Source organism: Pseudomonas sp. B6(2017), from assembly GCF_002112765.1.
Lineage (GTDB): Bacteria > Pseudomonadota > Gammaproteobacteria > Pseudomonadales > Pseudomonadaceae > Aquipseudomonas > Aquipseudomonas piscis.
Genome location: NZ_NEIQ01000004.1, coordinates 224,035 through 279,176 on the forward strand (window position 1 = coordinate 224,035; position 55,142 = coordinate 279,176).

Below are 55,142 nucleotides of genomic sequence, written 5' to 3' on the forward strand. Positions count from 1 at the left end.
GGTGCTCTACGATCGCCTGGCCAAGGGCAACAACACCCGCTCCGGCCCCAAGTTCTGAATCACCTGCGCCCAATCTCCGGGAACCGGCAAGGTCCCGGTGCAGTCAGCCCTATATCCCCCACCTCCCCAAGGAGACTGATCATGAGCGAGCGCAAACAGCTGCAATCCATCGAGTCGACCCCGTTCCAGAGCCATCCACAGCAGAACGTCCAGGGCTGGGAACGCATCGGCTCGCTGGCCGGCGGCGTGGTGATGATGGGCAAGGGCCTGCGCCGGGGCGGCGTGTTCGGCCTGGTGCAGATGGCGATCGGCGGCGTGGCCCTGGCCCGCGGCATCACCGGACACAGCTCGGCCAAGAGCCTGCTGGAAAAGAGCCGCCGGGACATGCAGGACGTGCGAAGCAGGATCGAGCGCGCCGGGGCGCAGTTGCGCGATCTCAAGGCCAACGCCGATGTCGTGGAACGCACCGCCAAGACGGTCGAGGAAGCGGCCAAGGCGCCCGAAACCAAGGTCTGAAGCGGGCGACTCAGCGCAGCAGCGGGCTGTCCAGCACCTGGGACGATCCGCCCAGCACGCTCTCGCCCAGCTGGATGAACTCAGCGGTAGTGACGCGCTCCAGGCGCATCGCCCCTTGCAGCACATCGTCCAGCGAGCGCTTGTTGCGGGTCTTCAGGCGAATCTCCCGGTCCAGTTCCTGTAACAGCAGCACGGCTCGGGCCACGGTCGCTGCATTCACTTGCTCGCCGCGCAAACTGCTGACGCCCTGGCCGTCCCGCACCAGGCGCTTGTGCAGTACCTGGTAGCGCTCGTCGCTGATGCCACCGGCCCGGCGCAGCAGCTCGATGGCGTAGTACTCGGCCAGGCCTTCGCTGATCCAGTCGCTGTGCTGGCTATCGTTGATGCGCCCCAAGGATTGCACCAACTCGCGCAGCAACGGACTGGCACCGCTCTCGCTGACCAGCGGCAGGCGGCTATGCAGGTACAACGAATCGCGACCGGCGAGGCTGCCGCGCCACATCGGATCGGCGGCGCCGACGATCAGCAGCTTGCCCGGCTGGCGTGGAAACACCGCTTGCACCTGGGGCCAGACGAAGGTCAGCAGGGTCAAAACATCCATGCGCCGCATCCCCTGGCCCAGGGGCGACACCACGCTGACTTCCGTAGCGCCCAGGCGGGTGCGGCGGCTGCCCAGGTTACCGGCGAGCATCCAGCCGGTGGGGCGATCGAACAGGCGTTCGGGGTTATCGATGCGAAAGCGGTGCTTGCCGATACGTGGCCAGGCGGTCTCGACGCTCTTCCAGCCGCTGGGCAGTTCGAAGTCCAGGCGCGCCACCAGCTCGACGCCATCTTGCTGGTCGAGCCGGGCCGGCGGCACCAGCGTCTCGCCGCGCAACAAGGCCCAGTTGGCGGTGCTGCGGCTGTCGTAGCTGCCCTTCTTCGGGCTGTGGCTCAGGCGTACCCGATAGCTCAGGCTGGCCTTGCCGCCGGCCGGGCGCCAGGTGCCACGTCGGCCACCCGCCTCGGTGGTGGCGGCCTGCCATTGGCCATCGGCCTTGAAGTCGCTGTAGTCGCCGTCCTTGCCCAGGTCGAAGTCCAGGCTGCGCAGCGCCGCGCCGTCAGCCAGGGTCAGGCGCACTTCAGCCTGGTCGCCCTGGGACAGGAACCGCACGTGATAATCCAGATCGACCTTCTTCGCCGCGACAGCCGCTGCGCTCAATCCCAGCAGCACCCAGGCCAGCGCCAGCTTCGCCCCCACCCTCATACACACTCCTTGCTTGAGATCCTGTCTGCGAGCCGTGCACCCAGCCCATGCGGCCTTGAAAAGGCGGCCGGGCAAGCTCAGCCCGCGCGAAAAATCAGATGGTCTTCCCAATCATCTTCCGCAACGCTGCCCTCGGCGAGCATGCGTCCGGATTGGGAAATCCGCTCGTGGTGCACCGCATCGCGATCGCCGCACACCAGGTGATGCCAGAGCGGCAGGTCCTTGCCTTCGCTCACCAGGCGGTAGCCGCAGGTGGGCGGCAGCCACTTGAACTCGTCGGCCTTGCCCGGGGTCAGCTGGATGCAGTCGGGCACCGACTCGCGGCGGTTGGGGTAGTCGGTGCACTGGCAGGTCTTGAGGTCCAGCAGCTTGCAGGCGATACGCGTGTAGTAGACGCTGTTGTCGTCCTCATCCTCGAGCTTTTGCAGGCAGCACAGGCCGCAGCCATCGCACAACGACTCCCATTCCTCCTGGTCGAGTTGTTCGAGGGTCTTGCGTATCCAGAAAGGTTCGACTTTGGCGGCCATGGCTCAAGCATCAGTATCCGAGGGTGAAAAGGCCGCCAGTCTAGTGCCGAAGGCCCGGCGGGCCAAGCACTGGCGACTGTCGGTAGCCCGGAGCTTGCCAGCCGCCAATGGGCACAGTAGCTTTGCTTTCCGAACCGACCCTCGCCCCGGATGCCATCCACGCTCACCGCGTTGTATCCGGCGCACCCCACGGGGTCAGGAAAGCCTCTGCGCCCAGCCAACTGCGCCTGCCGGTTATTCCATTTTCCCAACGTTGTATGGAGTCTTTGCATGAGCGCCAATCCTCGCGTTGCCGACCACGCCATCCACCCGCAATTCACCGAGCGCTGGTCGCCACGAGCCTTCACCGCAGAAACCATCCCTGAGAAAACCCTGCTGAGCTTCTTCGAAGCCGCACGCTGGGCGCCTTCGGCCTACAACTCGCAACCCTGGCGCTTTCTCTATGCCCGGCGAGACACGCCGAACTGGGAGCGCTTCCTGGGCTTGCTCAACGAGTTCAACCGCGGCTGGGCACAACACGCCTCGGCGCTGGTGATCGTGATCTCCAAGACCACCTTCGCCGCCCCTGGCGCCAGCGAGGAAACCCCGGCCCTGTGGCACACCTTCGACACCGGATCGGCCTGGGGCCACCTGGCGCTGCAGGCCAGCCTCAGTGGCTGGCACACCCACGGCATGGCCGGTTTCGACCAGGAACTGACCCGCAAGGAGCTAAAGATTCCCGATGGCTATGCGCTGCACGCCGCCGTCGCGGTGGGCAAGCTGGGCGACAAGTCGACCCTGGCCGAGTACCTGCAGGCCCGCGAAGTACCGAGCCCGCGTCGCCCGCTGAGCGAAACCGTAGCCGAAGGCGACTTCAACCTCTAAAGCCTCAAGCCTCAAGCCTCAAGCCTCAAGCTTGGAGCTTGCCACTCCGGCGTCCTAGTAGCCCCGGGCGAAGTCCACTTCGCCGCGCAGGGGCTGCTTGGCCTGGTAGGCCCGCAGGTTTTCCACGAACAGTTGCACCATCAGCTCCGGCGAGGTGGGGGCGGAACTGTGGCCGGTGAGCAGCAAGCCCCAGGCGGTCCAGAACGGATGCCGCTGTGGCAGCGGTTCCTGGCGGCAGACATCGATCACCGCGCCCGCCAGGTGGCCATCCTTTAGAGCCTGCACCAGGTCCGCGTCGACCACCGAGACCCCGCGGCCGACGTTGATGAACAGCCCGGTGGACTTGAACTGCTTGAACAGCGCCGCGTCGTACAGGTCGTGGGTGCTCGGGGTGTTGGGCAGCAGGTTGACCACATAATCCACCTCCCCCACCAAGCGTCCCAGGTCCTCCAGGCCGGCCACTTCGACGAAGGGCGCCTGCTCCCGGGGCCGGCTGGCGATGCCATACAGCTTGACCCCGAACGGCACCAGGAACTGCGCCACGCTCTGGCCGATATCGCCAGTCCCGACGATCAGTACCTTGCGCCCCACCAGGCTCTGGCCCAGGCGGTTGTCCCACTTGCGTTCCACCTGGCTGACCAGCCGCGCCAGCACTTCACGCTCATGGCCCAGGATGTAGGTCAGCACGTACTCGGCCATCACCTGGCCAAAGATCCCCACCGCCCGGGTCAGCCGGTAATGCCGGGGCAAGCCGTCGGCCAGCAGCGGCGTGATGCCGGCCCAGGTCGATTGCAGCCACTGGGGCTTGTGCCCCTGGCGCAGCAGGGTCGCCAGCAGGTCCGGCTGGCCCAGCCATACCGGGCAGTCCACCGCCAGGCGAGCCAGCTCGGCGGAATCGCCGCTGGTCAGCACATCCAGGTCCGGGGCCGCCTGACGCAACAGGCGGGCATAAACAGCGTGATCGTGTTCGGCAATCAGAACGCGCATGGTTCAAACCTTAAAAAACGGTACAGGCCACCGCCGACGGAGTATCGCTCCATCGTTCCAGGCGGCGGCCAGGTCAGTCAGGTGCACAGGGAAAGCGCCCGGGATCGAGCGCCTAGGAGTCAGACCGGATCATTGCGGCGCAGCAGCTCTTCGGGCAAGTGCTCGATGTACTCGTCTTCCGCCGGTGGCATCTGCAGGTGATATCCCTGCTTGTCGAGGTTCTCCAGCACCTTCTGGATGTCTTCCCGGGCCAGCTGGCGCTCCGGGGTCAATACCAGGTCGAAGGCATGCTGCGGCTTGCCGAAAGCCGCCAGCAGGGTTTCCGGCACGCGCTCCAGTGCTTCGCTCTTGAGCACATAGAGGTACATCTCGTTCTTGCGCGGACTTCTGTAGATGGAGCAGATACGTTTCAAGGCTGTTCTCCGGCGGTGGCCAGGCTATCCAGCAGCGCCTGGCCCATCAATTCGCGGCGCCAGCCACGCAGCGAATCGGGCAATTGGTAGGGTCCGCTGGGGAAGCCGCTCTTGAGCAGGCTCTCCAGGGTTTTCTTGCGCAGCATCAGCTCCGGGGCGATGCCCAGGCGCTCGGCTTCGGCCTGGCCCACGGCCTTGAGGCGCTTGAGCAGGGCCGAGGCTTCGATCGGCAATGGCTCGGGCAGGGCCGGCGGCCAGTGCTCCGGGCCCAGCTTGGCGCTGCGCTTGATCAGGTCGAGAAGGAACTCGCCATCCTGGCGCACGGTGCGCGGATGCATGTCTTCGATCTTGGCCAGCGCCGACAGGGTATCGGGCTGGGTCCTGGCCAGGGGCCAGAGCGCATGCTCACGCACGATACGGTTGCGTGGCAGGTCACGGGCGCGGGCTTCCCGCTCGCGCCAGGCACACAGCTCGCGCAGTACCGCCAGTTGGGCGCGGGACAGCTTCCAGGCCAGCTTGGCATCGCGGTAGACCTCGTTGGGGTCCACCTCGCGGCGCAGGTTGGCCACCAGTTCGGCGCCGTCCTCGAGCACCCAGCGATACTTGTCCTCGGACAGCTTCGGACGCAGTTGGCTGAATACCTGGGCCAGGTGCACGGCATCCTCGGCGGCGTAGCTGACCTGGGTTTCCGACAGCGGGCGCTGCAGCCAATCGGAGCGGGTCTCGCCCTTGGGCAATTCGATGCCCAGGACTTCCTGCACCAGGCGCGAGTAGCCCATGGAGAACCCCAGGTTCAGGTAGGCGGCCGCCAGTTGCGTATCGAACAACGGCGCGGGCAGGCTGCCGGTCAGGCGCAACAGGACTTCCAGGTCCTCGCTGCAGGCATGCACCACCTTGACCACCGCCGGGTTCTCCAGCAATTCGGCCAGGGGTTGCCAGTTGTCGATGGTCAAAGGGTCAATCAGGTAGGCGCGCTGCCCATCGCCTACCTGCAACAGGCCGGCGATGGGGTAGAAAGTGTCGACCCGCATGAATTCGGTGTCGAGGGCGACGAAGGGCAATTGCTGCCATTCGGCGCAAAGCTGACCGAGGCTATCGTTGTCGCGAATCCAGTGAATATCGATGGCCACACGGCTCTCCCTTGAAGAATGGCGCGCAGTATATATCGCCCCCGGCGATTTCCGAGCATTGACCCGATAAGAGCAAGCGTGAAATCTGCTGCCGGAGAGCAAGAATAGTCCGAGAGCCGGGACTAACCCTGTTTTCTCAGCACGTAGACCCGTGAAGGTGCGCAACCAGGCAGCAAGTCCTGGTGGCTGAGGATCTCGAATCCAGCCTCGGCGAACTCTTTTTCCAGCTGCGCCTTGTCGGTCACTGGCAGGCCCGTTTGCACCGCTGGCCGCCAGGCCTTGAGGAAGAATTCGACCCGGGCGGCGACGATCACCGAGTCACGGCTGACCCGGTGGAATTCGCGCAGCAGGGCCAGGCGATCTTCGCCATGGAGGATGTGGGCGAACAACTGCATGCAGATGATGCTGTCCACCGCGTTGGCCGACAGCCCGATATCGAACGCCGAGCTGTGGAAGGTCTTGACCCGCTTCATCAGGCCGGCCGGATGATGGGTCTGGGCATGATTCAGCATGTCCTGGGATGGATCCGCCGCGAGGATCACCCGGTTGCCATGCTCGGCCAGCAACGGCCAGTAGCGCCCGGCGCCGCAGGCCACGTCGAGGATCAGCCCCGGTTCGCCGGCGACCTTCAGCGCATGGCGTACCAGGTGCGCCATGCGCCACAACCCGAGGCGCGTGCCCATCCCGGTAGGACGAGGTTCACGGCAGACGCGCGCGTGCTCCTGGTCGTAGCGCCGAGCGAACTCCAGCTCGATGGACGGTGGGGGGTGGGACGACATGACGGATGAGCTCTGGTGGTGATCCTGGGCCACAGGTTAACCAGCCATTCGTGAAAAAAAGGTCGAAAGCCGGTCAAACCGCCATTGGCCGCAGTTGTGCGCCGGGTTCCGGGCCCTTGCCCGGCCCGACATGGCTCCTGCACTATGCCCTGCCGCCATTCAAGGAACGACTCGATGCTCCCGCGCCTTCTGCTCAGTACCCTGTTGGGCCTCGCGGCCCCCGCCCTCTGCCTGGCCCAGGAGCCGACCTCACGCCTGGACCAGGTGCTAGAAAGCGGCCACCTGACGGTCTGCACCACCGGCGACTACAAGCCCTACAGCTACCTGCGCGACGACGGGCACTACGAGGGCATCGACATCAGCCTCGCCGAGTCCCTGGCCCAGAGCCTCGGGGTCCGGGTGAAGTGGGTCAACACCACCTGGAAGGGCCTGATGGCGGACTTCCAGAGCCAGCAGTGCGACATCGCCGTCGGCGGCGTCTCGGTGTCCCTGGAGCGCCAGAAGAAGGCCTTCTTCAGCCAGCCCCTGGGCGTCGACGGCAAGATCCCCCTGGTGCGCTGCCAGGATCTCAAGCGCTACCAGACGGTGGAACAGATCAACCAGCCCTCGGTGCGCCTGATCGAACCCCCGGGAGGCACCAACGAGGTCTTCGCCCGCACGCGCCTGCCCAACGCCAACCTGACGTTGTTCGCCGACAATGTGAAGATCTTCGACCAGTTGCTCAGCCACAAGGCCGACGTGATGATCACCGATGCCTCGGAGGCGCGCTTCCAGCAACGGCGCAAGCCGGGGCTGTGTGCGGTCAACCCCGAGCATGCCCTGCAGTACAGCGAGAAGGCCTTCCTCCTGCCCCGGGACGATGTGGCCTGGAAGAGCTACGTCGACCAGTGGCTGCACCTGAGCAAGGCCACCGGCGCCTACGACCAAGTGGTCAATCAGTGGTTGGCGGCGCCGTAATCCTGCTCCAGCAACTGCCGGAAGGCCTGGCAAGCCGCACTGCGATAGGCACCCCGGCGCCCCAGCAGCACAACGCTGCGCGGCGCCAGGGGTGAGGCCAGGGCCAGCGCGCGCAAGCCCGGTTGTTCCCGGGCTATGGCACTGGGCAACAACGTCACCAGCTGCCCGCGACGCACGATCTCCACCAGCGCACTGACCGAATTGGCCTCGATGGCAATGCATGGCGCAATGCCCTGCTGGCGACAATACAGGTCGATATGGCGGCGGGTGGCGAAGTCGCCACTGAGCAACGCCAGCGATTGACGCCCCAGCGCTGCGGCATCCAGCGGCTCTTGCTCCCGGGCCTGGTACTGCGGGCCGACCACCAGGCTCAGGGTCTCGCTGAACAGGCCCTGGGGCTCGATTTCCGACAGGTGTTCGCCGGCAAAGGCAATGCCCAGGTCCAGGCGATCTTCGGCCAGGGCCGCCTCCAGGCGATCCTGGGTCATTTCCTCGATGCTCAGGCGGATGCCCGGATAGCACTGGTTGAAGCGGCTGAGCAAAGGCCCGGCCAGGTAGGCGGTGAAGGTCGGGGTCAGGGCCAGGCGCAACGAGCCGCGGCTCAGGTCCTGTACGTCATGCATGGCCCGCCGGGCGGCTTCCAGGTCCTGCAGGGCACGCCGGGCATAGGCGACATAGGCCTGGCCAGCGTCGGTCAGGCGCACGCTGCGCCCGGAACGATCGAACAACGGCGCCCCCAGTGACTCCTCCAGTTGCTTGACCTGTTGCGACAAGGTCGGCTGCGACACGTGCAGCGCCTCGGCGGCGCGGGTAAAGTTGCTGTGCTCGGCAACGGCCAGCAGGTAACGGATATGACGCAAGAGCATGACGGCTCCAACTATAGGCATGGCTTATGGAAAGCATAATAAACCGGTCTTGGACGCTATAGCTGAAAACTCCCATCCTTGCCCCATCAGCGACGCAAGGAGACCCCCATGCAGCACATCATCGACGGCTTCCTCAAGTTCCAGCGCGAAGCCTTCCCCCAGCGCAGCGAACTGTTCAAGCAACTGGCCAGCTCCCAGAGCCCCGGCACGCTGTTCGTCACGTGCTCCGACAGCCGGGTGGTACCGGAACTGCTGACCCAGCAGGAGCCCGGCGACCTGTTCGTGATCCGTAACGCCGGCAACATCGTGCCCAGCTACGGCCCCGAGCCCGGCGGCGTATCGGCCACGGTGGAATACGCGGTGGCGGTACTGGGGGTGAGCGATATCGTTATCTGCGGCCACTCCGATTGTGGCGCCATGACCGCCCTCTCCACCTGCAAATGCCTGGACCACCTGCCAGCCGTGGCCAACTGGCTGCGCCACGCCGAATCGGCCCGGGTGATCAACGCCGCGCGGCGCCATGCCTCGCCCGCCGAACACCTGGACGCCCTGGTACAGGACAACATCATCGCCCAGTTGGCTAACCTGAAGACGCACCCCTCGGTGGCCTTGGCCCTGGAACAGGGCCGGCTGAACCTGCATGGCTGGGTCTACGACATCGAGAGCGGCGCCATCGCCGCCCTGGACGGCCCTACCCGGCGCTTCGTCTCCCTGGCCGAGCACCCGCATACCTGCGCCTTGGCCAGCCGCCCTTCGACCGCTGCCTGAGCAGCAACCTTCACTCACCCAAGAGGAATCCACCCATGCTGCAATCCCAATTTGCCCAAGCCCCACGCCTGGCCCTGGCCGACACCATCATCGATGCCAAGGCGCGCAAGAACCTGTCCTGGCAGGACCTCACCGACGGCACCGGCCTGAGCCTGGCCTTCGTCACCGCCGCCCTGCTGGGCCAGCACGCCCTGCCGGCCACCGCAGCCGACCTGGTGTGCGACAAACTGGGCCTGGACCAGGACGCCAGCCGCCTGCTGCAGAGCATTCCCTCGCGCGGCAGCATCCCTGGTGGCATCCCCACCGACCCGACCGTGTACCGCTTCTATGAAATGCTCCAGGTCTACGGCTCAACCCTCAAGGCCCTGGTCCACGAGCAGTTCGGCGACGGCATCATCAGCGCCATCAACTTCAAGCTGGACATCAAGAAGGTCGAGGACCCCGAAGGCGGCTCCCGCGCGGTGATCACCCTGGATGGCAAGTACCTGCCGACCAAGCCGTTCTAAGGGCAGCGGCAAGCCTCAAGCGCATGCTTGCGGCTTGCCGCTTGAGTCTTATTTAATTTTTAAATAGTGCGGCCAACTTTCTGATTTGCCCCCGGCACGCACGGCACCGCCTAATCAGCCCACTGCTTATTGAAGGTCTGGTTATGGAAAGCGTTCGTGCAACCTCCCGCCCCGCACTCTGGCTGATGGTCAGCGTGGTCCTGGTGGCACTCAACCTGCGGCCGTCGATGGCCGCCGTCGGCCCGCTGCTCTCGGGCATTCGTGGCGATATTCCCTTGAGTTTCAGCCTGGCCTCGCTGCTGACCATGCTGCCGGTCATGGCCATGGGCCTGGCGATGTTCTTCGGCATGGACATCGCCCGGCGCCTGGGCGAACACCGCACCGTGGTCTTGTCGTTGCTGATCATCGGCCTGGCCACGGCCTCGCGATTGTTCATGGATTCGGCGGCGCAGCTGATCCTCAGCGCCGTGCTGGCCGGTATCGGCATCGCCCTGATCCAGGCGCTGATGCCGGCGCTGATCAAGTCGCGCTTCGCCGACAATGTCTCGCTGTTCATGGGCCTGTATGTCACCTCGATCATGGGCGGCGCGGCCATCGCCGCCTCCTTCGCCCCCCTGGTGATGAACCAGAGCGGCAGCTGGCGCCTGGCCCTGGCGATCTGGGCCGCCCTGGCCTTGCTGGCCCTGGTGTTCTGGTATGCCCAGCGGCGCTCCCTGCCCAGCCTGCCGGGTGCCAGCGGTGGCCGCGAGTCGTTCGCCGGTAATCGCCGGGCCTGGTTGCTGGCGGTGTTCTTCGGTCTCGGCACCGCCTCCTACACCTGCGTGCTGGCCTGGCTCGCGCCCTACTACGTGGAGAACGGCTGGAGCGAACAGAGCGCCGGCCTGCTGCTGGGCTTGCTCACTGCCATGGAGGTGATCTCCGGGCTCATCACCCCAGCCATCGCCAACCGCAGCCAGGATCGGCGCCTGGTCCTGGTGGCGCTGTTGCTGCTGGTCATCGCCGGCTTCTGCGGGCTGATCCTCAGTCCGCGGCACCTGAGCCTGCTCTGGCCGTGCCTGCTGGGCCTGGGTATCGGCGGGTTGTTCCCCATGAGCCTGATCGTGTCCCTGGACCATCTGCACGACCCGCGCCGCGCCGGCGGCCTGACGGCCTTCGTGCAAGGCATCGGCTACCTGATCGCCGGGCTGTCGCCACTGCTGGCGGGCCTGATCCGCGACCAGCTGGGCAGCTTCGAATGGGCCTGGTGGTCGCTGACCGCAGTGATGCTGCTGATGATCTTCATGGTGCTGCGCTTCGACCCCCGGCACTACGCCAGGCACATTCGTTGAACCGCCTTGTACCCCGGCCCGGGAGGCCTGCATGAACCCTGTGAACTTCACCCAGGCCAACCTCGGCATGCTGTTCTGGGCGGCGTTGATCGCCGCCTCGTTCTTCGCCGCCGCCCAGGTCGGCCAAGCCATCGACCCGGTACTGCTGACCGCCTTGCGCTTGCTGTTCTCGGCGCTGCTGTTCGTACCCCTGCTGTGGTTCAAGGGCTTCTGCGTGCCGAACCTCTGCGGGCTGGCGGCCCACGGTGTGCTGGGCCTGTTGCTGGCGCTGTACTTCGGTTCGCTGTTCGAGGCGCTGCGCTACACCTCGGCGGTCAACACCGGGACCCTGTACACCCTGGTACCGCTGCTGACCCTGTTGTTCGAAGGCTGGCTGCTGCCCGGCGACAGCCGCAAGCGTAGGCTGCTGCCGATGCTGACGGCCGCCGCTGGCGCGCTGCTGCTGATCCTCAAGGGCGGCGCGCCAGGCCAATGGCCGTCGTGGTACGCAGTGGGGGTCTACGCCCTGGGTTGCCTGGCCATGGCCGCCTACCCGCCCCTGAGCCAGCGCTTCAAGGCCCGGTCCCTGCAAGGCCGGAGCCCGGCGGCCATGACCTTCTGGAACATGCTGTTCGGCTCGCTGTTCCTGTTCATCGCTTGCCTGGCCAGCGGCGGCTGGCGCAGCGCGGCATTGCTCACCGGCCACGACCTGGCGTGGCTGCTGTACCTGGCGCTGTTCGCCACCCTGGCGACCTTCTGGCTGCTGCACCGGGCCATCGGCGTCATCGCCCCTTCCACGGTGATTTCCTATGTCTATCTCAGCACCCTGTTCCTGACCCTGTTCCATTGGTCATGGCTGGGCCAGGCACCGCGCCTCGGGGAAATGTTCGGCGCCCTGCTGGTGGCGCTGGGCATGTTCGGCCTGGTGCGCAGCAGTCGCCCGCAGCCGGCCATAGCGGCAAATCCCCCCTGAATACGGGACAGTTTCGCGGGCCTGAATGACCAAGTCGTATTATCGGAAATTTATGTCCCGATGCTGTCCGCGATTCCCCGCCCCGGGCATTTAACTAGGACGATCGTTCCGCTAGCATCGACCCGGTTTGTGCGCCACCGGCGCCAGGTGCCCAGCGGGATGGAACGGATGCTCATCAGCAATGTGCTCAGGAAACTCGACATGCAGGACCTCATGGTCTTCGTTGCCGTGTATGAGCAAAGCAGTGTCACCGGGGTTTCGGAAACCCTGTGCGTCAGCCAGTCGACCGTCAGCTACTGCCTGAAGAAACTGCGCACGGGCTTCCAGGACGAACTGTTCATCCACACCCGCACCGGCATGCGTCCGACCTACAAGGCCACCAGCATGTACAGCCACGTGCTGAGGATCCTGGAGAGCATCAACCTGTGCCACAGCGGGGTGCCGGCCTTCGATCCGACCCACCAGGCGGTGACCTTCAACCTCTGCGCCCCCGAGTACTTCGAGCTGTTGATCCTGCCGCGCCTGCTCAAGGGCTTCGACTACGCCGACCTGCCGGTGACGGTCAACGTGCAGAAGCTGGAAGCGGACATTCCCGTCGACGAGTTGCGCGACGGCAACCTCGACCTGGTGATCTGCTTCGGCCCCAACTTCCACCGCAGCCACGCCGATCTCCAGTCCCAGGTGCTGCTGGAAGACGAGTTGGTATGCGTCTTCGACAAACGCGCGACGCCGCCCACGCAAGCGCGTTTCAGCCTGCAGTCGTTCGTCGAGCGACGTCATGTGTTCCCCACGCCCTGGACATCCGACAGCAACATGGTGGATGGCTGGCTGGCCCGCCAGGCCCGGAAACGCCAGATCGCCGCCCGCTCCAACAGCTACAGCGCGGCGCTGAAGATGATCACCGGCACCGACTTCATCCTCACCCTGCCCCGGCGCATCCAGGCCCTGCTGGCCAACGAGGCGGTGTTCAACCACTGCGAGGCGCCCGCCGGCCTGCCGGGGTTCACCCTGGACATGCAATGGAGCCAGGCCAGTGACCAGGACAGCGCCCAGGCCTGGCTGCGCGAGCAGGTGGTCAAGGTCTGCGCCGAACCGGGCCTGCTCTAGCAGGCCGTTGAAAAACTACCTGCGTTGCCATCGCTGCGTTAAAAACACACTGGTGCGCCAGCCCGGTCAAAATGCTCATTGACCACTCGTAAACTGCGCTTTTTCGCCTGTTCTTGCCTTGCGCTGGCTGCCTCGCCGAGGTTTTTCAAGGGCCTGCCAGGCGCCTGTTGAATACCCGGCAACGCGCCTGCGCTGGCAGCCTTGGTCAGAGACCGATGGCGGCCTTGGTGTAGGAGGCCCGGTCGATATCCAGGAGTTCCACGCACAGCTGGACCTGCAGCTCTGCCGGCCAGGGCGCGAGGTCTTGCAGCACCACCAGCAAGCTATCGGACAACTGCTTCTTGATTTCCGGCGAACGGCCGCTGAGCAGCGCCAGCTTGACGTGGACGAAGGCACGCTCGCCAAGGCCGGTGCCGACCCGGAACGCCTCGACCTTCACCGCCCGGCTCTTGATATCGAACTCATCCGAGAACTGCCCGGACGCCACCAGCGCATGGTTCAAGCGCAGCAGTGCCTTGTCGGCATCCAGTTGCGGCAGGTTGGCGGTGTATTCCATATGCAGGTGCGGCATGGCAAAGCTCCCGGTCATTCAGGGAAAAAGGGCGTTCAATACTACACAAGCGCCGAGGGCCTTGAATCATCCATTGGTGTCATTGCCTTGCCGCTGCGCGCTCGCGCAGGGCCAGGGTTTCCCAGGCCGCCACCAGCAGCATCACCAGGGTGGTCAGGCTGCCCAGCGCCAGGGCGGAAAACACCTGGCCCAAGGCCACCGGCAACAGCAGCGTCAGGCCGGCCAACCCCGCCAGGTGCGACAGCGGCGGCCAGGGCCGGTCGTTCATCACCCACTTGAACAAGGCGCAACCGAGCAGGAACAACCAGGGTCCGCCGATGATCACCAGTACTCCCGCCTGGCGAGCGTGGTCCGGATGGATGAGCACCAGTTCGTCGGCCACCGCGCTGACGATGATCCCGGCGACGATCAGCAAGTGAATGTAGGTATAGGCGATCCGCGCCTGGCGCCCGGGGTCGGTGGAATGGGCGATGCGGTGATGGGCGCGTTCGGCGCCGCTGTCGAAGTACACCCACCACATGCCGATGCTACCCAGCACCGCGACGATGAACCCCAGCAAGCCTTGGCCGGTGGTGGCCAGTTCGGCGAAGGTGGCGCCGGTGACCAGCAGCGATTCGCCCAGGGCGATGATCACGAACAGCGCGCAACGCTCGGCCATGTGGTTGCCTTCGATATTCCAGTCCTCCAGGGTCGAGCGGCCAAGCCCCGGTACCCAGAAATACAGCGATGACGCCAAGACCTCGATGCCCAGGGCCAGGGTCCAGCAGGCCAGGCGTCCCGGGCCCTGGAGCAGGCCGCCAGCGATCCAGAACACCCGGAGAACATCAACCACAACAGGATGCGCTGGAAGTTGCGGGTCATGTTCAGCGGCTCGCCACGCACCGCCCACAGCGAGTAGGCGGTACGTCCCACCTGCATGAACACATAGGCTGCGGCGAACAGCAGGCCACGGTCACCGAAAGCCTTGGGAATCGAGGACGACAGCAACAACCCGGCCACCATCAACACGAACAGCCCGAGGCGGATCGGCAAGGTCTGCGGGTCCAGCCAGTTGGTGATCCACGAGGTGAAGATCCACACCCACCACACCGCCACCATCAGCAACGCCACCTGCAGCACGCCGGCCAGCGACAGGTGCGCCAGCAGCGCGTGGGACAACTGGGTCACGGCGAACACGAACACCAGGTCGAAAAACAGCTCGACCATGCCCACCTTGCCGCTGTCATGGCTGCCGCGACCACGCAGCAGGGAACGGGATCGAATCATGGACACTCTCCGCCGGTGGAGGATTTTCTCGGGGTTTGTACTGAGCAAAGCAGGTGCCGCCGACAATGCCAGCGCGGCCCGGCGGGAACCACCGATCAGGTAGCCAGCGGCAGTGGCGTGCGCTCGCTCATGAAGGCTTCCAGGCGCGAACGCAGCCAGCGTTCGGCTGGGTCGGTGTCGACGTGGCTGAGCCAGACCATGGACAGGTCCAGGGTCGGGGTCTTGAACGGAAACGGTTCGCAGTACAACTGCCCGGTGGTCGCCATGGCCTGGGCTGCGTAGTCCGGCAGGCTGGCGATCAGCTTGGTCCCGGCCAGCAGCGCCGGCAGCGAACTGTACTGCGGCACCGAAAGCACCACCTGGCGGGTGCGGCCGATCTCCGCCAGCCACTCATCGGCGAAGCCGGCGACATTGGCGGTGTGGGACACCAGCACATGGGGCCGCGAGCAGTATTCGTCGAGGCTCATCGGCGTGTCGCTGGCATCGGCGCGCAGCACGCTGGGGTTGATATGGCGCAGCAACTTGCGCTTGGCATTGGCCGGCAGGCCGCGGGTCTGGCTGATGCCGACGGTGATATCGCCGGAGGCCAGCAGGTCGGGAATCCGCCAGTAGTCCACGTGCTGGACCACGACCACCACCTGCGGCGCTTCCTGGCGCAAGGCCCGCAGCAAGGGCGGCAACAGGCCGAACTCGACGTCATCGGACAGGCCGATGCGAAAGGTCATGGTGCTGCTGGCGGGATCGAAATCATGGGTCAGGCTCAGGGCCGAGGACAGGGCGTCCAGGGCCGGCGACAAGTGCTGGATCAGCTGCTCGGCACGGGCAGTGGGCTCCATCCGATGGCCGACGCGAATGAACAGCGGATCGTTGAACATCGCCCGCAGCCGATTGAGCGCGGAGCTGATGGTGGGCTGGCCGAGAAAGAGCTTCTCCGCCACCCGGGTGACGTTGCGTTCGAGCATCAGCGCCTCGAATACCACCATCAGGTTGATGTCGGCCTTGCGCAGTTCATTGCGATTCATCGGCGATGTTCCATAACCCAGTCGGCGCCCAGTGTAGAAACGCCCGGGGGCTGGCGTCCAGGCGGATGTCGCGGCTTGGCATGGTGCGGTTTTTCCAGGCCCCGGGGTTTCGTATAAGATATCCGCACCCTCAACCGCTTTCGGTAACCTCCGTGCCACTTCCCTTCAACAAAGCGCCGAACCTGGGCGTGACGCCCTCGACCTCGGAAATCATTGCCAAGCACCTGCGTGAAGCGATCATCTCCGGCCAGCTTGCCGAAGGCGAACCCGTTCGCCAGGACGATATCGCCCAGGCGTTCAACGTCAGCAAGATCCCGGTTCGCGAAGCGCTCAAGCGCCTGGAAGCCGAAGGGCTGGTGGACTTCCACCGCAATCGTGGCGCCCTGGTCACCCGGATCTCCGAACCCGAGCTGGCGCAAATGTTCGAGGTGCGGGTGCTGCTGGAGGTCAAGGCAATCCGCCTGGCCGTGCCGAACATGACCGAGGAAACCTTCGCCAGGGCCGAGGCCATCTGCGCCGAATTCGTCGGCGAAGACGATATCGGACGTTGGGCCGAGCTCAACTGGGAGCTGCATGCCTGCCTCTATGAACCGGCCCAGCGGCCCTTCCTGGTCAACCTCATTCGTTCGATCCACGACAAGATCGAGCGCTACCTGCGCATGCAGATGAGCCTCTCGGCGGGCAAGGACCGGGCCGACCACGAGCACAAGGATATCGTCGCCGCCTGCCGCGCGCGGGATGTCGAGCTCGTCGCCCGGTTGATCGAGACCCATATCAACGGGGTGTGCCAGAGCCTGTACGAACACCTGCCACACTGAATGCTCCTTTGCGTGGCACGGCTGCCGCCAGTGCCACTTGCCGTAACACCTGCCTGCCCCTCCCCGCCCATCCCCACCGTCACTTCTTGAGCGTGCGCCCCAGCAGATCCGCGCCTTGGCGCCATGGCCAAGGCAATGCAAAGGCTTGGCCTCTTTCTTGCTTTTAAATATATCGTATACGAAATACCATATAAAAATAGGACTTCGGCCCCCCTACCCAAGGCCTCCATCGGGCCGGCACAAGGCTCGAAGCCCTAGCGAAACTCCCCCTGACAATACCTATCGGAGTGCGACATCGATGACCTCGACGACTTCTGCGACACCTCGCGAACTGGAACGAACGACGACCAAGGCACCTGCGGGGATCAAGCGGGTGGTGGCCGCGGCGATGGCTGGCGCCGTGGCCGAGTGGTATGAGTTCTTTCTATATGGAACGGCCTCGGCCCTGGTCTTCGGCCAGTTGTTCTTCCGCCAGACCGGTAGCGCGATGGACGGCATCATCGCCGCCTTCGCCCTGTATGCCGTGGGCTTCCTGGCCAGGCCCATCGGCGGGCTGGTGTTCGGTCACTACGGTGACAAGGTCGGCCGCAAGCACCTGTTGCAGATCAGCCTGGTGGTGGTGGGCATCACCACCTTTCTCATGGGCTGCCTGCCGACCTTCGAACGGATCGGTTATGCCGCGCCCATCCTCCTGGTGCTGCTGCGCCTGATCCAGGGTTTCGCCTTCGGTGGCGAATGGGGTGGCGCGGTGCTGCTGGTGTCCGAGCACAGCCCGGATAACCGTCGCGGCTTCTGGGCCAGCTGGCCGCAGGCCGGAGTGCCGGCCGGCAACCTGATCGCCACGGTGATCCTGCTGCTCTTGTCCTCCAATCTTTCCGAAGAGCAGTTCCTCGACTGGGGCTGGCGGGTGGCCTTCTGGTTCTCCGCGGTGGTGGTGCTGATCGGCTACTGGATCCGTACCCGGGTCGATGACGCACCGATTTTCAAGGAGGCCCAGGCCCGCCAGCAGAAGGTCGAGAAAGAACAACTGGGCGTCGTCGAGGTCGTGACCAAGCACTGGCGTGAAGTGCTGATCGGCATTGGCGCGCGGTTCGCCGAGAACATCCTGTACTACATAGTCGTCACGTTCTCCATCACCTACCTGAAGCTGGTGGTGCACAAGGACACCTCGCAGATCCTGCTGCTGATGTTCGGCGCCCACCTGCTGCACTTCTTCATGATTCCGCTCATGGGCTACCTGTCCGACATCATCGGGCGCAAGCCGGTGTACCTGATGGGCGCGGTGCTCACCGGGGTCTGGGGCTTCGTCGGTTTCCCGATGATGGACACCGGCAACAACTGGCTGATCATGGCGGCGATCACCCTGGGCCTGGCCATCGAGTCCATGACCTACGCGCCCTACTCGGCCCTGATGTCGGAGCTGTTCCCGACCCATGTGCGCTACACCGCGCTGTCGCTGTGCTACCAGGTGGCGCCGATCCTCGCTGGCTCCCTGGCGCCGCTGATCGCCATCACCCTGCTCAAGGAATACAACAGCTCGACTCCCATCGCCTGGTACCTGGTGGCCTCGGCCGTGATCTCGATCATCGCCGTGGGCGCAGCCCGGGAAACCCGTGGCATGTCGTTGCGGGAAGTTGACCAGGACTCCGCCAGCCGGACCGCGGGACGCTGATCCCCCAGGCTCATGGATGAGCCCGTATGGCCCCGCCCCACGCAAATGACACCCAAGGCTTTACTTCGCCAAGCATCGATTATATAACGTATACGATATTCGATTATGCGCAATGAACCAGAAACCGAGCGACCCGGTTCGAGCCATAGATGTAGCTACAACAAACCCAACAACCATGAGGTAGCGTCATGAGCAACATTTTCACCGGCACCATCCCCGCACTGATGACACCGTGCACGCCAGATCGCAAACCGGACTTCGACGCCCTGGTACGCAAGGGCCGCGAGCTGATCGAGGCGGGCATGAGCGCCGTGGTGTATTGCGGCTCCATGGGCGACTGGCCGCTGCTCACCGAAGCCCAGCGCCAGGAAGGCGTTGCCCGCCTGGTGGCCGCCGGCATCCCGACCATCGTCGGCACCGGTGCCGTCAACTCCAAGGAAGCGGTATCCCACGCGGCCCACGCGGCCAAGGTCGGCGCCCATGGCCTGATGGTCATTCCCCGCGTACTGTCCCGCGGTGCCTCGCTGGTCGCGCAGAAGGCCCACTTCAAGGCCATCCTGGCCGCGGCGCCGAACCTGCCATCGGTCATCTACAACAGCCCCCACTACGGTTTCGCCACCCGCGCGGACCTGTTCTTCGAACTGCGCAGCGAGCATCCGAACCTGATCGGCTTCAAGGAGTTCGGGGGTGCCGCAGCCAGCCGTTATGCGGCGGAATTCATCACCTCCAAGGATGACGCCGTGACCTTGATGGTGGGCGTGGACACCGACGTGGTGAACGGCTTCGTCAACTGCAACGCCACCGGCTCGATCACCGGTATCGGCAACGCCCTGCCACGTGAAGTCCTGCAACTGGTGGCCCTGAGCAAACAGGCCGCCAAGGGCGATGCCAAGGCCCGCCGCCTGGCGCTTGAGCTGGAGTCGGCGCTGCACGTGCTGTCGTCGTTCGATGAAGGCGGCGACCTGGTCCTCTACTACAAGCACCTGATGGTGCTCAACGGCGACCTGGAATACACCCTGCACTTCAACGAGACCGACGCCTTGAGCGATGCCCAGCGCAACTACGCCGAGGCCCAGTACCAGCTGTTCCGTACCTGGTACGCCAACTGGCTGAAGGAAAACAACCTGGCCTGACGGCGCAGGTCGCCCCCCTCGAGCGGCGCGCCCATGCGCGCCGCTCGCATTTCTCCCCTGCCCCGGGTCCTCGAACAGGCGGCAGGCAAACACCTTAGTCATCTCAGGAGGCCTGATATGGACCTGACAGGAAAGATGCTCATCGGCGGGCAAGCCGTGCCGGGCAACCGCGACGCGATCAAGGCCATCAACCCGGCGACCGACCAGGCACTGGAGCCTGGGTACCCCGGCGGCTCCCGCGAACATGTCGACCAGGCCTGCGCCCTGGCCTGGTCCGCCTTCGACAGCTATCGCGAAACCTCGCTGGAACAACGCGCGGCCTTCCTGGAAGGCATCGCCGGACAGATCGAAGCACTGGGCGACGCCCTGGTGGACCGCGCCGTGGCGGAGTCGGGTTTGCCCCGCCCCCGCATCCAGGGCGAAGTCGGACGCACCTGCTTCCAATTGCGCACCTTCGCGCGAACCGTAAGGGCCGGCGAATGGCTCGACGTACGTGTCGATGAAGCCCTGCCGGAGCGCCAGCCGCTGCCACGCCCCGACCTGCGCCAGCGGCACATCGCCCTCGGCCCGGTGGCCGTCTTCGGCGCCAGCAACTTTCCCCTCGCCTTCTCCGTGGCCGGCGGCGACACCGCTTCAGCCCTCGCGGCAGGCTGCCCGGTGATCGTCAAGGCACACAGCGCCCATCCTGGCACCAGCGAACTGGTAGGCCAGGCCATCAGCAGAGCGGTGGCCGCACATGACCTGGCCCCCGGGGTGTTTTCGCTGCTGTACGGCTCGGGAGCGGAGATCGGGATCGGCCTGGTGAGCGATCCACGAATCAAGGCCGTGGGCTTCACCGGCTCGCGCAGTGGCGGTGTCGCCCTGACCCAGGCGGCCCAGGCTCGCCCGGAACCCATCCCGGTCTATGCCGAGATGAGTTCGATCAACCCGGTCTTCCTCTTCGAACATGCCCTGCGCAACCGCGGCCCCGCACTGGCAGAGGGGTTCGTCGCCTCGCTGAACCAGGGAGCCGGCCAGTTCTGCACCAACCCTGGGCTGGTCATCGCCATCAAGGGCGATGCCCTGGACGCCTTCCTCGCCACGGCTACCCAGGCAGTCCAGCGCAGCCCCGCCCAGACCATGCTGACCCCGGGCATCTTCAGGGCCTATGCAAACGGCCTGCAAGCCTTGGCCGGCAATGCCGGGGCACGAGTGCTCGGGGCCGGGCTGGAAGGCGCAGGACCGAACCAGTGCCAGACCCACCTGTTCGTGGCCAGTGCCCAGGACTTCCTGCAGGAGCCAGCGCTGCAGGCGGAAATCTTCGGGTCCGCCTCGCTGGTGGTGACGTGTGAAGACGCCGCCCAAGTACTGCAGGTCGCCGAGCACCTGGAGGGGCAACTGACCGCGACGCTGCACCTGGACGAGGCCGACGCCCAGGCCGTTCGCAACCTGCTGCCGACCCTGGAGCGCAAGGCTGGACGGATCCTGGTGAACGGCTGGCCGACCGGTGTCGAGGTATGCGACGCGATGGTCCACGGCGGGCCTTTCCCGGCCACCTCCGACTCGCGTTCCACCTCCGTGGGAACCGCAGCCATCGCGCGCTTCCTGCGGCCGCTCTGTTACCAGAACTTCCCGGACGCATTGCTGCCAGCGGCCATCCAGAGCGCCAACCCCATGGCGTTGTCACGCCTGGTCAATGGCCAGCGCCAGAGCTGAAGACATCCCGCAGCAGCTTGTCGAGGACCGACCCGGCACTGCGCCGGGCCGGCCCTCGACCTATCCATCGTTCACCCAGGACCCAAGGATAAGTTCCATGTCTGACTTGATTAATCTGTCGCTCGACCAAGCCTATCGACTGTCCAGCGATGTACTGACAAGCAACGGCTTTTCCGAGGCGCATGCTCAAGCCATCGCGCGCACCGTCACCAGCGGACAAGCCGACGAGTGCCACTCCCATGGCCTGTATCGGTTGCTGGTCTGCGTGAAATCCATGCGCGAAGGCCAGGTCGACCCACAGGCCCTGCCCACCCTGAGCGACCGCTGCGCCGGTATCGTCGCGGTCGACGCCCACCGGGGGTACTCGCTGTTGTCATTCGAAACGGCACTGCCGGTACTGGTGCGCAAGACTCGCCAGATCGGCGTGGCGGCCATGGTGATCAACAACTGCTATCACTTCTCGGCCCTCTGGCCGGAAATCGAGGCGCTGACGGCCCAGGGACTCGCCGCCCTGGCGCTCACGCCAAGCCATAGCTGGGTCGCTCCGGCTGGCGGCAGCAAACCGGTGTTCGGCACCAACCCCATCGCCTTCGGCTGGCCACGCCCGGGTCGCGATCCCTTCGTCTTCGACTTCGCCACCAGCGCCATCGCCCGGGGAGATATCGAGCTGCACCGACGGGCCAACAGCCCGCTGCCCGAAGGCTGTGCCATCGACAGCGACGGCCAGCCCACCACCGATGCGCTGGCCGCGCTGTCGGGTGCCATGCTCACCTTCGGCGGGCACAAGGGCTCGGCCCTGGCGGCCATGGTCGAGCTCCTGGCAGGCGCCCTGATCAACGACATGACGAGCATGGAATCCATGGCCTTCGACGCCGGCGTGGGCGCCACTCCACTGCACGGCGAACTGATCCTGGCCTTCGATCCGCAACTGTTCTCCAACGGCAAGCCCGAAGAAGGCGCCCAGCGTGCGCAAGCCTTGTTCGATGGGATCGTGCAACAGGGCGCGCGCCTGCCATCCCAGCGTCGCTATGAGGCCCGCAAGCGCAGCAAGGACGCCGGGGTATTCCTGCCCAAGGCCTTGTACGAAGACATCCTCAAGCTGCTGGACAGATAATCCGCAGCGGCCGGCCGACTTGCTCGTTCCGGGGCCGGCCGGCCACGACCATCACATCGAGTGCTGCTTGACCGGCCGGCCGGCCACAGCGTCCGTATAGCTGCGTTCCTCCTGTCCCTGGCGCAAACGCAACGCCACCAGCGCCGCTACCAGCAAGACCAGGGCGATGACCTTGAGACCGTTCATGGCGTCGCCCGTGGTCATTTCGATCGCGCCCATCACCGAGGGCCCGACAAACCCGCCCAGCAAGCCGCAGCAGTTCACGAAACCCAGGCCACCTGCCAGGGCCGCGCCCTTGAGCCGGGAAGCGGGATACAGAAAGATGATCGACTGCACCACGAAGAACATCAGCGCAGCGACGCAGAAGCCCACCAGGCTGAATACCGGCCCGGAAACCGCGGCGATCAGCAATCCCGAGGCCATCACCAGCAGTCCCAGGACCAGCAATTGTCGCGAGCGCCGGGCACTGTTGGCCAGCCGGGGCAAAGCGACGGCTCCCACGGCGGCGGCGATCCAGGGCAGGGAGTTCAACAAGCCGACACTCATGATGCTCAAGCTGCCGTATTTGCCGATGATGCTGGGCAGGAAGAAGATCACGGTATAGATGGTGATCTGGTGGCAGAAGTACACGAAGATCGCCAGCAGGATCTGCGGGGTGAAGCACTGCCTGAACGAATGCCCGCCCTGTCCCGCTCCTTCGTCGGCCTCCCTGGCCAGTCGCTGTTCGATGGACTGGGCTTCTTCGGCACTCAACCAGCGAGCCTTGCCCGGGCGATCCGGCAGGTGGCGCCAGACCACCCAGGCGAAGAACACCGCCGGCAAGCCTTCGAGCAGGAACATCCACTGCCAGCCATGCCAGCCCAGCAAGCCATCCATCTTCATCAACGCCGCGCCCAACGGGCCGCCGATAATATTGGCCAGGCATACCCCAAGGAGGAAGTAGCCAGTGGCCCGGGCCCGCTGCTGGCGGTCGAACCAGTAGGTCAGGTACAGCATCACGCCGGGAAACAACCCCGCCTCGGCGATGCCCAGCAACAGGCGCAGCACGTAGAAGGACGTCTCGCCCTGGACGAAGGCCATGGCGGCCGAGATCAGGCCCCAGGTCGCCATGATCCGGGCGATCCAGAAGCGCGCGCCGACCCGGTGCATGATCAGGTTGCTCGGTACTTCGGACAGCGCGTAGGTCAGGAAGAACAATCCGGCGCCCAGGCCATAGGCCGCGGCGGATATTCCCAAGTCGACATCCAGCTGGTGCTTGGCCAGGGCGATATTGGTGCGGTCCAGAAAGCTCAGGACATAGGCTGCGATCAGCAATGGCATGAGCTTGCGAAACATCAGGCGGGTCAACTGCTGCTGGTCCCGGGGAGCGGTGGGTGCGGCGGTATGCATGGTACGGGCCTCATATCGAGCGGCTTTGGCGCCCCGCCAGCAATGGCCGGGGAGCGCATCGATGTTGTTCTAGAACTCGGGTTGCGCCAGCGGCGGTTGCGCATGCCGGGCGAACAGCTGCAGCAGCACGCCGCCCAGGGCACAACCGGCCATGACGAAGAAACACAGGATGTAGCCCGGCAGGCTGGTCCAGCCTCCGCCGGAGGCGATCAGGCTGCCCATCAGCAGCGGTGCCATGCCTCCACCGATGAACATCGCGGTGGTGATGATGCCGTTGGCGGTGGAAGTAGCCGAGGGCTCGGCCGAATCGCAGGCCACGGCGTAGTAGATCGGCCACACTGCATTGGCCACCAGGCCGAACAGCAACTGCATGACGATGACCAGCGCCAGGGTGCTGGCGAAGTAGAAGGCCGCGACACTGGCGGCCATCCATAGCCCGCAAATGATCAGGGTCAAGCGCCGGCCGATGATGTCGGACAGCGCCGGCCAGATCAGTTGCCCGAGAATCCCGGTCAGGGTGAAGACCACGCTCATGCCCGCGGACTCGGCCAGGGACAGGCCGGTGATGTTGTACAGGTAGGCCGGCAGGACGATGTTCACGCCCATGTACACCACTTGGGTAAGCAGGGTATTGCCGGCCGTGAGGGCGATATTGCGATTGCCCAGGGTCGCGACGAAGGTACGCCACGCCTGGCCCTTGGCCTGGGTCACGGGAGTGCTGTCCGGTGGGGTCATGCCCTTGGCGGCAATGTCGAGGTACAGCTGGGTGATGCGCTGGGGCGTGGAGTAGCGTGCCCAGAACAGCATCAGTGGTACGGCCACGACGAAGGCGAAGAAGAACACATAGCGCCAGTTGTCCTCGCCAAAGGTACCGATGACGAAACTGGCCACCAGGCCGCTGAGCATGGCGCCGATCGGGTAACCGGTGTGGTGCGCCCCAAGGGCGAACCCGCGGCGCTCCACCGGCCACCATTCGGCGGTATTGCTCACCCCTACGGGTTCCCCCCAGCCGGCGCCCAGGTTGACGCCTACGCGCAAGGCGACGAACGCGGCGAGATTGCCGCTCAGGGCCTTGAATCCGGACAGGAACGAAATGGCGGTGTAGCCCAGCACCAGCGGGACCTGGAAACGCGCACGCTTCCAGCCGCCACCATGCCGGTCGCTCCAGATCGAACCGGGAATATCCAGCAAAGCCAGGGCCAGCATGATCAGGGTCGCGAGCGTCCCCCATTGCTCGGCGGACAATTCGAAGTGCTTGGAAATAGTCGGCCCCAGCCGCAAGACGATCTCACGGTCGTAGGCATTGAGGATCCAGATCATCCAGCAGACCAGCAAAGACACCCAGGAGTGACGATGAATCTGGCGCAGCGAAGCTTTCTTGACGATAGCCATGGGCCTCTCCAGGCGCGTGATGACGCGCACTGACACGGGATTGCAGAAGGGATTGGGGGACTGCTTCAGCCGGCGAACCGACGCTCGGCGATACCCCGCACACCCAGGCCATGGATGGCGAACAAGGCCCCACGCTGCTGGCCGTCCGCTGGGAAGCGTGGCAATGGCGGCCGGGCCATCGAGGTGACGAACAGGATGTCCAGGTCCGGTCCGCCGAAGGTCAGGCTGGTGACCTTCTTCACTGGCATCTCGATGACCCGGTCGACCCGTCCGTCCGGGCTGTAGCGCACCAACTGGCCGGCATAGACCAGGGCCTGCCACAGGTAACCCTCGGCATCCACGGTGCAACCATCGGCGGCACCGCCGGCGGCGGTATCGACCTTGGCGAAGGTCCGCCGGTTACGCACCGCACCCGTGGTGGTGTCGTAGTCGTAGGCACGGATTTCCCCCGACCAGGTGTCGGCGAAATACAGGATGTCGCCTCCCGGGCTCCAGCACGGGCCATTGGAAACGATGATCTCGCTATCGAGGGTATGCAGGCTGAGGTTCGGGTCCAACCGATAGAGCTTGGCGCTGGGGCTTTCTTCGCGGGTATCCATGGAGCCGAAGACAAAACGCCCCTGGCGGTCGACCTTGCCATCGTTGAGCCGGTTGTGCGGCAGGCCGGGCTCCGGATCCACGATCAACTGCAATTCGCCGCTACGCAGGTCCAGGTTATGCAGCCCCTCCTGCAGGGCGACCAGCGCTTGCTCACCACAGCGGCGCAGAGCCATGGAGCCGATTTTCTGCGCCACGTCCCAGGCCCTGAGCTCGGAGCCATCGACGGTACAGCGCAGGATTCGCCCATCGGCGCTGTCGACCCAGTACAGCCGTTGTTGTTCCTGGTCCCAGACCGGACCTTCGCCGAGATTGGTTTTGACATCCACCAGGACTTCGATACGCATGGTGTTATCCCTTTATTGTTGTTGTGCGGGATGGGCGGACAGGCTCCGCCCAGGCTGGATGTGCCGCCTAGAAAGCGACCTGGTCGCGCCCCTTGAGCCCGAGCATGGCCCGGGCTTCATCCGGCGTCGCCACACGGCCGCCCAAGGCCTCGATCACCGTGCGGATGCGCCGCACCTGATCGGCATTGCTGGCGGCCAGCTTGCCCGGACCATCCCAGAGCGAGTCCTCCAGGCCCACCCGGACATGGCTGCCCATGGCCAGGCCCATGGTCCCCAGGGGGATCTGGTTGCGTCCGGCGCCAAGAATCGACCAGTGATAGTCCTCGCCGAACAGGCGATCGGCGGTGCGCCGCATATGGGCCAGGTCCTCGGGATGACCGCCGATCCCGCCCCGCAGGCCGAACACCGACTGGATGAACAGCGGCGCCTTGAGCAAGCCGCGCTCAAGGAAATGGGCCGCGGTATAGAGATGGCCAATGTCGTAGCACTCGATCTCGAAGCGCGTACGGTTTTGCGCACAAGCGCTGAGGATGTGCGCAATATCGCGGAAGGTATTGCGGAAGATCCGATCGTCGCTCTCTTCCAGGTACGGACGCTCCCAGTCGTGCTTGAACTCGGTGAAGCGGTTGAGCATTTCGTACAGGCCGAAGTTCATCGACCCCATGTTCAGCGAAGCCAGTTCCGGCTTGAACTCCAGCACCGGTTGCAGGCGCTCTTCGACCCCCATGGTCGGCGCTCCGCCGGTGGTCAAGTTGATCACTACGTCGCTGGCCGACTTGATCTGTGGCAGGAAGCGTCGGAACAGCTCAGGGTCCTGGCTCGGCCGCCCATCCTCAGGGTCCCGGGCGTGCAGGTGGACGATGGCGGCGCCGGCCTCGGCAGCGGCGATGGCTTCTGCGGCGATTTGCCCGGCGGTAACCGGCAGGTGCGGTGACATGGACGGGGTATGGATCGCCCCGGTGACGGCACAGGTGATGATGACAGGGGTTTTTCCAGGCATGACGGTACTCCGACTTTTATTCTTGAAGAAAAAAATCCCAGGGTGTCGCTGATGAAATCCACCGCCGAGTCCTTCGGCAGGGTTGGCCGCATGTACGGCCTGTTAGAGGTACTCGACGTTACCGTCGACGCTGATGGCCTGGCCGGTGACGTTGCGGGCCGCCGGCGAACAGAGGAACAGCGCCATGGCGGCCACGTCCTCGGCGCTGACCATGCGCTTGAGGGAAATCTTGTCCAGGTACTGCTGGCGCATCTGCGCGATGGGGGTCCCGGTCTGTTCGGCCCGGGCCTGGATCACCGCGTCCATGCGCGGTCCCTCGACGATCCCCGGCAACAGGGCATTGACCCGGATATCACTGGCGCCGAGCTCGGCGGCCAGGGACTTCATCAAGCCGACGATCGCCCATTTGGTCGCCGCATATGGAGTGCGCCAGGCATAACCCAGGCGTCCGGCCACCGAGGCGATATGCAAAAGATGGGCATTGCTCGAGGCCTTGAGCAAAGGCACGGCATGATGGGCAAAACGGTACTGGGCAGTGAGATTGATATCGATGGTGCGTTGCCAGTCGGCATCGCTGACCGCATCGATACCCGCGGTGGGCCCGGCAATACCGGCGTTGTTGACCAGCACATCCAGGCCGCCGAAGCGCTGGACCTGCAGTTGGAACAACGCCTCGATCTGCTGCGGATCACCGACATCGGCCCGGCTGGCCAAAGCCTGGGGATGGCGGTCGCGAAACGCCGCCAAGGCCGCCTCGCTGACATCGCATACATGGACCTCGGCCCCAGCTTCGAGATAGGCACGGGCGAGCACTTCGCCGATACCCGCCGCACCACCGGAAATCATTACCCGCAGGCCCGGATAAGGCTGCAAACGTTGCAGGACGCTCATGCCCGACCTCCTTTGGCCACAGCCTTGGAAGTCTTGGCCAGCAAACGGGCCAGGGAGTCGGCGGCCTGCATGATGTCGTCGGTGACCGCTGCTCGGGCAGCAGGCGCATCAGCGGCCGCCAGTGCCGCGACGATCCGGTCGTGGGCCTCCATGGAACGCTGCAGGTGAGCCTTGTCGGGGGCCACCAGGGCGAAACAAGGCCCCATGTGCAGCCAGAAGTTCTCCACCGCAGCCATGGTCAGCTCGGCGCGAGCCACGGCGTAGATACGCCGATGGAAGGCGAAGTTGGTCCATAGGTAGCGGGAAACATCCACTTCATCGGCGGCCTTGCGCATCTGCCGGCAGAGTTCGGCGATCTCCTGCATGTCGCCTTGCTGCATGTGCTGCACCGCCTTCTCCGCCAGCAGCCCCTCCAGGGCCACCCGGGCATCACGAATCTCCCGCAGACGTTCCACGGTCATCATTCGTACCCGTAGGCGAGAAGTCTCGGTGACTTCAAAGGCATTTTCCGCACTCAGGCGCTGCAGAGCCTCTCGCACCGGCATAGGGCTGGAGCCCAAGGCTTCGGCCAGGCCACGGATGGTCAACTTCTGACCGGGCTGGAAACGGCCACTCATCAAGGCCTCGCGGATTTGCCGGTACACCTGCTCTTGCAAGGTATCGCGCGAAACCTGACGCAGCGTAGGAAGAGGGATTGGACCTTCGGACATGGGGCGTACCTGTATTGTGATTCTTGTGCCTGACAATATGTGATCACAAATCAAATATGTCAAACACTCAATACAGGTTCCGGGAAAATTCTGCGGGTGGCTTTTGCGTCAGGCTGTTTTATCCATCCCCCTCGAAGCTGCCTAACAAAAAAGCCCCTGGAATCGATGATCACAGGGGCTTTCGTGTTGAAAAATGGCGGACCTTAGATCAGTCCAGACAGTCGCGCTGTCGAAGCTCATTAGCCGAGGGGGATTACGGCGCCCGCCCATAACACTGATTCGAACAAATGGCCGCCACTCCAAATCATCAACTGCACTAGCAGGCGAAAAAATGCGACCTACCTGGGTTCAGCGATTACATGCGCTGTAGAACGTAGCTGTTCTCGAAACCATGTACGCAGCCCAGCACGTTAAAACCTTTAAAGAAACCTGTAGCCCTGAGCAAATCGACCGTCGGCCCCACATCAGGCGAGTGCTGAAAATCGCCGTAGTCATCGAACACGATGAAACCACCCGAGACCACGCTGGGTGAATACAGCAGAAAATCCAGGATCACGTTGCGACCAGAATGCCCACCATCGATATGCAACAGCGCAACCTTGGGCTCTAGGTTATAGAAACGTTCGGCACTCAACTCCGAAAAACCACGGATCACCAACGCATTAGGCAGCATCAGATCCTTGTAGTAGTTGAATTCTTCGAACTGGTTTGGCAAGGCGAACGGATCAATAGCAATGATACGCCGCTCGCGATTGCATACCTCGTTCATCAGCATCAACGATTTGCCCTTCCACACTCCGATTTCCACCACGTCGCCCGGCAACTCGGCAATCAGAAGAGAAAGGTAACCCAAGAGACATACATGGTCATGGAAAGACAGCTCACGACGCTGCATGGCCTGTTCAGGTGGCAAGCTAGCTTGCGCCTGTTCGAAGTGCTGTCCAATCAACCCCCAGACCTGCGTTACGCTCTCAGTCAATCCAGGGTTGCTGGTGAAATCATTAAGCTCTTGGATAGTGATCATGTCTTCTCTGATTTTTTTGGATGACGGGACAAGCCGTGCTGGAAATCACACAGGAGCTCTAGCGAAGGCCGATGGTACATCAAGCTTTATAAGCTGCGCATCGTCGTGGCCTACTCCTGAGTCAATCTTCAAGAGCCACCTGGCTTTGAACCCAGGCCAGGCAGTTCTTCATTTTTTTTGCACTAAGTACATTGGGCTATGAACTTCCAGCAAACTGGAAAAAGAGAGCAAAAAACCTTTAGGCAAAACCCCAGCAATAGGCTTAACCACTCGTCATCCTCAAAAACCCGGTCTCCTCGGCATTTACTTTGCCAAGGGCATTCCAGCTGGCGAGAACAACAATACCTGTACCTTTGGCAACGTTGAGAATGCCGTTTCAATAGCGGGGCGAACCTCCTCCCACTGCAAACCACCCAGCCCACAGCCAAGCGGTGGAATGGCAATGGATTTGATATTCAACTCATCGACTTTACGAACCAGGTCATCAAGACCTTGTTGAATACTTTCCAATTTGCTTTTCGACTTCCAATGCCCCTTGGTTGGAAAGTTGATAATCCAGCGGGGGCCTCCAGCCAGTCCACCCAGATCAAATACATGCACCTCACCAAGCTGGATAGAACCAATCCTGCAGGCAGCCTGGTAATCCTTAAACATCTCGGGAAACGCCTGCTTGAATTGCAGTGCGATTCCCTTGCCCATGACACCCTCAGTGTTCACAGCATTCACCAAGGCTTCAACGGGTGCCACAAGAAGGTTGCCTTCACTAAGCTCGATCATATGAGGAACACCACTTATTTTTGACTTCAGGCTGATACATCGAATGGAACATGCTCTCTTGCACTCGCTCAACCTTGACCTAACTGTAATGCCCAATGAGGTAGATACCCTGACAGGGAGCTACTTCAGCATCAATAATAATGATGAACAATGCTGGAATCGTGCCCACGGTGCTCCCCATGCACATGGCATGTAGATCGTTGGGGAAAGACGGGAAATGTAGAGAGGGTCTCTTCGCTCACAGCCTTGGCTTATATGCCTACCAACACCGAGGCAAGCATGCTGCTTGGCGACCGCCCTGCAACAGGGACGAGCAAACTCAAACAAGGCGACCCATTTATGCCCGGCTGGACGTGCGGCCGGAGGAGTGCTTCCAACGTACAGCGAATGGAATGAGCCATGCACCTGAAAACAAAAAGCCCCTGTATCTCATCGAGCTACAGGGGCTTTTCTATGTATGGCGGAGAGATAGGGATTCGAACCCTAGGTACCCGCGAAGGTACAACGGATTTCGAATCCGTCCCATTCGGCCACTCTGGCATCTCTCCAACGGCGCGCATCATAACAGCACCTTCACCGGAAGCGAAGCCCCCTAGGCAAATTTTTCCGTGCTATCAGATGCTTGCGTCGATTACAGCGGTACGCCGAGGCGCTGGGCCACTTCTTCGTAGGCCTCGATCACATCACCGAGGCCCTGGCGGAAGCGGTCCTTGTCCATCTTCTTCTTGGTGTCCTTGTCCCACAGGCGGCAGCCATCCGGGCTGAACTCGTCACCCAGGACGATGGAACCATCGCTGAACACGCCGAACTCCAGCTTGAAGTCCACCAGCAGCAGGCCGGCGTCGTCGAACAGCTTGCCCAGGACCTCGTTGACCTTGAGCGACAGTTCTTTCATGCGGGCCAGCTGTTCGGCGGTGCCCCAACCGAATGCCACCACGTGAGATTCGTTGATGAAGGGATCGCCCTTGGCGTCGTCCTTGAGGAACAGTTCGAAGGTGTAGGGATTGAGCTTCATGCCCTCTTCCACACCCAAGCGCTTGACCAGGCTACCGGCGGCGTAGTTGCGCACTACGCATTCGACCGGAATCATGTCCAGCTTCTTCACCAGGCACTCGTTGTCGCTCAGCAGCTTGTCGAACTGGGTCGGCACGCCGGCAGCTTCGAGTTTTTGCATGATGAAGGCGTTGAACTTGTTGTTCACCATCCCCTTGCGATCCAACTGCTCGATGCGCTTGCCGTCGAACGCCGAGGTGTCGTTGCGAAACAGCAGGACCAGGCGATCGGCGTCATCGGTCTTGTAAACCGATTTGGCTTTGCCGCGGTAGAGTTCTTCACGTTTTTCCATGATGGGCTCCGCTTGCTAAGTAGGTGGGCTAGGCGATGTGACGCCAGTCGAGCCCTGAATCTTGATCGGCCAGTTGCAGCCAGTCCGGGTCGCACCCGAGGGTGTCGACAAAACATTGCCGGGCCAGCTGCGGCAGGTTGTTCTTGCTGCTCAGATGAGCCAGGACCAGATGTTGCAAGCCCTGCCATCCCAATTCGGCCACCAGGCTTGCGGCCTGCTGGTTGTCCAAATGTCCCAGGTCACCACCGACACGCTGCTTGAGGAAATACGGGTAATAACCTCGCGCCAGCATTTCCTGGCAATGATTGGCCTCGATCATCAGGGCATCCAGCCCGCGGTAGCCGTCCAACACCTCGGAACCGTAGGAACCGAGATCGGTCAGCAGGCCGAAGCGCCGCCGGCCATCGCTGAAGACGAACTGCGTAGGCTCCAGGGCATCATGGGCGACACCGATCACGTCGATATGCAGCTCACCGACCTGCAATCGCTCGCCACCCTGCACGAAGCCCGTGGCCGCCACTGGCTTGCGCATTCCACGCAAGGTGCCCTGACTGAGGTAGACCGGAAGATTGTAGCGCCGAGACAGCAAACCCACGCCATGCACATGGTCGGCATGTTCGTGGGTCACCAGGATGGCGCTCAGTTGCTCCGGGGCAACGCCCAGGCGCAACAGGCGCCGCTCGGTTTCTCGCAGGGAGAAACCACAATCCACCAGTACATGCGTGTCGCCGCTGGAGATCAGGGTGCCATTGCCCTGGCTACCGCTGCCGAGAACGGCGAAACGCATCCAATCAGCCCAGGTTGTCCTGAATCACGCCCAGCACCTTGCGCGCCACATCGGCGGGCGCCACGGTGTTGATGTTCTTCTCGACGGTGACCTGGACGTTCTCGCCCACCTTGCTCAGGCGTACCTGATAACGCTCGGCACGGGCCTCGATTTCTTCCTTGGCTGGCTTGCTGCCGAACAACTTGCCGAAGAAGCCGGGCTCGTCGTTCTTTTTCTCGGCCTTTTCCGCCAGGTTGATGTAGTACAGGCCCAGGCTGCGGTTGATGTCTTCGACCCGCCATTCACCCTGCTCCAGGGCACGACCCACGCTGGACCAGGCACGATCCAGGTCGGCACCCAGGTTCAGCACCGGGTTGCCGCTGCCGTCTTCGCTGAGGCTGACTCGGCTCGGAGCGTCGAAATCACGGGCCGCCAGCAGGGATACCGAGCCACCCTTCTCGGAGGTACGGCTCATGCTGGCCAGCAGGTCATCCACCAGCGCAGCGTCCAGGCCGGTGTTGACCGAACGATTGGTGAACTCCACATCGGCGGTGCTACCGGCAGGACGCTCGGCACTGACCACATAGACTTCACTGGTGTTGCGCTGTACGCCTGGCTCAATGCGTACCCGTACCCGGGTCTCGCTATCGGCGGCGACACCGGCGCTGCCCAGGCGCTTGGCCACGGCGGCGGAGAGTTCGTCGGAACGCTGCCAGGCGGTGGTGAACTCGCCGGTCTGCGGGCGCTGTTGATCCAGGCGGAAACCGTTGTCCTGGAAGAACTGTACCGCCACTGGCCAGACCTCGGCCGGTGGATGCTGGGCCATGACCCAACGGGAATCGCCGCTCTTCTGCAGGCTGTAGTCGCTGGAATCGGCAATGGCCGACAGCGGTTGTGGACGAGGCACTTCGTACTCGCCCTTGACGTTATCGTCGGCAACGTTACGCGGGATCGGCAGCAGCGGATCCAGACGCTTGGAGGTCTGGATATCCGGCGGCAGTTGCATCGGTGCAGTTTGTTGCGCTTGCAGGTAATCGCTACCCCGGTCACGGAAGTAGCCTTCCGGGCCCCAGATCCAACCGCAGCCACTGGTGCTGGAGATAATCAAGGCAAGTGCGGAAAGTCCGGCCATTCGCTTCATGCGTTGTACTTCCTCAATTAAACCAATACGCCGGACTGGCGCATGGCCTGCCGCAGCGGTTCGTGACAGGCGGCACTGAGCCAGGTGAGCGGCAGACGAATACCGTCCGGCATCAAGCCCATCTCGTGCAGGGCCCATTTCACGGGAATAGGGTTGGATTCGATGAAAAGAGTCTTGTTCAGCGGCATCAGGGTCTCGTGGATCGCCCGGGCCTTGGCAGCATCGCCAGCCATGGCCGCGGCGCACATTTGGCTCATGGCCTTCGGCGCGACGTTGGCGGTCACCGAGATATTGCCCTTGCCACCCAGCAGGATCAGCTCCACGGCTGTGGCGTCATCGCCGGAGTACACCAGGAAATCGCTACGTACACCGGCCAGGATGGCCTTGGCACGCTCCAGGTCGCCGGTGGCCTCCTTGATGCCGATGATGTTCTTCACGGTGGACAGGCGGATCACGGTCTCGGCCTGCATGTCGCAAGCGGTGCGGCCCGGCACGTTATAGAGGATCTGCGGGATCTCGACGGCTTCGGCGATGGTGCGGAAGTGCTGGTACAGGCCTTCCTGGGTCGGCTTGTTGTAGTACGGGGTCACCAGCAGGCAGGCATCGGCGCCGGCGATCTTCGCATTGGTGGTCAGTTCGATCGCTTCGCGTGTCGAGTTGGCGCCGGTGCCGGCGATTACCGGGATGCGCCCCGCCACCTGGTCGACTACCCGACGAATCACCTCGATGTGCTCATCGACGTCCAAGGTCGCCGACTCGCCAGTGGTGCCGACCGCCACGATGGCGTTGGTGCCCTCTTGCAGGTGGAAGTCCACCAGTTTGCTCAGGCTGTCCCAGTCGAGATTCCCCTGTGCATCCATGGGTGTGACCAGTGCCACCATACTGCCCGCAATCATGCAACCGCTCCTGCCGGAAAAAGAGAGCGGTAATGGTACTGGCGCCAAGTTCCTTGCACAAGCGAAGTCCCGCACCCTGAGCATTCCCCTGAGCGATGGTTTTCGCTACCCTTCAGCCTTTGATTGCTACTTGATAAGCACATGGGCCGGGTTATCGCCTGCCTGCCGCTTCCCCAAAGCCCCATTCCCGCGTTGCCTGCCTCGATTCCATGGATCCCGGGGCCCGCCACCGGCTTGTGGTCCAGGACTTCGGAAGGCCGCCGGCGACGCTTGCCCGGCCCGGGCTTGTTGAAAGTATCGACCGCTCATCGCTTTAGGAACGCTGCATGTCCACCCCCACAGTTCGCGAACAATTCCTTGTCATCAGTGCCCTCGGCGCCAACCCCATGGAGCTGACCAACGTCCTGTGCCGCGCCAGCCATGAAAACCGCTGCGCCGTGGTGACCTCGCGCCTGACCCGGCACGGCGAGTGCAGCGCGCTGGTGCTGGAGGTCTCCGGCAGCTGGGATGCCCTGGCACGCCTGGAGAGCAACCTGCCCTTCCTGGCCAAGAAGCACGCCTTCACCGCCAACGTGGTGCGCAGCGCGGCCCTGGAGAACCGCCCACAGGCCCTGCCTTATGTGGCCTATGTCAGTGCAGCCTACCGCCCGGACATCATCAACGAGCTGTGCCAGTTCTTCATCGACCACCATGTGGAGCTGGAAAACCTGACCTGCGATACCTACCAGGCACCACAGACCGGCGGCACCATGCTCAATGCCACCTTTACCGTGACCCTGCCCGCCGGGACCCAGATCAGTTGGCTGCGCGACCAGTTCCTGGATTTCGCCGACGCCATGAACCTCGACGCCCTGATCGAACCCTGGCGCCCACAGAACCCCATGTAAGGAATCCCCCATGGCCGTAGCTATCGACCAACCCGTCGCCGATTTCCAGGCCCCCGCCACCAGCGGCCAGACCGTCAGCCTGTCCAGCCTCAAGGGCAAGCAGGTGGTGCTGTATTTCTACCCCAAGGACAGCACCCCGGGCTGCACCACCGAAGGCCAGGGCTTTCGCGACCAGTACAAGGCCTTCCAGGCGGCCAATACCGAGATCTTCGGTATCTCCCGCGACGGCTTGAAGTCCCACGAGAACTTCAAGTGCAAGCAGGAGTTTCCGTTCGAACTGATCAGCGACAAGGACGAGTCCGTCTGCCAGCTGTTCGACGTGATCAAGCTGAAAAAGCTCTATGGCAAGGAATACATGGGTGTGGACCGCAGCACCTTCCTCATCGACAAGGACGGTGTGCTGCGCCAGGAATGGCGCGCAGTGAAGGTCCCGGGCCATGTCGATGCGGTATTGGCCGCAGCCCAGGCCCTGAGCAAGGCCTGAAACCAACGGGGCGGCCGATCAGCCGCCCCGCTTGCATCTGCTCCACCGCTATAGCAGTGGCGCCACCATCGGATCCTTCCTCGGCCAGGCATCCAACACGGCCTTGAACAGGGTGGCCAGGGGAATCGCGAAGAAGATCCCCCAGAAGCCCCAGAGCCCGCCGAACAACAGTACCGCGCAGATGATCGCCACCGGATGCAGGTTCACCGCTCCGGAGAACAACAGCGGCACCAGCACGTTGCCATCCAGGGTCTGGATGATCCCGTAGACCGCCATCAGGTAGATGAACTGGTCGCTCCACCCCCACTGGAACAGGGCGATCAACGCCACCGGCACCGTCACCACCACCGCGCCGACATAGGGCACCACCACCGAGATTCCCACCAGCAACGCCAACAGCGCCGCGTAGTTCAGGCCCAGGGTGACGAAGGCGATATAAGTGACACCGCCACAGATGACGATCTCGATGACCTTGCCGCGGATGTAGTTGGCGATCTGCCGGTTCATCTCATGGGCCACGCGGGTGATCAGCGTCCGCTCCCGTGGCAGGTAGCCGATGACCCAACGACTGATCATGGCCCGGTCCTTGAGGAAGAAGAACACCAGGATCGGCACCAGCACCAGGTAGATCATGATGTTCACCAGCAACGGCAGGCTCGATAGCGAGAACGTCAGAGCCCATTGCCCGAACTTGCCGATCTCGCCCCGCGCCACCTCGATGGCCTGCAGCACTTGCTCGTCGGACACCAAGTGCGGATAGCGCTCGGGCAACAGCAACAATAACGATTGCCACTTGGCAAGCATGCCCGGGAGCTCGTTGAACAAGGTGATCAACTGATGCCAGAGCAGCGGCACCACCACCAGGATGAACAGCAGCAACACTCCCATGAACAGGGCGAACACCAGCCCCACAGCGGCGCCACCCGGCAACCGCAGGCGCTCCAGGCTCACCACCAGCCCCTGCATCAGGTAAGCCAGGACCATGCCCGCCAGCACCGGCGCGAGCATGCCGCCCAGGGTCAGTACGGCAGTGAAGGCCAGGAACAGCAAGACAGCCAGCACCACCGCCTCTTCGTCCGAAAAATAGCGCTGTATCCAGTCGCGTAGCACTTTGAACATCAGTGATCCTTAAAGATGAAAGCGGTGAACGGCGTCAGGCCTTTTTCAACCAGTAGCGATAGACTCCCGCCTCGTCCTCTTCGCGCAGCAGCGTATGACCGGCCAGGCGGGCGAAGGTGCGGAAGTCGCGCTGGGAGCCGGCATCGGTGGCAATGACCTTGAGTACCGCACCACTGGCCAGGCGATTGAGCTCCATCTTGGCCTTGAGCAGCGGCAACGGGCAGTTCAGCCCGCTGGCGTCCAGCTCGGCATCATGGGCGACGGCATCGGTCATGGTGTTACTCCAGAGGTAAATGCAAGGGCGCTAGGATACCCCGAGGGACCAAGCAGCCGATAACCAGCAGGCGCAAAAACCAGCGCGCCAAAGGCCTACAGACGTAGACGCAGTAATTTGCCGAAAAGCACCTTTGTCCCTTCAGAGTTTTCACCACCCTCGTCTGGCTCCCGGACAGGTGTCCAGCTACAGTAGAGCCTTTGTCGATTAAGGCTCTGTGCATGAATTTGTTGCGCCCTACTCTGCTGACGCTCGCTTGCCTGCTCGCCTCACCGGGCTTCGCCGACGACCTGCCGTCACTTGGCGACGCCAGTTCAGCCATTGTCTCTCCACAACAGGAATACCAGCTGGGCCGGGCCTGGCTGTCCTTGCTTCGCAGCCAGGTCTCGCAACTGAGTGATCCACAACTCAAGGACTACGTCGAAACCAGCGTCTACAAACTGGTGGAGACCAGCCAGGTCAACGACCGACGCCTGGAATTCATCCTGATCAACAGCCCCCAGCTCAACGCATTCGCCGCACCGGGCGGAATAGTCGGCGTCAACGGCGGGCTGTTCCTCAACGCCCAGACCGAGGGTGAATATGTCTCGGTGTTGGCCCACGAACTGGCGCACCTTTCCCAGCGCCACTTCGCCCGTGGAGTCGAGGCGCAACGCCGGATGCAGGTGCCGATGATGGCCGCCCTGCTGGCCGGCATCGTGATTGCCGCCACCGGTGCCGGTGACGCCGGGATCGCCGCCATCGCCGGCACCCAGGCCGCGGCTATCCAGGAGCAGCGACGCTTCTCTCGGCAAAACGAGCAGGAAGCCGACCGGATCGGCATCCTCAACCTGGAGAAGGCTGGCTACGATCCGCGCTCGATGCCCACCATGTTCGAACGCCTGATGCGCCAATACCGCTTCGACGCCAAGCCACCGGAGTTCCTCCTGACTCACCCGGTCACCGAGTCGCGGATCGCCGACACTCGCAACCGTGCCGAACAAGCCAAGCCCGGCGGCATCGAGGATAGCCTGCGCTACCAACTGATCCGCGCACGGGTGCAACTGAACTATGAGGAGTCGCCCGGCCTGGCTGCCAAGCGCTTCCGTGCCCAGCTCGACGAAAACCCAAAGAACGACATTGCGCGCTACGGCCTGGCCATCGCCCAGATCAAGGGCAGCCAGTGGAACGAAGCCCGGGAGAACCTCAAGCCGCTACTGGCCAAATCGGCCAATGACATCACCTACAACCTGGCCCAGATCGAGCTGGACATGAACAGCAATCGCCTGCCGGACGCACAGGCGCGAGTGGAGCGGTTGCTCGGCCAGTATCCGAACAATTATCCGCTGCACCAGATCCGGGTCGACCTGCTGCTCAAGCAGAATCGTCCGGCCGATGCGGAAAAGGCTCTGGAAAGCCTGCTCAAGAGCCGCCCCGACGATCCGGACGTCTGGTACCTGGTGGCGGAAACCCGCGGCCTGTCCGGCAACATCATCGGCCTGCACCAGGCACGCGCCGAGTATTTCGCCTTGGTGGGTGACTATGGCCAGGCCATCCAGCAGTTGGATTTCGCCAAGCGCCGCGCCGGCAGCAACTTCCCACTGTCGTCACGGATCGATGCTCGCCAGCGCGAGATGATGGATCAGGAACAGATGATCAAGGACATGATGCGCTGACCCTGGACGGCATAATAAAAAAGCCCGCCTCACAAGAGGCGGGCTTTTTATTGGGCGAGGCCTGGAGCTGGCGAGTTATTCAGCCAGCTTGAAGGTAATGAAGCTGGCTCGTCCCTGGCGCAGTACCCGCATGGAAACCGAGCGGTTCTTCGGCAGCGCCTTGGCGATTTCGGTGAATTCCTTCGTCGAGCTGATCGCCTGGTTGTTCAAGTGAGTGATCACATCGCCGGGCTGCAGGCCGATAAGCGCTGCAGGGCCGTCCTGTACTTCCTTGATCACCACGCCGCCCTTGAGATCAAAGGCTTTCTTCTGTTCCGCGCTGAGTTCGACCACGGCCACGCCCAAGCGGTTGCTGCTGCGCTCGACGCCGGACTTGGACAATTGGCTCAGATCCTTGTCTTCTTCAGGGATAGCGCCGACGGTCAGCTCGACAGTCTTGCGCTTGCCGTCACGGATCACTTCCAGGTTGGCCTTGGCGCCAGCTTTCAGCGCGCCGACCAGATGCGGCAGATCGGCGGACATGACGATCGGCTGGCCATTGAGGCTGAGGATCACATCTCCCACCTGCAGGCCACCCTTGGCAGCCGGGCCATCATCCTGGATCTGCGCGACCAGCGCACCGGCAGGCTTCTCCAGACCGAAAGACTCGGCCAGGTCCTTGTTGACCTCCTGGATCACCACGCCGAGCCAGCCACGGCTGACCTTGCCACCCGCCTTGAGCTGGGAGGAAACGTCCATGGCCACATCGATCGGGATAGCGAAGGACACGCCCATGAAGCCGCCGGAACGGGTGTAGATCTGCGAGTTGATCCCCACGACCTCGCCCGCCAGGTTGAACAGCGGGCCGCCGGAGTTACCCGGGTTGATTGGCACGTCGGTCTGGATGAACGGCACATAGTTTTCGTTCGGCAGGCTGCGACCGATGGCGCTGACGATGCCCTGGGTCACGGTATGGTCGAAGCCGAACGGCGAGCCGATGGCCACGACCCATTGGCCGGCCTTCAGATCCTGGGATTTGCCCAGCTTCAGTACGGGCAAGTCCTTGCCGTCGATTTTCAGCAACGCCACGTCGGAGCGCGGATCGGTACCGACCAGCTTGGCTTTCAACTCGCTGCGATCGGCCAGGCGCACGAGGATCTCGTCGGCGTCGGCGATCACGTGGTTGTTGGTCAGGATGTAGCCATCCGGGGAGATGATGAAACCCGACCCCAGGGACTGGGCTTCACGCTGGCGATCTCCACGTGGAGAACGCTGCTGTGGTGGCATGCCGCGCTCGAAGAACTCCCGCAGCATCGGCGGCAGTCCTTCGAGGTCAGGCATGGGGCCCGCAGAGACCCGGCGATCAGGCAGTTTCTGCGTGGTACTGATGTTCACCACCGCAGGCGATGCCTGCTCGACCAGCTGGGTAAAATCAGGCAGTTCGGCCGCCTGGGCAGAAACGGCCTGCCCAAGCACCAGCACAGTGGCGAGGATGGTGAAGTAGGACTTCAAGCGTGGTATCGACATACGGCTCCCGTTACGACGAGCGTGGTTAAGCGATAGGGAACGAACAGCGCCGACACCAAGCGGGCGGCAGTTTTGTTCCAGGAACGACAAATAAGGTCAGAACCGAAAGGCTCTGACCTATAAAAAAACTCTGGGGATTTTGCAAATGAATTTGCTGGCCAAACATTTCATCTTCTCAATTGTGGAGTAGCCATCACTGACCTCTTGCACAACCAATAAAGCTTCATTGCTTAGCGATAGAGCCTGAACGCATCGACAAGGCAATACGCTCGGCGGTACCGATCGGGATCTCCCCGACTACCGTGACCATCATCTCGCCATCGGGCGTGGTCAGGCGACGCGATACCGCCACAGTGGGCCCAAGCTGGGTCCGGGTGTCGGTGACGGTTGCACCGTTGAGTGGTTCGAGGAATACCGAGAACCGTGCCAAGCCATCGTCATACAGCAGGCTGTTGACCATCACCTTGGTTTCCGGATCCTTGCGGGCACTGCTGCTGGTCAACTCGAAGCCCGGCGGCAGCCAGTCGGAGCGCCAGGTTTGTGCAGCCTTGACTGCCGAAGCCTTGTCGCTATCAAGACTGACAGGCTTGCAGTCGGAGGTGGCCCGCAGCTCGGCATCTCCTGGAACATCGCTGGTATCCAGGCGAGTGAACTGGAAGCGCTCGAGCAGTTGCCCCTTATCGTTGAGCAGTAAGGACTTGAGCGGTAGCCCGGTTTCACGATCCAGGTGCAACTCGAAGCCGTAGCGGTGCTGGTCCTTCGGCGAGACCGAGACGATCACCGCCGGACGCCCTGCCACCCGCGACTTGCCGATGACGGCAAGGTCGTACCAATTCTTGAGTTTCTGGGGATCCAGCGCACGCGCTACGGAGTCGGGAGAATCTCCCAACCCCGCCACCAGCGTGCCACTGACACATTGGGTGCGACCATCGACACGCACTACCTCTTGAGCAGACCCATCGAGCTGGACCAGACGCTCGAGAACCTTTCCATTCTGGACACGATGCCAGATGTTATGGGTAGAGAAACTACCATTACGCTCGTAAACGAAGGTGCCCTGGAAGCTTTGCTGCTGTTCCGCTTGCCCAAGACGCTGCAACCAGTCCTGGGCTTCGTCGGCGTGGGCTGGAACCACGAACCAGCCACTGAGCAGAAGCGAGAGTAGAGGGATGGCGCGCATGATCCTCCTTAGCGGTTTTCCAAGCTTGCCGCACGGGCATAAGGCAATGCGCTTTCAGTGCCTTTGAGTGCAGCTTGCTGGGCATGCTGACGCAGATAGCTGGGCAGACGCTGGTCATGCCAGCCTGGCTGTCCTTGCAATACGCCATTGGCCATGGGACCAGTGGCTTCCGAATTCTCATTGTAGCCGGCCAATACCGCTGGGCCTTTGACCTGTGGCGCGGCCAGGGTGGGCTGGCCAGCCTGCTGAGCCAGCTCGACACCCGCGATTTCATCGTGGTTGTACAAGCGCACCCCCGCCAGGACCGCAACGGTCACCGAGGCAGCTACCGCCAAGCGACCCAGGCTACGCCATGGCCCACGGGACCCCTTGGCAGGCACGGCTTCATCAGCCAGGGCTGCAGAAACGGCAGCGGCGATATCCAGGCGTGGAAGCAGCAACTCCTTGTGCATGGCCGCCCGGGCGATTTGATAACGAGCCCAGGTCTCACGGGTTTCCACTTCGTCGACGGCATTCAATACCCGACGTAATTCCAGTTCGTCCGCTTCGTTATCCATCACCGCGGACAGCGATTCCTGCAGGGCTTCACGACTCATGGCGGTTCCTCTCTTGGCTGTCGCCGCTGTCTCAGGTTTCCTGCAACAACGGCTGCAGGGCTTTATCAATGGCTTCCCGAGCGCGGAAAATCCGGGAGCGCACGGTACCCACCGGACATTGCATGACACTGGCAATGTCCTCGTAACTCAGACCATCGAATTCACGTAAAGTTAAAGCCGTACGCAAATCTTCAGGCAGTTGCTGGATGGTTCGATGGACGGTGCCCTCGATCTCATCCCGCAGCAATGAACGTTCCGGTGATTCGAGATCCTTCAGGCCGTGATCGCCGTCATAGAACTCCGCATCTTCAGAACTGACATCGCTATCCGGCGGCCGGCGGCCGCGTGAAACCAGATAGTTTTTCGCCGTATTGATGGCGATACGGTAAAGCCACGTATAGAACGCGCTGTCACCACGAAAATTACCTAGTGCACGGTACGCCTTGATAAAGGCTTCCTGTGCGACATCCTGGGCTTCATGGGTGTCGTGCACAAAACGCACGATCAACCCGAGAATTTTGTGCTGGTACTTCAGCACGAGCAGATCGAACGCTCGCTTGTCGCCACGCTGAACGCGCTCGACCAGCTGCTGATCCTCTTCCTGGGTTAGCATGAACACTCCTCGATAAGCTCGAAGGAGGCTTGCGCTACTAATCGATCAGGCTTGCAAACATAGACTCGGGCTTTTCGCAAAAGTTCTCCCCCTCCAAGCAAGTTTCCTGCGGGCTCTGATCCGGCACGCACGAAAAACGCAGCGCGGGCAAGGCCGGCTGCGCGAATAATCCTGTCGTCGATTTTCACCCCTGGAAAACAGGCTGAAAACCCTGGATAAAATCGACGCTGTCCCTTCCTTCAGGCAACCTTCTATTGAGTTTGGGGCCTTGGCAAAAGTTCCCAATCTTTATAGCCGTGCCGGACGAAGTTTGTGTAACGCTAAAGAGAAAAACAGCCCTGTGCCCTCGATCGTTCCTGCCAGGCCTGGTAGCGGCCTGAGCCCTGGCTGACCGGGAGCAACGCTTTTGCTCAGCGAAGTCGCACAATGCCATGCAGGCGTGGCTATTGTGCCGCTCCCCCCCTCTATATACTAGTGGGCTGTGTGGCTGCTTTGACTTGCCGATTCAGGCGTCTTGCGCCAACCCCGTCCCGGGTCGCTTTGAGCGGAATCCTTCAAATGAGCCAACAGTTTCAACACGATGTTCTGGTGATTGGCAGCGGTGCCGCCGGCTTGAGCCTGGCCCTGACCCTGCCCAGCCACCTGCGGATTGCGGTCCTGAGCAAGGGCAACCTCGCCAACGGCTCGACCTATCGCGCCCAGGGCGGCGTGGCTGCGGTGCTGGACGACACCGACACGGTCGAGTCCCATGTCGACGACACCCTCAATGCCGGTGCCGGCCTGTGCCACGAAGACGCCGTGCGCTTCACCGTGGAGCATAGCCGCGAAGCGATCCAGTGGCTGATCGACCAGGGAGTCCCCTTCACCCGTGACGAAGAAGCCGGCAACGATGACAACGGCTTCGAATTCCACCTGACCCGTGAAGGTGGCCACAGCCATCGGCGGATCATCCATGCCGCGGATGCCACCGGTGCTGCCATCTTCACCACCCTGCTGGCCAAGGCCCGGCAGCATCCCAATATCGAGCTGCTGGAACAGCGGGTCGCGGTCGACCTGATCACCGAGAAGCGCCTGGGCCTGGAGGGCGAGCGCTGCCTGGGTGCCTACGTACTCAACCGCGCCACCGGTGAAGTCGACACCTTCGGTGCACGCTTCGTGATCCTCGCCTCTGGCGGCGCGGCCAAGGTCTACCTCTATACCAGCAACCCCGACAGTGCCTGCGGCGACGGCATCGCCATGGCCTGGCGCGCGGGCTGCCGAGTGGCCAACCTGGAGTTCAACCAGTTCCACCCTACCTGCCTGTACCACCCGCAGGCCAAGAACTTCCTGGTGACCGAAGCCCTGCGCGGCGAAGGCGCCCACCTGAAGCTGCCCAACGGCGAGCGCTTCATGCAGCGCTTCGATCCGCGGGCCGAGCTGGCGCCCCGGGACATCGTCGCCCGGGCCATCGACCATGAAATGAAGCGCCTGGGTATCGACTGCGTCTACCTGGACATCAGCCACAAACCGCAAGCTTTCATCAAGAGCCACTTCCCCACGGTCTACGAGCGTTGCCTGGAGTTCTCCATCGACATCACCCGGCAGCCAATCCCGGTGGTGCCGGCGGCCCACTACACCTGCGGCGGAGTCATGGTCGACCAGCATGGCCAGACCGACGTGCCAGGCCTCTATGCCATCGGCGAGACCAGCTTCACCGGCCTGCACGGGGCCAACCGCATGGCCAGCAATTCGCTGCTCGAGTGCTTCGTCTATGCCCGCTCGGCGGCGTCCGACATCCTGCGGCAACTGCCGCAGATCGCCTTGCCTATCGCCCTGCCCGCCTGGGATGCCAGCCAGGTCACCGATTCCGACGAAGACGTGATCATCGCGCACAACTGGGATGAACTGCGGCGGTTCATGTGGGACTACGTGGGCATCGTGCGCACCAACAAGCGCCTGCAACGGGCACAGCACCGGGTGCGTTTGCTCCTGGACGAAATCGACGAGTTCTACAGCAACTACAAGGTCAGCCGCGACCTGATCGAACTGCGCAACCTGGCCCAGGTCGCCGAGCTGATGATTCTCTCGGCCATGGCCCGCAAGGAAAGCCGGGGCCTGCACTACACCCTCGACTACCCGCAGATGCTCCCCGAGGCCCAGGACACTATTCTGCAGCCGCCCACCTATCGCGAGCGAACTTGAGCCGCACCCGCAGGCGCCGATGCTCGTCGGCCGCCTGCGCATCCTGCGGGACGCAGACGGAGTGGATCCGGCGCCGGCCCTTCAGGCGAAAACGCAATACCACGATCAACGGCAGCGCCAGGCTATCGGGACACAACTGCACCGCCTGCCAGCCACAGGCGCGGTTCCACAACTGCCAGCCGGCGACACCGTGACGCAGGCGGGTGAAGGCCCGGGGGTGGCTCAACAATATTTGCCGAGGCAGCGCCCAGGCGGCGTGCAACAGGCACAGCGACAGCCCCAGGAGCTTGGCGAAAAGCGGGATATCGAGAAGAAAAACGGCACCCAGGGCGAAAGCCTGGGCCAACAGATAAGCCGCCAGCAGTTGCATGGACGCCCGCCAGCGGCTCTCGAACAGCTTACTTGGGTTGGACACGATCCAGGATCATGCGCACCATGCGCTGCAACTCGGGATCAGGGGATTCGCTGCGCTCCATGAACCAGCCGAACATGTCCTGGTCCTCGCACTCGAGCAGGTTGCGGTAGCACTGGCGATCCGTTTCGTTGAGATGCGGATACACCTCCTTGACGAACGGCACCAGCAACACGTCCAGTTCGAGCATGCCGCGACGGCTGTGCCAGTAGAGGCGATTCAGTTCAACATCTTCAACCATGGAACGCTCCTCAAATAGGGCGCCAGTATACAGCCCGGGACAGGTGATGACAGTCGGCTTTGGTCGGCCACCGCCTATCCTTTGTGAACTATCCATTTCAAAGGCGCCCCCTTATGATGTGCCCCATACTTTTTACCCTGCGATGAACCATGGCTGACTCCGCTTTTTTCTGCCCCCTGTCCCACGAAGGCGTACTCGCCGTCCGCGGCCCCGATGCCAGCAAATTCCTGCAGGGCCAATTGACCTGCAACCTCAACTACCTCAGCGACAGCCAATCCAGCCTTGGCGCCCGTTGCACCCAGAAAGGCCGCATGCAATCCAGTTTCCGTATCCTCCTGGAGGGTGACGGCTGCCTGCTGGCCATGGCCGGTGAGCTGGTGGAGGCGCAACTGGCTGACCTGAAGAAATACGCGGTGTTCTCCAAGGCCAAGCTCAGCGATGAAAGCACCAGCTGGGCACGTTTCGGCCTGTCCTCGGCCCAAGCCGTCCTCGACCAGTTGGGCCTGGAACTGCCCCAGGAAGACGGCGCCGTGGCCCGGGCAGACGGCCTGATCGCCGTGCGCGTCTCGACCGACCGCGCCGAGCTCTGGGTCCCTGCCGAACGCGCCGCCAGCCTGGGCCAGCAACTGGCCGCGCAACTACCCGAAGGCCAGTTGAACCAGTGGCTGCTGGGACAGATCCGCGCCGGCCTGGGCCAGGTCATGGCACAGACCCGCGAACTGTTCATCCCGCAGATGCTCAACCTGCAGGCCGTGGGCGGCGTCAGTTTCAAGAAGGGCTGCTATACCGGCCAGGAAATCGTCGCCCGCATGCAGTACCTGGGCAAGCTCAAACGCCGCCTGTACCGCCTGGCCCTGGCAGCGGACGAACAGCCGGAGCCCGGTACCCCGCTGTTTTCCCCGACCCACGGCAGCGCCATCGGTGAAGTGGTCCTGGCGGCCCGCGCCCCGGAACGGATCGAATTGCTGGCGGTGGTGCAGGCCGAGGCCGTGGAAGATGACAACCTGCACCTGGGAACGCCCGAAGGACCGGGCCTGCAATTGCTCGACCTGCCGTACCAGCTGGACCGTGATCGCGAAATCCAGCGCTGATCGCCTGACCTTTCCTGCAACACCCTAGAGAACCGAGATGACTGAGCTGGCGGAAAAGGTCCAACAGGATTTGGTGGAGGCCATCGACAACGATGACCTGGTCCTGCCAACCCTACCGGAGGTGGCCATGCAGATTCGCCAGGCCGCCGAAGACCCGGAAATCAGTGTCAGCACCCTGAGCAAGGTCATAGGTCGCGATACCGCCCTGTCGGCGCGGCTGATCAAGGTGGTCAACAGCCCGCTGCTGCGGGCGGCCCAGGAAGTCACCGACCTGCACACCGCCATCACCCGCCTTGGAGTCAACTACAGCAGCAACCTGGCCATCGGCCTGGTGATGGAGCAGATCTTCAACGCCCGCTCCGAGGTGGTGGAACGCAAGATGCGCGACGTCTGGCGGCGCAGCCTGGAGGTGGCCGGGGTCAGCTATGCCCTGTGCCGCAGCTACAGCCAGCTCAAGCCGGACCAGGCGGCACTCGGCGGCCTGGTGCATCAGATTGGCGTGCTGCCGATCCTGACCTACGCCGAAGATCACTACGAGCTGCTGGCCGACTCGGTCAGCCTCAACCACGTGATCGAACAGATCCATCCATTGCTGGGGAACAAGTTGCTGCAGGTCTGGGAATTCCCCGAGCAGTTGGTGCAGATTCCCGAGCAGTACCTGGACTTCAAGCGTCAATCCGCCGGGATCGACTACGTCGACCTGGTCCAGGTAGCAACCCTGTACTGCCACAAGGACACCGACCACCCCCTCTCGCGAATCGATGCCTTCAGCGTGCCCGCCTTCAAGAAGCTGAAGATCGACCCGGAAGACCAGGCCATGTGCCGCGACCTCGAAGAGTCGCGTTCGATGCTCTACTGAGTGGCGCCCCCTACAGGGGCTCCTGGCCAGCGCTGAAACTCACCCGCACCTTCAAGCCCGACGGCTGGCCGTCATGCAGGCTGATCTGCGCCAGATGCGCGCGGCAGATCTCGCCGACGATGGCCAAGCCCAGGCCTGATCCGGCCACCTGCTGGTTGCGCCGGTAGAAGCGCTCGAAGACCCGGTCGCGATCCTCCAGGGGAATCCCCGGACCGTCGTCTTCCACTTCCAGCACTCCCGGCGCCGTGACCCGCAGCACCACGTTGCCGCCCGGCGGCGTATGGGCCAGGGCGTTATCCACCAGGTTGCTCAAAAGCTCATTGAGCAAGGTCGGCTCCCCCTTGAGCCACACCGGTTCATCGGCCTCCAGGGCCAGCGCCACGCCCCGGGCATGGGCCAGGGGCGCCATGGCCATGCCCAGCTCCCGAGCCAGTTGGCTGAGGTCGAGCAACTGCGCCCCGCCTTCGGCAATGGCCCGGGCACCGTTTTCCACCCGGGCCAGGGACAACAGCTGGTTGGCCAGGTGAGTCAGGCGATCGGTGCCCTGGGCCACGTTCTCCAGGGTCGAACGCCAGGTCTGCGGCTCATGGGAGCGCAGCCCCAGTTCGAGACGCGCCTTGAGCGCCGCCAGGGGGGTACGCAGCTCATGGGCCGCATCGGCGATGAACTGCGCCTGGCGCTCGAACTGACCACGCAGGCGCTCGGTGAAATGGTTCAAGGCCCGTACCAACGGTCCCAGTTCATGCTGCACCGACACCAGTGGCAAGGGTCGCAAATCATCCGGCTGGCGCTCCTCCACCGCACTGCGCAAGCGCTCCAGCGGCCGCAACGCGGCACTCACCGCAAACCACACCAGGAGCAAGGCACCGATGGCCAGCATCCCCAGGCGCAACAGGGTATCGGCCATCAGGCTGCGGGCCATGGCCACCCGGGCTTCATCGGTTTCGGCCACGCGGATTTCCGCCATGCCGTTCATGTTCGGCTCGCTGACCGCCTTGAGCAGGCTCACCACCCGTACGTTCTGCCCTTGGTAGGTGGCATCGTAGAATCGCGCCAGGGCCGGATAGTCATCGGTGCGCGGGGTGCCCGGCGGTGGTCCCGGCAGGTTCTCGTAGCCGGAAATCAACTGCTGGTGGATATCGTTGACCTGGTAGTAGATCCGCCCTGCGCTGTCATAGGCGAAGGTGTCCAGGGCCACATAGGGCACGTTGGCGCTGAGGCTGCCATCACGCTGGGACAAACCGGCGGCGATGGTCCGCGCCGAGGCCAGCAGGGTTCGGTCGTAGGCGGTGTCGGCGGCCTCGCGACCATTCCAGTAGGCGCTCAGGCCGCTGGCCAGCATCAATACCACCAGCAACAGCGCCAGGTTCCACAACAGGCGCCAGCGCAGGCTGCTGGGCCTATGCATCGCGACTTTCCAGCAGATAGCCCAGGCCACGGAAGGTGACGATAGCCACCGCGTGGCCATCGAGCTTCTTGCGCAAACGGTGGATGTAGATCTCGATGGCGTCCGGGCTGGCCTCCTCATCCAGGCCGAACACCTGGGACGCCAGCTGCTCCTTGCTCATGACCCGCCCGGGCCTGGCGATCAGGGCCTCGAGCACCGCCTGCTCGCGCGAGGTCAGGGTCAACAGCTCCTGGCCCAGGGTGAAGCGCCGGGTATCCAGGTCGTAGGCCAGCACTCCGCACCGCTGCTGGCGCTCGCCGCCCAGCACGCTACGGCGCAACAGGGCCTTGACCCGGGCCTCCAGCTCGGTCAGCTCGAAAGGCTTGGCCAGGTAATCGTCGGCCCCCAGGTTCAACCCGTGCACCCGGTCCTTGACGTCGCTGCGAGCGGTGAGCATCAGCACCGGCAGGTTCTTGCCACGGGTACGCAAGCGCGCCAGCACCTCGAAGCCATCCATGCGCGGCAGGCCGACATCCAGCACCGCCATGGCGTACTCCTCGCTGCTCAGCGCCAGGTCGGCAGCCACCCCGTCGTGCAGCACGTCCACGGTCAGGCCCGTGCTCTTGAGCGCCTGGGCGACACTTTCAGCCAGTTGCAGATGGTCTTCGACCAGCAGGACCCGCATGGTTTTGCACCTCGTTCAGGGGGGAATCGACAGTACTTTTGCGCGCGGAGTGTACCGCCGCAACCGCTGCTGTGAAGCCCGAAAACCTTGAAAGCTGGCTGAAAGGTTAGCGAAAGGTTGGCCCTTTAGAGTCCTGTTACGGAAAGTTCCGGCAGCCTTGCCGAGTTCCGCCGACATGCAAAGCGCCTCGAAGCGTTTTCATCAGAATAAGAACAATATCGGAGTACCACCGGATGCCATCCACGCACTCCCAGGCCTGCGCGCCTGTGCGTTTCTCCCGCCTGACCCCGACCGCCCTCGCCAGCGCCGCCGCCCTTGCCGCTCCGCTGACCCAGGCCGCGTTCTTCGAAGACAGCAGCGCCACCTTCGAAACCCGCAACATGTACTTCAATCGCGACTTTCGCGACGGCACCAGCGCCCAGCAATCCAAGCGCGACGAGTGGGCCCAGGGCTTCATGCTCAACCTGCAGTCGGGCTACACCGAAGGCCCCCTGGGATTTGGCGTCGATGCCCTGGGCATGCTCGGGGTCAAGCTCGACTCCAGCCCCGACCGCACCGGCACCGGCCTCTTGCCGACCCACGACGATGGGCGTGCGGCCAACCAGTACTCCAAGCTCGGCCTGACCGGCAAGGTCAGGCTCTCTGCTACCGAGCTGAAGATCGGCAGCCTGATCCCCGAACTGCCGATCCTCAAGCCCAACGATGGGCGGATCTTGCCGCAGACCTTCCAGGGGGGCCTGCTGACGTCCAGGGAAATCAAGAACCTGACCTTCACCGGCGGCCGCCTGGACAAGGCCAAGGACCGCGACGACAGCAACTACGAGGACATCCGCCTCAACAACAAGAACGGTCGCTTCGCCGGCAACGTGGCCGGCAAGCACTTCAACTTCGGTGGCCTGGACTACAAGTTCAGCGACAAGATCATCGCCAGCTACCATTTCGCCCAGCTGGACGACGTCTACAACCAGCACTTCCTCGGCTTGCTGGCATCGCGCCCCCTGGGCCCCGGCACCTTCGCCAGCGACCTGCGCCTGGCTATCAGCAACGACCAGGGCCAGGCCCGCGGCGGCAAGATCGACAACCGCGCCCTCAACGGCCTGGTGAGCTATGCCTTGGACGGGCATAAACTCAGCGCCGGCTATCAGCACCTGTCCGGCTCCAGCGCCTTTCCCTACGTGGATGGCAGCGACCCTTACCTGGTGAACTTCGTGCAGATCAACGATTTCGCCGGCGCCGAGGAACGTTCCTGGCAAGCCCGCTACGACTACGACTTCGCCAAGCTGGGGATTCCCGGCCTGAGCTTCATGACCCGCTACCTGAGCGGCGACAACATCGCCTTGAAGAACGGCGACACCGGCAAGGAATGGGAACGCAACACCGAGATCAAGTACGTGGTGCAGAGCGGCACCTTCAAGGACGTCGCGGTGCGCCTGCGCAATGCCACCTACCGCTCCAACTATTCGGCTCGCGACGCGGACGAAGTACGCCTGCTGGTGAGCTACAGCGTGGCCCTGTGGTGATCCCACAGGCCGCGCCCACGGCCGGTGCTGGCAGGCCGGCCCCTGCGCCCAAGGATCGAGGACGACCCGGGCATACCGATAACAACTCCTGTGGAGACACTCATGGACTTTTCATTGCGTAAACTGGCCCTCGCCGCCGGCTGCCTGTTGTTCACCGGCCAGCTGCTGGCCGCATCCGCCGAACCCAAGCGCCCGGAATGCATCGCCCCGGCCTCCCCGGGCGGCGGCTTCGACCTGACCTGCAAGCTGGTGCAGAGCGCCCTGGTCAACGAGAAGATCCTCAGCAAACCGATGCGCGTCACCTACATGCCCGGCGGCGTCGGGGCCGTGGCCTATAACGCTGTGGTGGCCCAGCGCCCGGCCGATGCCGGGACCCTGGTGGCCTGGTCCAGCGGTTCGCTGCTGAACCTGGCCCAGGGCAAGTTCGGGCGCTTCGACGAAAACGCCGTGCACTGGCTGGCGGCCGTGGGCACCAGCTATGGCGCCATCGCGGTGAAGAACGATTCGCCCTACAAGACTCTCGATGACCTGGTCGCGGCCCTGAAGAAAGATCCGAGCAAGGTGGTGATCGGCTCCGGCGGCACCGTCGGCAGCCAGGACTGGATGCAAACCGCGCTGATCGCCAAGGCCGCCGGGATCAACCCGCGGGACCTGCGCTACGTGGCCCTGGAGGGCGGCGGGGAAATCGCCACGGCCCTGCTGGGCGGGCACATCCAGGTGGGCAGTACCGACATCTCCGACTCCATGCCGCACATCCTCGCCGGCGACATGCGCTTGCTGGCGGTGTTTTCCGAGCAGCGCCTGGACGAGCCGGAAATGAAGAACATCCCCACTGCCAAGGAACAGGGCTATGACATCGTCTGGCCGGTGGTGCGCGGCTTCTATCTGGGGCCGAAGGTCAGCGACGAGGAATACGCCTGGTGGAAAAACGCCTTCGACAAGCTCCTGGCCTCCGAGGAGTTCGCCAAGCTGCGTGACCAGCGCGAGCTGTTCCCCTTCGCCATGACCGGCACGGAGCTGGACACCTACGTGAAGAAACAGGTGGCCGACTACAAGGCCCTGGCCAAGGAATTCGGCCTGATCCAGTGACCGCCCCATTCTGACGGCCCGGCCCTCGCGCTGCGAGGGTCGGGCCTGGGAGTTAGCCATGCTCGTTCAACGTCTATTCGCCTCGGTGCTGTTGCTGGCCTGTGCTGGCCTTGCACTGATGGCCTGGCCGTACCAGGCGGCCTTTTCCTACGAACCCGTGGGCCCAAGGGCCTTTCCGCTACTCATGCTCGGCCTGATGGGCCTGGCGCTGCTGTACCTGCTGGTGCGTCCGACACCGATCAAGCACAGCGAGGACGAACCGCCGCTGGACCGTGAAACCCTGGTCAAGATCGCCCTCTGCGTGGCCCTGCTGCTGGTACTGGCCGGCACCTTCGAACCCCTGGGCTTCATCCTCGCCGGGATCCTCGTCGGCGTCCCCATGGCCCGCCTGTATGGCGGCCGCTGGTTGCCCAGCCTGGTGATCGTCAGCCTGCTCAGCATCGGCCTGTACTGGCTGTTCGATCGGGTCATGGACGTACCCCTGCCCCTGGGCCTGCTCGACGTTCTGGAGAATTGATATGGATACCTTGAGCTATCTCGGCCAGGGCTTCGGCGTCGCGCTGAGCCCGTACAACCTGGTCACCGCCCTCACCGGCACCCTGATCGGCACCGTGGTCGGCCTGCTGCCGGGCCTGGGCCCGATCAACGGCGTGGCGCTGCTGATCCCCATCGCCTTCGCCCTGGGCCTGCCGCCGGAGTCGGCGCTGATCCTGCTGGCGGCGGTCTACCTGGGCTGCGAGTACGGCGGGCGAATCAGTTCGATCCTGCTGAACATCCCCGGCGAGGCCTCTACGGTGATGACCACCCTCGACGGTTATCCGATGGCTCGCCAGGGCCTGGCCGGCGTGGCCTTGTCGCTGTCGGCCTGGAGCTCGTTCATCGGTGCCCTCATCGCCACCTGCGGCATGGTGCTGTTCGCCCCGCTGCTGGCCCGGTGGGCCATCGCCTTCGGCCCGGCGGAGTATTTCGTGCTGATGGTGTTCGCCATCGTCGCCCTCGGCGGCATGGCCGGCGACAAGCCGCTGAAGACCTTCATCGCCGCGCTGATCGGGCTGTTCCTGTCGGCAGTGGGGATCGATGCCAACAGCGGTGTGTACCGCTTCACCGGCGACAACATCCACCTGGCCGACGGCATCCAGTTCGTGGTGCTGGTGCTGGGCCTGTTCTCCATCAGCGAGATACTCCTGCTGCTGGAGAAGACCCACCGCGGCCAGGAAGCGGTCAAGGCCACCGGGCGCATGCTGTTCAACTTCAAGGAAGCGGCCTCGGTATTGGCAGTGAACATCCGTTGCGGCCTGCTGGGCTTCATCATGGGCGTGCTGCCCGGGGCCGGGGCGACCCTGGCCAGTGCCGTGGCCTACATGACCGAGAAACGCATCGCTGGCGCCAGCGGCACTTTCGGCCAGGGGGACAAGCGCGGCCTGGCGGCTCCGGAAACCGCGATCGGCGCCTCGGCCTGCGGCGCTCTGGTGCCGATGCTGACCCTGGGCGTGCCGGGCTCGGGCACCACGGCGGTGATGATCGGCGCCCTGTCGCTGTACAACATCACGCCGGGGCCTCTGCTGTTCCAGCAACAGCCGGACATCGTCTGGGGCCTGATCGCCTCGTTGTTCATCGCCAACATCATGCTGGTGATCCTCAACATCCCGATGATCCGCATCTTCACCCGCATCCTCGCGGTGCCGAACTGGGCCCTGGTGCCGGCCATCGCGATCATCACCGCGATCGGCGTCTATGCCGTGCACGCCACCACCTTCGACCTGTTCCTGATGGTGGGCATCGGCATCTTCGGCTACATCCTGCGCAAGCTCGACTTCCCGCTCTCGCCGGTGCTGCTGGGCTTCATCCTCGGCGGCTTGATGGAGCAGAACCTGCGTCGTGCACTGTCGATCTCCAATGGCGCGCTGGAGATCCTCTGGTCGAGCCCGATCACGGTCGGGGTCTGGGTACTGACGGCGTGCATGCTGTGCCTGCCGCTGCTGCGTATCTGGCGCAAGCGTTCGGCCCGCCAGCGCATGGTGACCGATGTCTGAAGGCGCTTTGCGGCAATGGTGGGGCACGCCACTGGTGGGCCTGGCTGGCGGTTATCTCGCCAGCCTGGTGGGCTGGCCCCTGCCCTGGATGGTCGGCTCGTTGCTGGCGATCATCCTGGTGCGCTGCCTGACGCCCTGGCAGTTGGCGCAGATCCCCGGCGGACGCAAGTGCGGACAATGGATAGTGGGCATCGGCATCGGCCTGCACTTCACCCCGGCGGTGATGGACCAGGTGATGAGCCACTTCGGCCTGATTTTCTGCGGTGCCCTGGTCACTAGCCTGTCCAGCGTGATGGCGGTCTGGCTGCTGCGGCGTACCGGTGAAGACCGCGCCACCGCGTTCTTCTCCAGCATGCCCGGCGGCTCCGGGGAGATGGTCAATCTCGGCGCGCGCAACGGCGCGGTGCTCAGCCGGGTAGCGGCCGGACAGAGCCTGCGGGTGCTGGCGGTGGTGCTGTGCGTACCGGCGGCGTTCAAGTACCTCCTGGGCCAGGGGACGCCGGTGCTGCACAGCGCCAGCGTCGACTGGCCCAGGCTGGCCCTGCTGTTCCCCGCCGGCGCGCTGCTGGCCTGGCTCTGGCAGCGGCTGCGCCAACCCAACCCGTGGCTGTTCGGCCCGTTGCTGCTCAGCGCGGTGGCCAGCATCGCCTGGAACCTGCACACCGGCCTGCCCGATGGCGCCAGCCAGATGGGCCAGTGGTTGATCGGCAGCGGCCTGGGATGCCACTTCAACCGCCAGTTCTTTCGCCGGGCGCCTTCGTTCATGGGGCGCACCCTGCTGGGTACGGCCATGAGCATGCTGATCGCCGGCCTCGCGG

At 63.5% G+C, this 55,142-nt stretch carries 56 protein-coding genes, 1 tRNA gene and 1 pseudogene (2 of these 58 only partly in view); 25 read left to right on the forward strand and 33 right to left on the reverse strand.

The annotated features are described in order from the left end of the window. Together CAG11_RS08680 and CAG11_RS08685 are read left to right on the forward strand one after the other, a co-directional pair. Positions 1 to 58 carry the end of an RNA methyltransferase gene (locus CAG11_RS08680; protein WP_031321120.1) on the forward strand. The gene continues 410 nt to the left of window position 1, outside the view, so the window shows 58 of its 468 coding nt (coding positions 411–468); the start codon falls outside the window, past its left edge; its stop codon occupies positions 56 to 58. A gap of 83 nt (positions 59 to 141) precedes the next feature. Next, the gene (locus tag CAG11_RS08685; protein WP_085596024.1) at positions 142 to 516 is read left to right on the forward strand and encodes a DUF2892 domain-containing protein; all 375 of its coding nucleotides are present in this window, start codon (positions 142 to 144) and stop codon (positions 514 to 516) included. Positions 517 to 526: 10 nt separating this feature from the next. Here CAG11_RS08685 and CAG11_RS08690 read toward each other — a convergent pair whose 3' ends face one another. Beyond that, positions 527 to 1,762, reverse strand: coding sequence for a hypothetical protein (locus CAG11_RS08690; RefSeq protein WP_022642908.1), 1,236 nt, complete (start codon positions 1,760 to 1,762; stop codon positions 527 to 529). A gap of 77 nt (positions 1,763 to 1,839) precedes the next feature. Further along, the gene (locus tag CAG11_RS08695; protein ID WP_022642907.1) at positions 1,840 to 2,289 is read right to left on the reverse strand and encodes a YcgN family cysteine cluster protein; all 450 of its coding nucleotides are present in this window, start codon (positions 2,287 to 2,289) and stop codon (positions 1,840 to 1,842) included. 270 nt (positions 2,290 to 2,559) lie between these two features. On the opposite strand from CAG11_RS08695, the gene CAG11_RS08700 reads away from it, so the two are divergent. Next, entirely contained in the window at positions 2,560 to 3,153 is a 594-nt protein-coding gene (locus CAG11_RS08700; protein WP_085596025.1) for a nitroreductase family protein, read from the forward strand. A 54-nt stretch (positions 3,154 to 3,207) separates the two neighbouring features. On the opposite strand, the gene CAG11_RS08705 is transcribed toward CAG11_RS08700, so the two are convergent. The 4 genes from CAG11_RS08705 to CAG11_RS08720 all read right to left on the reverse strand — a co-directional run bounded on the left by CAG11_RS08705 (position 3,208) and on the right by CAG11_RS08720 (position 6,462). Beyond that, on the reverse strand, positions 3,208 to 4,140 hold the full coding sequence (locus CAG11_RS08705) for a D-2-hydroxyacid dehydrogenase (protein WP_022642905.1): 933 nt from the start codon (positions 4,138 to 4,140) through the stop codon (positions 3,208 to 3,210). Positions 4,141 to 4,259: 119 nt separating this feature from the next. Further along, positions 4,260 to 4,553: a YcgL domain-containing protein gene (locus tag CAG11_RS08710; protein ID WP_031321118.1), complete on the reverse strand. Its 294-nt coding sequence runs from the start codon at positions 4,551 to 4,553 to the stop codon at positions 4,260 to 4,262. After that, entirely contained in the window at positions 4,550 to 5,683 is a 1,134-nt protein-coding gene (gene rnd, locus CAG11_RS08715) for a ribonuclease D (RefSeq protein WP_022642903.1), read from the reverse strand. The genes CAG11_RS08710 and rnd overlap by 4 nt, the downstream gene beginning before the upstream one ends. A gap of 122 nt (positions 5,684 to 5,805) precedes the next feature. Further along, a complete protein-coding gene (locus CAG11_RS08720) occupies positions 5,806 to 6,462 on the reverse strand; it encodes a class I SAM-dependent methyltransferase (RefSeq protein ID WP_085596026.1) in 657 nt (218 codons plus the stop codon). A gap of 174 nt (positions 6,463 to 6,636) precedes the next feature. On the opposite strand from CAG11_RS08720, the gene CAG11_RS08725 reads away from it, so the two are divergent. Then, a complete protein-coding gene (locus CAG11_RS08725; protein WP_085596027.1) occupies positions 6,637 to 7,419 on the forward strand; it encodes a transporter substrate-binding domain-containing protein in 783 nt (260 codons plus the stop codon). Here the strand turns inward: CAG11_RS08725 and cynR are convergent. Further along, a complete protein-coding gene (cynR, locus tag CAG11_RS08730) occupies positions 7,398 to 8,285 on the reverse strand; it encodes a transcriptional regulator CynR (protein WP_085596028.1) in 888 nt (295 codons plus the stop codon). The two genes, CAG11_RS08725 and cynR, sit on opposite strands and share 22 nt — an antisense overlap. Positions 8,286 to 8,393: 108 nt before the next feature. On the opposite strand from cynR, the gene CAG11_RS08735 reads away from it, so the two are divergent. The 5 genes from CAG11_RS08735 (at position 8,394) to CAG11_RS08755 (ending at position 12,946) form a co-directional block, all read left to right on the forward strand. Next, positions 8,394 to 9,053 (forward strand): carbonic anhydrase, encoded by a 660-nt coding sequence (locus tag CAG11_RS08735; RefSeq protein WP_085596029.1) that lies wholly within the window; start codon positions 8,394 to 8,396, stop codon positions 9,051 to 9,053. Positions 9,054 to 9,088: 35 nt separating this feature from the next. After that, positions 9,089 to 9,559 carry a cyanase gene (gene cynS / locus CAG11_RS08740; RefSeq protein WP_022642898.1) on the forward strand — a complete coding sequence of 157 codons (471 nt, stop codon included), beginning with the start codon at positions 9,089 to 9,091 and terminating at the stop codon, positions 9,557 to 9,559. 143 nt (positions 9,560 to 9,702) lie between these two features. Next, the gene (locus tag CAG11_RS08745) at positions 9,703 to 10,887 is read left to right on the forward strand and encodes a cyanate transporter (protein ID WP_053135274.1); all 1,185 of its coding nucleotides are present in this window, start codon (positions 9,703 to 9,705) and stop codon (positions 10,885 to 10,887) included. Positions 10,888 to 10,918: 31 nt separating this feature from the next. Continuing rightward, positions 10,919 to 11,839 (forward strand): DMT family transporter, encoded by a 921-nt coding sequence (locus CAG11_RS08750; RefSeq protein ID WP_085596030.1) that lies wholly within the window; start codon positions 10,919 to 10,921, stop codon positions 11,837 to 11,839. Between the two features lie 168 nt (positions 11,840 to 12,007). Further along, a complete protein-coding gene (locus tag CAG11_RS08755) occupies positions 12,008 to 12,946 on the forward strand; it encodes a LysR family transcriptional regulator (RefSeq protein ID WP_085596031.1) in 939 nt (312 codons plus the stop codon). Between the two features lie 205 nt (positions 12,947 to 13,151). On the opposite strand, the gene CAG11_RS08760 is transcribed toward CAG11_RS08755, so the two are convergent. From CAG11_RS08760 to CAG11_RS08770, 3 genes and pseudogenes are all read right to left on the reverse strand, one after another. Then, on the reverse strand, positions 13,152 to 13,517 hold the full coding sequence (locus CAG11_RS08760) for a 5-carboxymethyl-2-hydroxymuconate Delta-isomerase (RefSeq protein ID WP_085596032.1): 366 nt from the start codon (positions 13,515 to 13,517) through the stop codon (positions 13,152 to 13,154). A gap of 79 nt (positions 13,518 to 13,596) precedes the next feature. Next, positions 13,597 to 14,783: pseudogene (locus tag CAG11_RS08765) on the reverse strand (low temperature requirement protein A). A 95-nt stretch (positions 14,784 to 14,878) separates the two neighbouring features. After that, complete coding sequence (locus CAG11_RS08770) at positions 14,879 to 15,805, reverse strand: LysR substrate-binding domain-containing protein (RefSeq protein WP_085596033.1); 927 nt, start codon at positions 15,803 to 15,805, stop codon at positions 14,879 to 14,881. Between the two features lie 152 nt (positions 15,806 to 15,957). On the opposite strand from CAG11_RS08770, the gene CAG11_RS08775 reads away from it, so the two are divergent. From CAG11_RS08775 to CAG11_RS08795, 5 genes are all read left to right on the forward strand, one after another. Further along, complete coding sequence (locus CAG11_RS08775) at positions 15,958 to 16,623, forward strand: GntR family transcriptional regulator (protein WP_022642890.1); 666 nt, start codon at positions 15,958 to 15,960, stop codon at positions 16,621 to 16,623. A 298-nt stretch (positions 16,624 to 16,921) separates the two neighbouring features. Further along, on the forward strand, positions 16,922 to 18,295 hold the full coding sequence (abaF, locus tag CAG11_RS08780; RefSeq protein WP_085596034.1) for a fosfomycin efflux MFS transporter AbaF: 1,374 nt from the start codon (positions 16,922 to 16,924) through the stop codon (positions 18,293 to 18,295). A gap of 188 nt (positions 18,296 to 18,483) precedes the next feature. After that, positions 18,484 to 19,428 (forward strand): dihydrodipicolinate synthase family protein, encoded by a 945-nt coding sequence (locus CAG11_RS08785; RefSeq protein WP_022642888.1) that lies wholly within the window; start codon positions 18,484 to 18,486, stop codon positions 19,426 to 19,428. Positions 19,429 to 19,545: 117 nt separating this feature from the next. Then, positions 19,546 to 21,123 carry an aldehyde dehydrogenase (NADP(+)) gene (locus CAG11_RS08790; RefSeq protein ID WP_085596035.1) on the forward strand — a complete coding sequence of 526 codons (1,578 nt, stop codon included), beginning with the start codon at positions 19,546 to 19,548 and terminating at the stop codon, positions 21,121 to 21,123. 97 nt (positions 21,124 to 21,220) lie between these two features. Then, on the forward strand, positions 21,221 to 22,237 hold the full coding sequence (locus CAG11_RS08795; protein WP_085596036.1) for an Ldh family oxidoreductase: 1,017 nt from the start codon (positions 21,221 to 21,223) through the stop codon (positions 22,235 to 22,237). Positions 22,238 to 22,288: 51 nt separating this feature from the next. On the opposite strand, the gene CAG11_RS08800 is transcribed toward CAG11_RS08795, so the two are convergent. From CAG11_RS08800 to dapA, 13 genes are all read right to left on the reverse strand, one after another. Beyond that, entirely contained in the window at positions 22,289 to 23,626 is a 1,338-nt protein-coding gene (locus tag CAG11_RS08800; RefSeq protein ID WP_085596037.1) for an MFS transporter, read from the reverse strand. A gap of 69 nt (positions 23,627 to 23,695) precedes the next feature. Next, positions 23,696 to 25,018 carry an MFS transporter gene (locus CAG11_RS08805; protein WP_085596038.1) on the reverse strand — a complete coding sequence of 441 codons (1,323 nt, stop codon included), beginning with the start codon at positions 25,016 to 25,018 and terminating at the stop codon, positions 23,696 to 23,698. A 65-nt stretch (positions 25,019 to 25,083) separates the two neighbouring features. Continuing rightward, positions 25,084 to 25,962: an SMP-30/gluconolactonase/LRE family protein gene (locus CAG11_RS08810; RefSeq protein WP_085596039.1), complete on the reverse strand. Its 879-nt coding sequence runs from the start codon at positions 25,960 to 25,962 to the stop codon at positions 25,084 to 25,086. A 67-nt stretch (positions 25,963 to 26,029) separates the two neighbouring features. Then, positions 26,030 to 26,962: a 3-keto-5-aminohexanoate cleavage protein gene (locus CAG11_RS08815; RefSeq protein WP_022642881.1), complete on the reverse strand. Its 933-nt coding sequence runs from the start codon at positions 26,960 to 26,962 to the stop codon at positions 26,030 to 26,032. Between the two features lie 102 nt (positions 26,963 to 27,064). Further along, a complete protein-coding gene (locus CAG11_RS08820) occupies positions 27,065 to 27,853 on the reverse strand; it encodes an SDR family oxidoreductase (protein WP_085596040.1) in 789 nt (262 codons plus the stop codon). After that, complete coding sequence (locus CAG11_RS08825; RefSeq protein WP_022642879.1) at positions 27,850 to 28,563, reverse strand: GntR family transcriptional regulator; 714 nt, start codon at positions 28,561 to 28,563, stop codon at positions 27,850 to 27,852. Before CAG11_RS08825 ends, CAG11_RS08820 begins: the two co-directional genes overlap by 4 nt. A 355-nt stretch (positions 28,564 to 28,918) precedes the next feature. Beyond that, positions 28,919 to 29,587, reverse strand: a complete 669-nt coding sequence (locus CAG11_RS08830; protein WP_031321106.1) for a class I SAM-dependent methyltransferase — start codon at positions 29,585 to 29,587, stop codon at positions 28,919 to 28,921. A 303-nt stretch (positions 29,588 to 29,890) separates the two neighbouring features. Continuing rightward, positions 29,891 to 30,364, reverse strand: coding sequence for a macro domain-containing protein (locus tag CAG11_RS08835; RefSeq protein ID WP_085596041.1), 474 nt, complete (start codon positions 30,362 to 30,364; stop codon positions 29,891 to 29,893). Between the two features lie 458 nt (positions 30,365 to 30,822). After that, positions 30,823 to 30,912: transfer RNA gene (locus tag CAG11_RS08840), tRNA-Ser, on the reverse strand. 83 nt (positions 30,913 to 30,995) lie between these two features. After that, positions 30,996 to 31,709, reverse strand: coding sequence for a phosphoribosylaminoimidazolesuccinocarboxamide synthase (purC, locus tag CAG11_RS08845; RefSeq protein WP_022642876.1), 714 nt, complete (start codon positions 31,707 to 31,709; stop codon positions 30,996 to 30,998). 28 nt (positions 31,710 to 31,737) lie between these two features. Next, positions 31,738 to 32,496 (reverse strand): MBL fold metallo-hydrolase, encoded by a 759-nt coding sequence (locus tag CAG11_RS08850; protein ID WP_085596042.1) that lies wholly within the window; start codon positions 32,494 to 32,496, stop codon positions 31,738 to 31,740. 4 nt (positions 32,497 to 32,500) lie between these two features. After that, positions 32,501 to 33,616: an outer membrane protein assembly factor BamC gene (gene bamC, locus CAG11_RS08855; protein ID WP_085596043.1), complete on the reverse strand. Its 1,116-nt coding sequence runs from the start codon at positions 33,614 to 33,616 to the stop codon at positions 32,501 to 32,503. Positions 33,617 to 33,633: 17 nt separating this feature from the next. Next, positions 33,634 to 34,512: a 4-hydroxy-tetrahydrodipicolinate synthase gene (gene dapA / locus CAG11_RS08860; RefSeq protein ID WP_085596044.1), complete on the reverse strand. Its 879-nt coding sequence runs from the start codon at positions 34,510 to 34,512 to the stop codon at positions 33,634 to 33,636. A gap of 326 nt (positions 34,513 to 34,838) precedes the next feature. On the opposite strand from dapA, the gene CAG11_RS08865 reads away from it, so the two are divergent. Both CAG11_RS08865 and CAG11_RS08870 read left to right on the forward strand, forming a co-directional pair. Continuing rightward, complete coding sequence (locus CAG11_RS08865; RefSeq protein ID WP_022642872.1) at positions 34,839 to 35,399, forward strand: glycine cleavage system protein R; 561 nt, start codon at positions 34,839 to 34,841, stop codon at positions 35,397 to 35,399. Positions 35,400 to 35,409: 10 nt separating this feature from the next. Further along, complete coding sequence (locus CAG11_RS08870) at positions 35,410 to 35,883, forward strand: peroxiredoxin (RefSeq protein WP_053135301.1); 474 nt, start codon at positions 35,410 to 35,412, stop codon at positions 35,881 to 35,883. Positions 35,884 to 35,931: 48 nt separating this feature from the next. Here the strand turns inward: CAG11_RS08870 and CAG11_RS08875 are convergent, their stop codons facing one another. Further along, entirely contained in the window at positions 35,932 to 37,002 is a 1,071-nt protein-coding gene (locus CAG11_RS08875; protein WP_022642870.1) for an AI-2E family transporter, read from the reverse strand. A gap of 34 nt (positions 37,003 to 37,036) precedes the next feature. Continuing rightward, the gene (locus CAG11_RS08880; protein ID WP_007930235.1) at positions 37,037 to 37,276 is read right to left on the reverse strand and encodes a sulfurtransferase TusA family protein; all 240 of its coding nucleotides are present in this window, start codon (positions 37,274 to 37,276) and stop codon (positions 37,037 to 37,039) included. Between the two features lie 221 nt (positions 37,277 to 37,497). Here CAG11_RS08880 and CAG11_RS08885 point away from each other — a divergent pair, with 221 nt between their 5' ends. Further along, positions 37,498 to 38,931 carry a M48 family metalloprotease gene (locus tag CAG11_RS08885; RefSeq protein WP_031321103.1) on the forward strand — a complete coding sequence of 478 codons (1,434 nt, stop codon included), beginning with the start codon at positions 37,498 to 37,500 and terminating at the stop codon, positions 38,929 to 38,931. Positions 38,932 to 39,006: 75 nt separating this feature from the next. Here the strand turns inward: CAG11_RS08885 and CAG11_RS08890 are convergent, their stop codons facing one another. The 4 genes from CAG11_RS08890 to rpoE all read right to left on the reverse strand — a co-directional run bounded on the left by CAG11_RS08890 (position 39,007) and on the right by rpoE (position 42,826). After that, a complete protein-coding gene (locus tag CAG11_RS08890; RefSeq protein ID WP_022642868.1) occupies positions 39,007 to 40,437 on the reverse strand; it encodes a DegQ family serine endoprotease in 1,431 nt (476 codons plus the stop codon). A gap of 223 nt (positions 40,438 to 40,660) precedes the next feature. Next, entirely contained in the window at positions 40,661 to 41,617 is a 957-nt protein-coding gene (locus CAG11_RS08900; protein ID WP_085596045.1) for a MucB/RseB C-terminal domain-containing protein, read from the reverse strand. A gap of 8 nt (positions 41,618 to 41,625) precedes the next feature. Next, positions 41,626 to 42,213, reverse strand: a complete 588-nt coding sequence (locus CAG11_RS08905) for a sigma-E factor negative regulatory protein (protein WP_022642865.1) — start codon at positions 42,211 to 42,213, stop codon at positions 41,626 to 41,628. A 31-nt stretch (positions 42,214 to 42,244) separates the two neighbouring features. Continuing rightward, positions 42,245 to 42,826: an RNA polymerase sigma factor RpoE gene (gene rpoE / locus CAG11_RS08910; RefSeq protein WP_022642864.1), complete on the reverse strand. Its 582-nt coding sequence runs from the start codon at positions 42,824 to 42,826 to the stop codon at positions 42,245 to 42,247. A gap of 558 nt (positions 42,827 to 43,384) precedes the next feature. Between rpoE and nadB the strand changes: the two genes are divergently transcribed. Further along, a complete protein-coding gene (gene nadB / locus CAG11_RS08915) occupies positions 43,385 to 45,007 on the forward strand; it encodes an L-aspartate oxidase (RefSeq protein ID WP_085596046.1) in 1,623 nt (540 codons plus the stop codon). Here nadB and CAG11_RS08920 read toward each other — a convergent pair. Together CAG11_RS08920 and CAG11_RS08925 are read right to left on the reverse strand one after the other, a co-directional pair. Continuing rightward, positions 44,970 to 45,422 (reverse strand): protein YgfX, encoded by a 453-nt coding sequence (locus CAG11_RS08920; protein WP_085596047.1) that lies wholly within the window; start codon positions 45,420 to 45,422, stop codon positions 44,970 to 44,972. The two genes, nadB and CAG11_RS08920, sit on opposite strands and share 38 nt — an antisense overlap. Beyond that, on the reverse strand, positions 45,406 to 45,660 hold the full coding sequence (locus CAG11_RS08925) for a succinate dehydrogenase assembly factor 2 (RefSeq protein ID WP_022642859.1): 255 nt from the start codon (positions 45,658 to 45,660) through the stop codon (positions 45,406 to 45,408). The genes CAG11_RS08920 and CAG11_RS08925 overlap by 17 nt, the downstream gene beginning before the upstream one ends. A 149-nt stretch (positions 45,661 to 45,809) precedes the next feature. On the opposite strand from CAG11_RS08925, the gene CAG11_RS08930 reads away from it, so the two are divergent. Further along, the gene (locus tag CAG11_RS08930) at positions 45,810 to 46,751 is read left to right on the forward strand and encodes a folate-binding protein YgfZ (RefSeq protein ID WP_022642858.1); all 942 of its coding nucleotides are present in this window, start codon (positions 45,810 to 45,812) and stop codon (positions 46,749 to 46,751) included. A 37-nt stretch (positions 46,752 to 46,788) separates the two neighbouring features. Then, positions 46,789 to 47,610: an HDOD domain-containing protein gene (locus CAG11_RS08935; RefSeq protein ID WP_053135312.1), complete on the forward strand. Its 822-nt coding sequence runs from the start codon at positions 46,789 to 46,791 to the stop codon at positions 47,608 to 47,610. Between the two features lie 10 nt (positions 47,611 to 47,620). Here CAG11_RS08935 and CAG11_RS08940 read toward each other — a convergent pair whose 3' ends face one another. Then, positions 47,621 to 49,018, reverse strand: coding sequence for a sensor histidine kinase (locus CAG11_RS08940; RefSeq protein WP_053135315.1), 1,398 nt, complete (start codon positions 49,016 to 49,018; stop codon positions 47,621 to 47,623). Beyond that, the gene (locus tag CAG11_RS08945; protein WP_022642855.1) at positions 49,011 to 49,682 is read right to left on the reverse strand and encodes a response regulator; all 672 of its coding nucleotides are present in this window, start codon (positions 49,680 to 49,682) and stop codon (positions 49,011 to 49,013) included. Before CAG11_RS08945 ends, CAG11_RS08940 begins: the two co-directional genes overlap by 8 nt. A gap of 233 nt (positions 49,683 to 49,915) precedes the next feature. Between CAG11_RS08945 and CAG11_RS08950 the strand changes: the two genes are divergently transcribed. The 5 genes from CAG11_RS08950 to CAG11_RS08970 form a co-directional block, all read left to right on the forward strand. Beyond that, entirely contained in the window at positions 49,916 to 51,202 is a 1,287-nt protein-coding gene (locus CAG11_RS08950) for an OprD family porin (protein WP_085596048.1), read from the forward strand. 102 nt (positions 51,203 to 51,304) lie between these two features. Then, complete coding sequence (locus CAG11_RS08955) at positions 51,305 to 52,291, forward strand: tripartite tricarboxylate transporter substrate binding protein (protein WP_085596049.1); 987 nt, start codon at positions 51,305 to 51,307, stop codon at positions 52,289 to 52,291. Positions 52,292 to 52,349: 58 nt separating this feature from the next. Continuing rightward, on the forward strand, positions 52,350 to 52,808 hold the full coding sequence (locus CAG11_RS08960; RefSeq protein WP_085596050.1) for a tripartite tricarboxylate transporter TctB family protein: 459 nt from the start codon (positions 52,350 to 52,352) through the stop codon (positions 52,806 to 52,808). A gap of 1 nt (position 52,809) precedes the next feature. Then, positions 52,810 to 54,324, forward strand: coding sequence for a tripartite tricarboxylate transporter permease (locus CAG11_RS08965; protein ID WP_085596051.1), 1,515 nt, complete (start codon positions 52,810 to 52,812; stop codon positions 54,322 to 54,324). After that, on the forward strand, positions 54,317 to 55,142 hold the 5' portion of the coding sequence (locus tag CAG11_RS08970; RefSeq protein WP_085596052.1) for an AbrB family transcriptional regulator. The gene runs 203 nt beyond the window's last position; only the first 826 of its 1,029 coding nucleotides appear in the window; the start codon lies at positions 54,317 to 54,319; the stop codon falls past the right edge of the window. The genes CAG11_RS08965 and CAG11_RS08970 overlap by 8 nt, the downstream gene beginning before the upstream one ends.

What these genes read in the sequence shown, in the direction of transcription:
- CAG11_RS08745 (WP_053135274.1), top strand. Translation starts at nt 9,703, where the DNA reads ATGGAAAGCGTTCGTGCAACCTCCCGCCCCGCACTCTGGCTGATGGTC.
- CAG11_RS08835 (WP_085596041.1), bottom strand. Translation starts at nt 30,364, where the DNA reads ATGATCGAGCTTAGTGAAGGCAACCTTCTTGTGGCACCCGTTGAAGCC.
- CAG11_RS08885 (WP_031321103.1), top strand. Translation starts at nt 37,498, where the DNA reads ATGAATTTGTTGCGCCCTACTCTGCTGACGCTCGCTTGCCTGCTCGCC.
- CAG11_RS08735 (WP_085596029.1), top strand. Translation starts at nt 8,394, where the DNA reads ATGCAGCACATCATCGACGGCTTCCTCAAGTTCCAGCGCGAAGCCTTC.
- CAG11_RS08795 (WP_085596036.1), top strand. Translation starts at nt 21,221, where the DNA reads ATGTCTGACTTGATTAATCTGTCGCTCGACCAAGCCTATCGACTGTCC.
- nadB (WP_085596046.1), top strand. Translation starts at nt 43,385, where the DNA reads ATGAGCCAACAGTTTCAACACGATGTTCTGGTGATTGGCAGCGGTGCC.
- CAG11_RS08870 (WP_053135301.1), top strand. Translation starts at nt 35,410, where the DNA reads ATGGCCGTAGCTATCGACCAACCCGTCGCCGATTTCCAGGCCCCCGCC.
- CAG11_RS08750 (WP_085596030.1), top strand. Translation starts at nt 10,919, where the DNA reads ATGAACCCTGTGAACTTCACCCAGGCCAACCTCGGCATGCTGTTCTGG.
- rpoE (WP_022642864.1), bottom strand. Translation starts at nt 42,826, where the DNA reads ATGCTAACCCAGGAAGAGGATCAGCAGCTGGTCGAGCGCGTTCAGCGT.
- CAG11_RS08815 (WP_022642881.1), bottom strand. Translation starts at nt 26,962, where the DNA reads ATGCCTGGAAAAACCCCTGTCATCATCACCTGTGCCGTCACCGGGGCG.
- CAG11_RS08900 (WP_085596045.1), bottom strand. Translation starts at nt 41,617, where the DNA reads ATGCGCGCCATCCCTCTACTCTCGCTTCTGCTCAGTGGCTGGTTCGTG.
- CAG11_RS08930 (WP_022642858.1), top strand. Translation starts at nt 45,810, where the DNA reads ATGGCTGACTCCGCTTTTTTCTGCCCCCTGTCCCACGAAGGCGTACTC.
- CAG11_RS08695 (WP_022642907.1), bottom strand. Translation starts at nt 2,289, where the DNA reads ATGGCCGCCAAAGTCGAACCTTTCTGGATACGCAAGACCCTCGAACAA.
- CAG11_RS08905 (WP_022642865.1), bottom strand. Translation starts at nt 42,213, where the DNA reads ATGAGTCGTGAAGCCCTGCAGGAATCGCTGTCCGCGGTGATGGATAAC.
- dapA (WP_085596044.1), bottom strand. Translation starts at nt 34,512, where the DNA reads ATGATTGCGGGCAGTATGGTGGCACTGGTCACACCCATGGATGCACAG.
- CAG11_RS08725 (WP_085596027.1), top strand. Translation starts at nt 6,637, where the DNA reads ATGCTCCCGCGCCTTCTGCTCAGTACCCTGTTGGGCCTCGCGGCCCCC.
- CAG11_RS08685 (WP_085596024.1), top strand. Translation starts at nt 142, where the DNA reads ATGAGCGAGCGCAAACAGCTGCAATCCATCGAGTCGACCCCGTTCCAG.
- CAG11_RS08785 (WP_022642888.1), top strand. Translation starts at nt 18,484, where the DNA reads ATGAGCAACATTTTCACCGGCACCATCCCCGCACTGATGACACCGTGC.
- CAG11_RS08690 (WP_022642908.1), bottom strand. Translation starts at nt 1,762, where the DNA reads ATGAGGGTGGGGGCGAAGCTGGCGCTGGCCTGGGTGCTGCTGGGATTG.
- purC (WP_022642876.1), bottom strand. Translation starts at nt 31,709, where the DNA reads ATGGAAAAACGTGAAGAACTCTACCGCGGCAAAGCCAAATCGGTTTAC.
- CAG11_RS08830 (WP_031321106.1), bottom strand. Translation starts at nt 29,587, where the DNA reads ATGATCACTATCCAAGAGCTTAATGATTTCACCAGCAACCCTGGATTG.
- cynS (WP_022642898.1), top strand. Translation starts at nt 9,089, where the DNA reads ATGCTGCAATCCCAATTTGCCCAAGCCCCACGCCTGGCCCTGGCCGAC.
- CAG11_RS08810 (WP_085596039.1), bottom strand. Translation starts at nt 25,962, where the DNA reads ATGCGTATCGAAGTCCTGGTGGATGTCAAAACCAATCTCGGCGAAGGT.
- abaF (WP_085596034.1), top strand. Translation starts at nt 16,922, where the DNA reads ATGACCTCGACGACTTCTGCGACACCTCGCGAACTGGAACGAACGACG.
- CAG11_RS08700 (WP_085596025.1), top strand. Translation starts at nt 2,560, where the DNA reads ATGAGCGCCAATCCTCGCGTTGCCGACCACGCCATCCACCCGCAATTC.
- CAG11_RS08790 (WP_085596035.1), top strand. Translation starts at nt 19,546, where the DNA reads ATGGACCTGACAGGAAAGATGCTCATCGGCGGGCAAGCCGTGCCGGGC.
- CAG11_RS08880 (WP_007930235.1), bottom strand. Translation starts at nt 37,276, where the DNA reads ATGACCGATGCCGTCGCCCATGATGCCGAGCTGGACGCCAGCGGGCTG.
- CAG11_RS08865 (WP_022642872.1), top strand. Translation starts at nt 34,839, where the DNA reads ATGTCCACCCCCACAGTTCGCGAACAATTCCTTGTCATCAGTGCCCTC.
- CAG11_RS08890 (WP_022642868.1), bottom strand. Translation starts at nt 40,437, where the DNA reads ATGTCGATACCACGCTTGAAGTCCTACTTCACCATCCTCGCCACTGTG.
- CAG11_RS08825 (WP_022642879.1), bottom strand. Translation starts at nt 28,563, where the DNA reads ATGTCCGAAGGTCCAATCCCTCTTCCTACGCTGCGTCAGGTTTCGCGC.
- CAG11_RS08945 (WP_022642855.1), bottom strand. Translation starts at nt 49,682, where the DNA reads ATGCGGGTCCTGCTGGTCGAAGACCATCTGCAACTGGCTGAAAGTGTC.
- CAG11_RS08720 (WP_085596026.1), bottom strand. Translation starts at nt 6,462, where the DNA reads ATGTCGTCCCACCCCCCACCGTCCATCGAGCTGGAGTTCGCTCGGCGC.
- CAG11_RS08940 (WP_053135315.1), bottom strand. Translation starts at nt 49,018, where the DNA reads ATGCATAGGCCCAGCAGCCTGCGCTGGCGCCTGTTGTGGAACCTGGCG.
- bamC (WP_085596043.1), bottom strand. Translation starts at nt 33,616, where the DNA reads ATGAAGCGAATGGCCGGACTTTCCGCACTTGCCTTGATTATCTCCAGC.
- CAG11_RS08925 (WP_022642859.1), bottom strand. Translation starts at nt 45,660, where the DNA reads ATGGTTGAAGATGTTGAACTGAATCGCCTCTACTGGCACAGCCGTCGC.
- CAG11_RS08755 (WP_085596031.1), top strand. Translation starts at nt 12,008, where the DNA reads ATGCTCATCAGCAATGTGCTCAGGAAACTCGACATGCAGGACCTCATG.
- CAG11_RS08935 (WP_053135312.1), top strand. Translation starts at nt 46,789, where the DNA reads ATGACTGAGCTGGCGGAAAAGGTCCAACAGGATTTGGTGGAGGCCATC.
- CAG11_RS08760 (WP_085596032.1), bottom strand. Translation starts at nt 13,517, where the DNA reads ATGCCGCACCTGCATATGGAATACACCGCCAACCTGCCGCAACTGGAT.
- CAG11_RS08955 (WP_085596049.1), top strand. Translation starts at nt 51,305, where the DNA reads ATGGACTTTTCATTGCGTAAACTGGCCCTCGCCGCCGGCTGCCTGTTG.
- CAG11_RS08770 (WP_085596033.1), bottom strand. Translation starts at nt 15,805, where the DNA reads ATGAATCGCAATGAACTGCGCAAGGCCGACATCAACCTGATGGTGGTA.
- CAG11_RS08805 (WP_085596038.1), bottom strand. Translation starts at nt 25,018, where the DNA reads ATGGCTATCGTCAAGAAAGCTTCGCTGCGCCAGATTCATCGTCACTCC.
- CAG11_RS08965 (WP_085596051.1), top strand. Translation starts at nt 52,810, where the DNA reads ATGGATACCTTGAGCTATCTCGGCCAGGGCTTCGGCGTCGCGCTGAGC.
- CAG11_RS08875 (WP_022642870.1), bottom strand. Translation starts at nt 37,002, where the DNA reads ATGTTCAAAGTGCTACGCGACTGGATACAGCGCTATTTTTCGGACGAA.
- CAG11_RS08850 (WP_085596042.1), bottom strand. Translation starts at nt 32,496, where the DNA reads ATGCGTTTCGCCGTTCTCGGCAGCGGTAGCCAGGGCAATGGCACCCTG.
- CAG11_RS08820 (WP_085596040.1), bottom strand. Translation starts at nt 27,853, where the DNA reads ATGAGCGTCCTGCAACGTTTGCAGCCTTATCCGGGCCTGCGGGTAATG.
- CAG11_RS08800 (WP_085596037.1), bottom strand. Translation starts at nt 23,626, where the DNA reads ATGCATACCGCCGCACCCACCGCTCCCCGGGACCAGCAGCAGTTGACC.
- cynR (WP_085596028.1), bottom strand. Translation starts at nt 8,285, where the DNA reads ATGCTCTTGCGTCATATCCGTTACCTGCTGGCCGTTGCCGAGCACAGC.
- CAG11_RS08960 (WP_085596050.1), top strand. Translation starts at nt 52,350, where the DNA reads ATGCTCGTTCAACGTCTATTCGCCTCGGTGCTGTTGCTGGCCTGTGCT.
- CAG11_RS08950 (WP_085596048.1), top strand. Translation starts at nt 49,916, where the DNA reads ATGCCATCCACGCACTCCCAGGCCTGCGCGCCTGTGCGTTTCTCCCGC.
- CAG11_RS08705 (WP_022642905.1), bottom strand. Translation starts at nt 4,140, where the DNA reads ATGCGCGTTCTGATTGCCGAACACGATCACGCTGTTTATGCCCGCCTG.